The sequence below is a fragment of the Streptosporangium sp. NPDC048886 genome, assembly GCF_055586905.1.
On record NZ_JBVJHH010000017.1, the window covers coordinates 124067 to 181737 of the forward strand.

Below are 57671 nucleotides of genomic sequence, written 5' to 3' on the forward strand. Positions count from 1 at the left end.
CGCGGCGGCCGTCGCGGCCTGCGGGGTCGGGCTCGCCGCGCTGCTGTGCACCGGGCCGGTGCGGCGGGTGACCCGCTGGGCGGTCGAGCCCGGGATGAGCTGGGCCTTCACCCGGCTGCGGAAACCCGCCTGAACCGGGACCCCGTCCGGCCGGACCGGGCTCTCACCCGGCCGAGGGGCCGGACGGGCCGACGGGGGAGGCTCCTGGCGGCCTTCTCCCGGCCCGCTCACGTCTGGAGCTCCCTGACCGCGCGGTAGGCGGCGGTGATCGCCGCGTCGGCGTAGGCGGCCGGCACCGAGTCGGAGTTGGCGATCGCGATCCGGCCGGCCCGCCGGCGGGCCAGCGCCGCGGGGAACGGGCCCCGCGGGTAGAAGTCGAGGTTCCACGGGGTGGCGTACTCGGGCGCGTAGCCGTGGCCCCACCGGTTGACCGTGATCGCCTGGATGTCGCGGGCCGGGTCGAAGCCGCCCGGGCCGAGCAGCCGGGTGAGCTGGTCGCGGATGCTGTACTCCAGGTAGTCGTAGGGCGTCTTGATCAGGTTGTGGCGCCCGGCGATCGAGCCGTCCGCCGGCGACATGCCCGGCACGGCCGGGGTGGAGATCATGTGCACGTTGATCGGCTGGTCCGGGGTGTCCGGGCGCCGGTAGTCCCCGATGCTCACCGGGTAGTCGAGCTCGGCCACGCACCAGTAGGCGCCGGTGAAGCGGGTGTGGTGGACGCCCAGCCGCTTCCAGGACTCCCAGTTGCGGAGCTGGACCGTCGAATACAGCATCGGCACCTTGACCGCCTTGCGCAGCGCGTCCTTCTGCTCGTCCGGCAGCTCGCCGACCAGGTAGGGGATCACCATGTTCCAGCAGGCCATGATCACGCCGGCCGCCCGGACGGTCCTGACCCGGTCCCCGTCGAAGTAGCCGACCGTGGCGGTGGCGGCCGTGGCGGGGTCGCCGTCGTTGGCGGCCGAGACCACCGGGCACGACAGGCGGACGCGGACCTGGTTGCGCGGCAGGTCCAGCCGGTCGTAGTCGAACCTCGCGGTGCTGATGTCCGCCATCCCGGTGGCCGTGGCGAAGCCCGGGACCATCCGGCCGACCATCATCCGGACGAGCGCCTGGTTGCCCTCCGGGAAGTGGTAGATGTACGGGTCGTCGGCCTTCCACTGCTTGATCACGCTCGGCGAGTTGTACTCCGACGGCTCGGACCTGTCGAGCCCCAGCCCCCGGAACCCGGGATAGCCGTGGGCGCCGGCGCTGCCCCAGGCGTCGATCGCGCCGAAGGTGTCGCAGCCGTAGCCCCACTCGTCGTTCGGCATGGTCCGGACGTAGCGCAGCACGTCCGGGTGGACCCTGCAGACGTCCCTGAGGAACTCCGCGTAGGTGAGCCCGGCCAGGCGCTGCTTCTTCTGGCGGTCGGACAGGCCGGGGAACCAGTCCGGCGGGTGCCCGTAGAGCATGATCAGGTCTTTCCTGGCCTGCTCGGCGACCGGCAGCTCGGCGATCCACTCCGGGGCCTTCTTGCCGGGGGTGAAGACGACCAGCTTCTCCCTCGTGAAGGTCTCCCGGTCGCAGAAGACGCTGTCGTACATCTTGAGGTCGGTGTAGAGCTTCTGGTCGAAGTACTTCTCGAACCTGCGGACCTTCACCCCGATCTTGTCGAGCAGGTCCTTGCCCTCGGGGGTCCACGCGGACGGGGCTTCGATCGACTGCGATCCGCCGTACCCGATCAGCGGTCCCCCGCGGTCCTGCGGGTGGAACTCGTTGCGCCGGGCGTGGCCGCCGAGCTCGTCGTGGTTGTCCAGGATCAGGATCCGCGCGTCCGGGGCGTGCTCCAGCCACCGGTGGGCCGCGCTGACGCCGCTGATCCCCGCGCCGACCACGACCAGGTCGTAGTGCTCGCCGGTGGGTTCGGGCGCGCCCGCGTAGTCCCAGAAGCGGCCGTCGCGCAGGGCGTGCGGCACGCTCAGCGCCTGGGGGGTGTTGCCCTGCAGCCCCGTGAGGTCCGGCGGGTAGACGATCTCGGGCGGGACCCCCGGCCTCCCCGTGCCGATGGCGCCGGGCCGCCCCGCGTCGGCGCACCCGGCCAGCGCGCCCAGCGCCGCGACCCCCGCGGTCATGGCCACCCCGTCGAAGAAGTCGCGGCGGGAGATGGGCCGGTCCATGCCCAGCTCGCGGGCCCTGATCGGAGTGATCTCCTGGGGATCGGTCATGGGGCGATCATCACGATCAGGGGGAAATCCCCCGCCCGCCACACGCCGTTTCCGGCAAGTTTTTGCCCGCCGGGCCGGAACGCCATTAATGATATTCGCCGATCGGACGTCCCGATGCCACCGGGGAAAAGGCACCGGCTGGTAAGCGGAAACGGGCGATGCCCGGAATCATTTCAGTGGCATGTGCGGTAATGCCACTTTCCTGATGGATGTGCGGGGCGCGCCGGATCGGCCGGCCGGGCGTGCCGGACCTTCCGGCGGGGCGCGGCGGCCCGGCCGGCGGGGTGGGGTGGCCGGACGGCCGGATTGCCGTCCGGTCCAGGAACGCATTGACGATTGCGTTCGTTGTCGGGGCAGAGATGAAGCGCAGGGATTTGCGCCGATAGTCCGACAACGCCTATCTCGCTCGGGGGCGGGTGGTGAATCAGGGCATATCGGAGTAGCGTCCGCATTCGGGTTTTCGGTTAATGACGGGACGAGGAGCCTCGCGTGGTCGGTAAGCAGGGCAGGGTCACCGGCAAGATCGGTCCCGGCCTGGTCGGGGAGGTGATGGTGGCGGTCCGCGGGGGCGTCGAGGCGTTCTACGCGCACGCCACGGTCCCCGACGAGGAGATCCCCGCGGGCTCGATCGTCATCGTGGTCGACTACTTCCCGCCGCGTACGGTCTACGTCGCCCGCGCGCTCGTCTGACCCCCTCCTTCTCCTTCCCCCCTCTCCCTCCACCGCGGAGACTGTGATGCCCACGGAGTATCTCGTCATCGGGGGCGCCGTCCTTGTCGCCCTTCTCGTCATCATCATGCTGTTCAAGGCCGTCTGGCGGGTGGCCGAGCCCAACGAGGCGCTGATCATCTCCGGTCTCGGCGCCCGGGGTAAGACCGAGCTGACCGACAGCCTCGGATTCAAGATCGTCACTGGTAAGGGCACCTCCGTGCTCCCCGGTTTCCAGACCGCGCGCCGCCTGCGCCTGGACAGCCGCGCCGCCAACCTCCAGGTCTCCTGCGTCACCCAGCAGGGCATCCCGGTGGTCGTGAAGGGCGTGGTGATCTACAAGGTCGGCGACGACCTGCACTCCATCGCCAACGCCGCCCGCCGCTTCCTCGACCAGCAGGACTCCATGAACGGCGCGATCCACGAGCTGTTCACCGGCCACCTGCGCTCGATCATCGGCAACCTGACCGTCGAGGACCTCATCCTCAACCGCGAACGGCTGACCGGCGAGACCCGCGCCTCGGCCGCCGACGAGATGATCAAGCTGGGTCTGATCGTCGACTCCCTGCAGATCCAGGAGATCGACGACGAGACCGGCTACATCACCAACCTCGGCAAGCCGCACGCCGCCAGGATCGCCGCCTCCGCCCGCATCGCCGAGGCGCAGCGCGACCAGGAGGCCACCGAGGCCGAGCAGATCGCCGCCGCCAACAAGGCTTCGGCCTGGCGCGACTCCCAGATCAAGCAGGCCGCCTACCAGGCCGAGATCGACGAGGCGCAGGCCCGGTCCCGCCAGGCCGGCCCGCTGTCGGAGGCCTCGGCCCGCCAGGAGGTCGTGGTCCAGGAGACCCGCGCCGCCGAGCTGGAGGCCGCGCTGGCCGAGCAGCGGCTCCAGGCCCAGGTCCGCAAACCCGCCGACGCCAGGGCGTACGAGACCGTCACGCTCTCGCAGGCCGAGCGCGACGCCCGCATCGCCCAGGCCGAGGCCGAGGCCCGCGAGACCGAGCTCCGGGCCACCGCCCAGGCGTCCCAGGTCAAGCAGGCCGCCGCGGCCGAGGCGGAGTCGGTACGGCTGCGCGGCCTGGCGGCGGCGGAGGCCACCAAGGCCACCGGTCTCGGCGACGCGGAGGCGGCCAAGGCCCGCGGCCTGGCCGCCGCCGAGGCCGCGCAGGCCCAGGGCCTGGCCGAGGCCGAGGCCGCCAGGGCGAAGGGCCTGGCGGAGGCCGAGGCGATCCGGGCCCGCGCGCAGGCCCTGGCGGAGAACCAGGAGGCGGTCATCGCCCAGCAGCTCGCCGAGAACTGGCCGAAGATCGTCGAATCCGGGGCGAAGGCCTTCGGCAACGTCGACCACATGGTCGTCCTGAACGGCGCCCAGGGCATCGAGGAGATGCTCGCCAAGGCCCTCACCCTCGGCGGCACCGGCCTCGGCCTGGCCCGCTCCCTCCTGAACGGCGCCACCCCCAACGGCGCCGCCGCCAACGGCACCGGCCCCGAGACCAACGGCAAGGCCGTCGACCCGGCCCCCTGAGGCGTGCGACCGCCCGCCGGGACCGTCTCCTGCGGGAGGGTCCCGCGCGGGCGCGGGCGCGGGGCGTCCGCGGCCTACCGCGCGCCATCGGCGTCCGCCGGGACCGTCTCCTGCGGGAGGGTCCCGCGCGGGCGCGCGGGGCGTCCGCGGCCTACCGCGCGCTGTAGCGCTCCCGGCGGACCGTCGCCTTCTTCCCCTTGATGGTGCTTCCCCGCAGGACCGCGATCACCTCGTCGGCCGCGGACTCCGGGACCTCCACGAGGGAGAAGCGGTCGGCGATCTCGATCGACCCGATCTCGCGCCCGGTCAGGCGCGACTCGCCGGCTATCGCGCCGACCAGGTCCTGCGGCCGGATCCCGGAGTTGCGTCCGGCGCCGACGAACAGGCGCGTCATCCGGCCCGTCGGCGCCGGGCCGCGCCGTTCCTGGCGTCCGGCGGGCTCACGGCGGCCACGCCCGTCCCGCTCGGTCCGGAGCGTGACGTCCGGGATCTCCTCGTCGTCGTCGGCGCCCCCGCCGGCCTCGTGGGCCAGCTTCACCGCGGCGAGCGCCACCTCCACGATGTCGAACTCGTCGGCGAGCGTCTCGACCACGACGCGGAAGCGCTCCAGGTCGTCCTCCAGGAGGCTTTCGTGCAGCGCGGCGCGTGTCAGCTCCAGCCGCCGGGCGCGCATGTCGGCGATCGTCGGCACCTTCTCGATCGGGATCCGGCGCTTGGTCACCCGCTCGATGGTCTTGAGCATCCGGTGCTCGCGCGGCTCGGCCAGGGTGATGGCCACGCCCTCGCGGCCGGCCCGGCCGACCCGGCCGACCCGGTGCACGTAGGACTCCGGCGCGGAGGGGACGTCGTAGTTGACCACGTGGGTGAGCTGCTCGATGTCGAGCCCGCGCGCGGCCACGTCGGTCGCGACGAGCAGGTCCGCCGTGCCGCTCCGCAGCCGTCCCATCACGCGGTCGCGCTGCTCCTGGCCCATCCCGCCGTGCAGCGCCTCGGCGCGGTAGCCCCGCCCGTTCAGGGTCTCGGTGAGCTGGTCGACCTCGTCGCGGGTGCGGCAGAAGACGATCGCGGCCGTGGGCGCCTCCACGTCCAGCACGCGTCCGAGCGCCGCGGGCTTGTGCGCCCGCGGGACCATGTACGCGGTCTGCCGCACGAGCGGGGCCTCGCCCGGGGCCGTCGTCTCGCGTCCGATCTCGATCCGGACCGGGTCGTTCAGGTGGCGGCGGGCGATCCCGTTGATGCGCGGCGGCATCGTCGCCGAGAAGAGCACCGTCTGGCGGTCTTCGGGGGTCTGCTGCAGGATCGCCTCGATGTCCTCGGCGAATCCCATGTCGAGCATCTCGTCCGCCTCGTCCAGGACGACCATCTTCAGGTCGTCCAGGCGGAGCGTGCCGCGGCCGATGTGGTCCAGCGCGCGGCCGGGCGTCGCGACCACGACGTCGACGCCCTGCTGGAGCGCCCGCAGCTGACGGCCGATCGGCTGCCCGCCGTAGATCGGCAGGATGCGCGCGCCCAGCTCGCGGCCGTAGTGGTGGAACGCCTCGGAGACCTGGACGGCCAGCTCGCGCGTGGGCACGAGCACCAGCGCGATCGGCTCGGGGCCCTCCCCGTCCCGGGCCATCCGCTGCAGGACCGGCAGCGCGAACGCGGCCGTCTTCCCCGTCCCCGTCGCGGCCTGCCCGAGGAGGTCGTGCCCTTCGAGCAGCGGGGGGATCGCCTCGCGCTGGATCGGTGTGGGCTCCTCGTAGCCGAGACCGGACAGCGCGCGCAGCAGCTCGGGCCGCAGTGCCAGGTCGGCGAAGCTGCTCGTGTCGTCGGTCGTGTTCAGGCTCATGGTCGGGCTCCTCGTTCCGGGACGGACGCGCACGGGACTCACGGTGACCGCATGTTCCGTCCCTGCGGCAGGTCCCATCCTTGGTGGCGACCCCAGACCGCCGGTTCCGCCGGTGGGGTGCGGTGGCACCTCCTCGGTGTGGCGGCCGTGGCGGACGGCCCGCCGCACGCGTGCGGTGGGCCGGTCGACCGACTGACCCTACCGGCGCGGGGCCGGACGATGTCGAGCGGGCGGTGCCCGGCAGCGGGGTGCCTACTCCATGACATGCCCCGGAGCGGGGGAGACGAACAGTCCGGCCGTCCGCGTGACACCCCGGCCGCCGCCCCGCGGCGGGCTCAGATCATCACGTGGGCGTCGGGGTGGCCGACGAAGGAGAACTGGGCGTTGCGGGTGAGCTTGATGTCGTCGGCCTGCCAGGTGTGCATCCCGGCGTCGCCGCTGCGCCAGTAGACGAAGTTGAACCGGTCGGCGGAGTAGATCTTGACGCGGTCCTCCTTCAGCCTCCGGACCAGGTGGGTGTCCTCACCCCGGGTGATGTCGGCGAAGCCGTAGTGGCGGAACATGTCGGCCTTGCCGAGGAAGGTGCCGCCCTGGACCAGCCAGCTGTAGCGGTGCTCCAGACCGGGCAGGCGGAGCATCGTGGTGTTGCTGCCCTCGAAGTAGGCGTAGTGGGCGCCCTTGCCGACGAGCTCGGCGTCGGAGTAGTCGAAGGCGCGGACCAGGTCGGACAGGTAGTGCTCGCCGTAGAGGTTGTCGTCGTCCATCTTGGCGATCAGCTCGCCCTCGGCCGCGGCGATGCCCAGGTTCATGCAGGCGCCCAGCGACAGCGACGGGTCGGCGGGCAGCACCACGACGTCGGAGATCCCGGCCATGCGGGCCTTGTCGGCGACCACGACCGGGTCGATGTCCAGGCCGTGCAGGACCATCACGAGCTGGAGCGGCCGGTGGATCTGCTTGGCCACCGAGGAGATGGCGTGCTCGATCTGGGCGGCGCGGTTGGTGGGCAGCACCACCGAGACGGACCTCGACCGCTGCTCGACGGGCCTGCCGAGGAAGGAGAGGATCTGGTCGACGCGGTGGGTGAACAGGTGCTTGTCGAAGACCTCGCGCATGGCCAGGTGGCCCTGGCGGGCGCGGAGCTCGGGGCTGTTGATCAGGTGCAGGACCTGGTTGTAGGACTCCAGCTCGTCGCGGGCAATCGGGATCAGCGAGCCGAAGGTCTCCTGGATGGCCCGTGACCAGCCGGAGACGACCGAGGTGGAGCAGGCCGACAGCTCGAAGACCCGGCGGGCGCACATGGTCGGCGAGTCGAGCACCGAGTTCACGTTCAGGAAGACCTTGTACATCTTGTACGCGGCCAGCATCTGGTCGTAGGGGAGCTCGCCCACGATGTGCGGGACGTATTCGGCGGGCCAGGCGTATTTCTCGTCGACCGTGCCGTTGCGGGCGAAGATGTGCAGGCCCAGCTCGCGGATCGGGGCGAGGACGGTCTCCATCTGCTCGCGGCGCTCGGGGTGCTTGTCGCGGAAGTACATGCCCGCGAAGACCACGTCGTGCAGCCGGCCGCGCCGCTCCTGGATCGGGTTGTGCACCCGGGGCTGGGCGGCGAACTGCAGGACGTCGACCCGGTCGTGCCCCAGCACCTCCCGGTAGCGGGGCACCATGTCGCCGTCGCAGGTGAAGACGTAGTCGAACAGCTTGGCCGTGTCGATGAAGAAGTCGAAGTTGGGCGGGTCCTCCTTGTTCCAGAAGACCGTGGGGATCCCCTCTTCGCGGCACCAGTCGATCAGGGCGCGCAGCTCCGGCTTGGGGGCGTTGGAGCCGGTCATCTGGTAGCGCCAGCGGCCCTGGTTGCCGTGCCAGGCCGACTCCACGAACAGCAGCTCGGGACGGCGCTCGGCGAAGATCTCCGGCCAGTCGCGGAGCCCGAACTCGATCTGGTCCCACTCGTATTTGAACGCCATCCGGGAGAAGTCGTCCAGGATGACCGCGACCTTCATGTCCGGCCGGTTGACCGGCCCGGCCGGCCACTTCACCTTCGGCACGTCCACGACGGGCCCCTGGCGGTCGAGCTCCTCGATCACCTCGGCCACCGGCCGGGGCGCCTCGGGCCCCTTGCGGGGCCGCAGCGCCATGCGGAGCTTGCCCGGCAGCCGCACGACCCCCGACCCCTTGGCCCCCGTGATGGCCTCGGCCACCCGGTAGGGCCGCTGGACCTTGGTGGACTCCAGCTTCCACTGCGCGTAGTCCGCGCGGGCCTCGGCGATGGCCAGCCGCCGCTCCAGGTCCCGGACGCGCTCCTCGAAGCGCTCGACGACCTTGCGCTCCTCGGGCAGCCAGTTGATCGGTCCGAGACGCTGGTACTTCGGCTCTTCGGGGGTCTGCTCACTCATGGGGGAACTCATGGGGATCGCCTTTATCCGGGGTCGTGCCAGCGTACGGCTTCGGCCGCGACGAAATATTCGTTTTACAGGGATTTGGGCGGTACAGCCTGTGCCGCCGGAGAGAGGTTGCCGCCCTTGAGCCAGGCCTCGATCACGCGGGCGATCCGGGGGCCGGCCTTGCCGTCCCAGAGCGGGGGCAGCTCGCCCGAGGGCGTCGCCGCGCCGTCGGCCAGGGCCCGGTCGGCGGCGGCGGGCAGCAGCGCCGGGGTGACCAGGCGGTTGGTGCCGTGGGTGACGGTGATCGGCCGCTCGGTGTTGGGCCGGACGGTCAGGCAGGGGACGCCGAGCATGGTCGTCTCCTCCTGCACGCCGCCGGAGTCGGTGACGACCAGCGCCGCGCCCCGCACCAGGGACAGGAAGTCCACGTAGCCCAGCGGGTCGACGATGAGGAGGTTGTCGCCGTTCACCAGCCCGGCCTCGGCCAGGCGGGCCCGGCCGCGCGGGTGCAGCGGCACCGCGATGGGCAGGCGCTCGCTCACCGCCAGCACGGCGTCGACCAGCTCCTTGGCGGAGGCGGGGTCGTCCACGTTGCCGGGGCGGTGCAGGGTGGCCACGCCGTACCGCTCCGGGAGCCCGAGGCGGGAGCGGACCGGGGCCGGGTCGAGGCGGTCCAGCGCCGAGAACAGGCTGTCGATCATCGGGTTGCCGACGAGGTGGACGCGTGCCGGGTCCACGCCCTCGTTGGCCAGGTGCGAGAGCGCGTCCGGCGAGGTGGCGAACAGGATGTCGGACAGGGCGTCGGTGACGACCCGGTTGACCTCCTCGGGCATCTCCCGGTCGAAGGAGCGCAGGCCCGCCTCGACGTGCGCGGTCGGGACGTGGAGCTTGGCGCAGACGAGGATCGCGGCCAGCGTCGAGTTGACGTCGCCGTAGACGACGACCAGCGCGGGCCGGTGCGCCAGGACGACGTCCTCCAGGCCGGTCAGCAGGGCCGCCGTCTGGCGCGCGTGCGAGCCGGACCCGACGCCCAGATTGGCGATCGGCTCCGGCAGCCCGAGGTCGGCGAAGAACACGTCCGACATCAGCGCGTCGTAGTGCTGACCGGTGTGGACGATGCCCTGCCTCACCCCCAGGGCGTCGAGACCACGCACCACCGGAGCGGCCTTCACGAAGTTGGGCCGCGCGCCGAGCACGTGCAGGACGAGGGGATTGTCGGGGTCCGGGGTCGTCCCCAGTGGGGCGTTGTCCCTCATTGACCTCGCCTTTCATGCGGGAGTGTGGCAAACGTTGCCTATGGTACGGTCACGGCGTGGTATCCGATGCCAGCAGGCCAGACTCCTCCAAGATCTCCGCGAAGTCGGCACGTGCCGGTCTGCGCGGGCTCATCAGGGGGTTCGTCCAGCACCCTGTGATCGTCTCCCGAGTCGTGGCGACCAAGGTCAAGTCCGACCCCGTGCGTGTGGCGCAGGCGGCCGCGGAGACCCTTCCGCCGAGGCTCCGCCCCGTCGTGGGACGGTTCGCCTGGCCCGCCGCGCGCCAGGCCAGGTTCGTGGTCCGCAGACTCGGCATGCGCGTGCTCAAGGGCCCGTGGAACGGAGCCAAGGAGCACTTCGACGCCGGCCGGATGACCGAGGCCGTCGCGGTGCTCCAGCCGTACGTCAAATACCCCTTCATCAAGCGCCGGGCCACCTACTACGCCGGCGAGCTGGCGGCCATCCAGCCCAACCCGATCCCGCCCAAGTCCAAGGTGATCGTGGGCGAGCGGATCGAGGGCCGGGTGCTGCACTGCGTCACCAACGCCCTGCCGTACACCCAGGCCGGATACACCGTGCGCACGCACCGGATCGTCACCGCGCAGCGGGCGGCCGGCCTGGACCCGCACGTCGTGACCAGCTGGGGCTGGCCGATGATGCAGGGCCACGTTGACGTCACGCCCTACGAGGAGATCGACGGGACCCCCTACCACCGGCTGCTGCCCAGCGGCGAGGTGCCGTTCGAGAGCCACGGCCGCATGATCCGGGGCGCCGGCGAGGTGACCGAGCTGGTCAGGACGCTCCGGCCGCAGGTGCTGCACGCCGCGACCGACCACCGCAACGGCTCGGTGGCGCTGGCGGTGCGGGAGCGGACCGGCACGCCGATGGTCTACGAGGTCCGGGGCTTCCTGGAGGAGACCTGGGCCTCCCGCGACCCCAAGCGGGTCGGCAGCCAGCGGCACGTGCTCCAGCGCGACCGCGAGGCGTTCATCATGCGCTCGGCCGACGCCGTGGTCACCCTCGCGGAGACCATGGCCACCGAGATCGTCGAGCGGGGCGTGCCCAGGGAGCGGATCTTCCTGGCGCCCAACGCGGTGGACGACTCGCTGCTGACCGCCGAATACGACGGCGCCGCGTTCCGTTCCGCCTACGGCATCGAGCCCGGCGAGATCGTCATGGGCTCGGTGTCGAGCATCGTGGCCTACGAGGGCTTCGCGACCATGATCAGCGCCGCCGCCCTCCTGCGCGACCGGGGCGCCCCGATCAGGCTGCTGCTGGTCGGGGACGGCGCGGCGCGCCCGGAGCTGCTGGAGCAGGTCGAGGAGCTGGGGCTGGGCGACCTCGCGATCCTGCCCGGCCGGGTCGGTCCGGACGAGGCGCTGCAGGCCCAGTCGGCCATCGACATCTTCGTCTGCCCCCGGGAGGACCTGCGGGTCTGCCGGCTCGTCACGCCGTTGAAGCCCGTCGAGGCGATGGCTCTGGGCAAGCCGGTCGTGCTCAGCGACCTGCCCGCCCTGTCGGAGCTCGTCGGCTCCGACGGCGCCGGGCTCCTGGTCCCCGCCGGGGACCCGGAGGCGCTCGCCGACGCCCTGGCCGGGCTCCGCGACGACCCGGCGCGCCGGGCCGCGATGGGCGAGGCCGGACGGGCCGAGGTGGCCGCGAAGCGCACGTGGAGCCGTGTCGCGGAGACCTACCGTGATATTTACCGGTCGCTTGCGGGTTGATGGTCCTGTGTCGGTGACAGGTAACCCAGCCGTTTGTGATGCGTTCAATCGCATTAGGCGTGGCTTGCGCGGAGTTGAGATAGCCTTTGCCACCATGAAGTGTTGTTTCCGGCTTTCCAGGGTCACCCCGTGAGTGAGCACAGCCAGCCGGCCGGCGGGCGCGGTGCCCTCGCGGGCGCGGCCGAGGAAGGAGGCCGCGTGAGCGCCTATGACCTGGCCGTGATCGGTCTGGGATACGTCGGCATGCCACTGGCCAAGGAGGCCGCGGCTGCGGGCCTGAGGGTCGTCGGCTTCGAGGTCGACCCCCGCAAGGTGGAGGCCCTCAACGCGGGGCGTTCCTACATCGACGACCTGACCGACGCCGACCTCGAACACATGCTGGCGGGGGGGTTCAGCGCCACGCTGGACGAGTCCGTGCTGGCCGACAGCCGCACCATCGTCATCTGCGTGCCGACCCCGCTGGACGAGGACCACCGCCCCGACCTGTCGGCGGTGGAGGGGGCCACCCAGACCGTCGCCCGCAACCTGTCCTCGGGCACGCTCGTCGTGCTGGAGTCGACGACCTGGCCCGGCACCACCGACGAGGTCGCCCGCCCGATCCTGGAGGCCTCCGGCCTCGTCGCGGGCACCGACTTCCACCTCGCCTTCTCGCCCGAGCGCATCGACCCGGGCAACCCCAAGTACGGCCTGCGCAACACCCCCAAGGTCGTCGGCGGCTACACGGCCGCCTGCCGGGACCGGGCGGTCGGCTTCTACTCCCAGTTCGTCGAGCAGGTCGTGCCGGTCAGCGGCACCCGTGAGGCCGAGATGGCCAAGCTCCTGGAGAACACCTACCGCCACGTCAACATCGCCCTCGTCAACGAGATGGCGATCTTCTGCGACGAGCTCGGCATCAACCTCTGGGAGTCCATCGAGGCGGCGGCCACCAAGCCGTTCGGCTTCCAGAAGTTCCTGCCCGGACCGGGCGTCGGCGGGCACTGCATCCCCGTCGACCCGTCCTACCTGTCCTACACGGTGCGCAAGCTGGGCTACCCGTTCCGCTTCGTGGAGCTGGCCCAGGAGATCAACGAGCGGATGCCGTCCTACGTGGTGGCCCGCGTCCAGCGGCTGCTCAACCGACACAAGAAGGCCGTCAACGGCTCCAAGGTGCTGTTGCTCGGCGTCACCTACAAGCCCGACATCGCCGACGAGCGCGAGACACCGGCCCTGCCGGTCGCGCGGGCGCTGCTCGAACTCGGCGCCGAACTGGTCTTCGCCGATCCGTACGTCAAGGAATGGCGTGTGGACGGTAGCCCGGTGCCGCGTGAGGAAGATCTCTCCAGGGCGGTCGCCGAAGCGGACGTGACGCTGCTGATGCAGCAGCACGCCGCCTTCGACCTGTCGATCGTCGAGGACCACGGCAGACTCGTGCTCGACACCCGAGGCGTCCTCGCCGAGGGTGAACGCGTCGAGCGGCTCTAGCGACGGAGGGCTGCGCGCAGTGCACGTGCTCGTCATGACGGTGGTGCATCACCCCGAGGACGCCCGGATCCTGCACCGGCAGATCCGCGCGCTCGTGGATGCCGGTCATGAGGTCACGTATGCCGCGCCGTACACCGCACGGGGCGTAATGGCCCGGTCGTGGGTGAACGGCGTCGATCTCCCCCGGGCGGCTGAGCGCAAACGGCTTTCGGCCGTGCGCGCCGCCCGCAAGGTGTTCAAGCGCATGCGCGACCAGGTTGATCTGGTGGTGATCCACGACCCCGAGCTGCTGCTCGCGGTCGTAGGCGTGCGCAAGCGGCCCCCGGTGGTCTGGGACGTGCACGAGGACACTCCGGCGACCCTGTCGCTGAAGCCCTGGCTGCCCGCGTTCCTGCGCCCGCCGGTGCGCTTCCTGGCCCGCATGCTCGAAGGCACGGCCGAGCGCCGCCTGCACCTGCTCCTCGCCGAGACCGCCTACGCCGGCCGCTTCCACCGGGCCCACCTGGTCGTCCCGAACGAGACCTGGGTGCCCGACGACGTGACCCCGCCGGGAGACGACCGCGTCGTCTACCTCGGCTGGCTGTCGGAGGCGCGCGGGGTGCGCGACGCCATCGAGGTGGCCCGGCTGCTGCGGCCCTACCGGGTGGCGGTCGAGCTGATCGGCTACGCCGACCCGCAGTCGCGTCCCACGCTGAACGAGGCGGTGGCCGAGGGCGTGCTGGAATGGCGCGACTTCATGCCGAACGACGAGGCGCTCAAGCGGCTCGACGGGGCGCTGGCCGGGCTGTCGCTGCTGCACGACGAGCCCAACTACCGCCACTCCATGCCCACGAAGATCGTGGAGTACATGGCCCACGGCATCCCGGTGATCACCACCCCGTCGCCGCGCGCGGTGGAGCTGGTCGAGCGCTACAGCAGCGGCATGGTCGTGCCCTGGGAGGACCCCAAGGCCGTGGCCCAGGCCGTGCTCACCCTGCGGGACGACGTCAGGGAGCGGCATGCTCAGGGCGCCCGAGGGTATGCGGCGGCCCGTGCGAACCATCACTGGCCCAACTCGGCCCGCCGTTTCGTGTCCCAGTTGGAGGCATGGGCAGGGGTTAAAAGCTGATTTCTTGTCTGGCGATGTTGCTTATGTCCGCCTGATCACAAGAACGGTAGTGTCCTGAACGTGCGCTGGTTGACCGCTCTTCTCGGCGTGGCGATCCTCGCGGCGGTGGCGGCGATCGTGCTGGTCCTGCCCCGGGGCGGGGACGTCCCGGCGGGCGACAGATCCTCGGCCGCCCCCTCGCCCTCCACCACCGTCTCCGCGGCGCTGACCCCCGAGGCCAGCGCCTTCACCGACCCGTGTGGAACGTTCGACACCGAGATGGCCTCGCCCTACGCGGTGACCGGCTACTGGCTCATCCCCACCGCCGACCACTGCACCTGGCGGCGGCAGTTCGGCGCCATCCACAAGGTGGGCGGCGACACGGTGATCCGGATCGGCTGGGGACTGCAGGCCCGCCGCCTCGACGACGACGGCCGGATCCTGGAGAACAAGAGCGAGGACGACGCGGAAGAGGACAAGGTCGACCCCCGCTACGAGCCGTGCGAGGAGGACGGGCTGCCGTGCGTGGCGGCCGCGGAGCGGGACCTCAAGGCGGCCAACCCGGGCAACCGGGTGAGCTGGACGTTCGTCTACCGGACCGACGAGGCGTTCGGGCCGGGGCTGTTCCGCTGTCCCGAGTTCGAGCGGAAGATCCAGGTCGGCAAGACCGTCTTCTACCGGCTCATCGCGACCGAGGACGGCAGCGACGACCCGAGCTGCGCCAACGTCAGGAACAAGGGCCGCGGCTACCACGTGATCCTGATCGCCGCCGCGGACAAGGACAGCCTCACCGAGCTGCTCGACCTCGGCGACCAGTTCGGCGTGAAGGTCTTCCCCGCGCTGCCGCTGGCCCCGCGCGACCCGGCGCAGAAGACCCGGGCCGCCAAGCAGGGGACGAACACCCTCATCACGCTCACCCGGCGCATCCTGCAGGACTACGGTGCCCGCTTCCAGGACCGCGTCTCACTCGGGGGCTTCTATCAGCCCTTCGAACTCCAGATGCGGGAGATGCGCTACACGGGGTCGGACGATCCCGAGGTGGCCAAGCTCGACCACCCGACCCTGAGGGTCTACGCCTCCCAGCACGAGATCGTCGAGCAGGAGATGCCGGGCAAGCCGATCCTGGTCAGCCCCTACATGGACGCGCGCAAGCGGCTGCCGATCAGCGCCAGCCCCAAGCAGGTGGCGGCCGGCTTCGAGGCCCTCGCCAGGACCGGGGTCGGCATCATCGCGCCGCAGGACAGCCGGGGCACCGGCAAGGTCGGCCTGTTCTGGCCGGACCAGCGCGACGACCAGGTGGACGAGCGGCTCCGCACGGTCGTGGGGGAGACGACCAACGGCATCGCCTACCACGGCTCCACCCGCGACTACTACCGGGAGATGGCCGCGGCGCGGACCCGGATGGTGGAGCAGGGCTACAACGTGCAGCTCTGGGCCAACGTGGAGGCGTTCGAGCCGTCCGACGAGAAGTTCTGCGCCGACCGGGCGGGCACCCGGGGGCGCACCGACAAGGAGCGGCTCGACACGGCCGTGACCCAGGTCGGCCGCTACGTCTCCAAGGTCGTCTCCTACATGTGGAGCGACTTCTTCACCTGCGGCTCCCCGTCCCTGGCCGAGGACATCGCCCGCGACCACGACCGGCCGATCCCGGTGGACGCCGTCCGCAAGGAGCGCGACATCCAGGACGGCATGGAGATCCGGGGCTACAACCTGCCCATGGGCTCCAAGGTGACGATCACCTGGGACGGCCAGGAGGCTCCCAAGGTCGTCGACGTGGCCGGAGTGGACCTGACGGAGCCGCCGCCCGACCTGCCCGCCCGGATGAAGACGGCCTGGGTCCCGTTCGACTGGACCCAGGTCCCGCCCGGCACCTGGGTGCGGATCGAGGTCGCCGCGCCCGACGGACGGGCCGCCGCCGCGCCGCTGCACGTCCTGATAAACGCCTGACCGGTGTAACGTGCCTGGCATGGTTCCGCGCATTCCCGTCAGCGTGGACCTGGTCGTCCTCACGGTGCGCTGTCAGGCGCTGAGCGCGCTCGTCTGGCGGCGCGACAACTCCCCCTACGAGGGACGCTGGGCCCTCTCAGGCGGCTTCATCCAACTCGACGAGGACCTGCCCGCGGCGGCGGCCAGGGTCCTCGCCGAACGGGCCGGCCTGCCCGGCGCCCCGGTCCACCTGGAGCAGCTCCAGACCTACGGCTACCCCGACCGCGACCCGCGCCAGCGCGTGCTGAGCGTCGCCTACCTCGGCCTCGCCCCCGACCTGCCGGCCTCCACCGAGGCGCACATGAGCTGGCAGCCGGTCTCCTCGCTCCGGGAGATGGCCTTCGACCACCGGCGCATCATGGTCGACGGGATCGAGCGCGCCCGGGGCAAGCTCGAATACACCCCGCTGGGCGCCGCCTTCTGCCCCCCGGAGTTCACCGTCGCCGACCTGCGCCGGGTCTACGAGATCGTCTGGGGCCGCACCCTGGACCCGCGCAACTTCCACCGCAAGGTCACCAAGGCCGAGGGTTTCCTGGTGCCCACCGGCCGCACCACCACCCGCGACGGCGGCCGCCCCGCCAAGCTCTACCGCCGGGGCCCGGCCGTCCTGCTCCACCCCCCGATGCTCCGCTCGCTCAAGGAGTAGGGGCGGGGTCTCAGAGCTCGTCGATCTCCGTCAGGTCGAGGTCGACGTCGAAGGGGACGCCGAGCTTCAGCCGGTCGTGGTGGATACCTGTGGCGACGTAGGACCTGGTGGCCGGGTCGAGCTCGTAGACGTAGACCGCCGGGCGGCCGTCCTTCTCCTCGATCCGCCAGAAGTGGGGGATGCCCGCCGCCGCGTAGAGCTGGGGCTTGCGCTCCCGGTCGCGGACCTCGGACTCGGCGGAGACCACCTCGACGGCCAGGACGACGTCGGCCGGTTGATAGGTGGTCTGCTTCGGCCCCTTGACGGCTTCGGCGCGGACCACCAGGACGTCTGGCTCGGGCCGTTGCCGCTCACCGAGCGTCACGGTCATCTCGCGCCTGACCCGCAGGTCCGGCGGGACCGTCCGCCGCAGCGCACTCTCCAGGAGGAAGAGCGTCGACATGTGGAAGTTGGTCTGGGGGCTCACGAAGACGAGAGTGCCATCGATCAGCTCGGTGTGCGGGGGAATCCCCCGCAGCCGGTCGAGGTCATCGGCGGTGAAACCATCCGATGACGGGATGATCCAGTCGGGGACGGGCTCCCACTCGGACGGCTCCGTCTCGGCCGCCTCCGCGTCGGGCTGCTCGGTCTCGGCCAGCGGTGCGATGCTCATGTCGTCCTCCCGGTCGGGCACGCCTCTCACCTCCAGTCTTCCAGGATGATGCCCCATCCGCCCGCTCCTCATAAAGTAAGGCCATGCCTCGTTTCCGCGCGATCCTGGACACAATGCCCCCATACAAGGCGGGCAAGGCCGTAGTGTCAGCCGACGGCCGGTCCTACAAGCTGTCCTCGAACGAATCCCCCTACGAGCCGCTGCCCTCCGTGGTCGAGGCGGTCGCGAAGGCCGCGACCGAGATCCACCGCTATCCCGATCCCGCGGCGACCGGCCTGACCCACGCCCTCGCCGAGCGGTACGGCGTGCCGCCCGAGCACGTCGCGCTGGGCGCGGGCTCGGTGACGGTGGCCCAGCAGCTCTTCGAGACCGTGAGCGAGCCGGGTGCCGAGGTGATCTACGCCTGGCGGTCGTTCGAGGCATACCCGCTCCTGGCCGACCTGGCGGGGGCGACCTCGGTCCGGATCCCCCTCCAGGGTGAGACGCACCACCTGGAGGCCATGGCCGCGGCGGTCACCCCGCAGACGCGCATGATCTTCGTCTGCAACCCGAACAACCCCACCGGCACGGTCGTCCACGCCGCCGAACTGGAGGCGTTCCTCGACCGGGTGCCGGAGAACGTGCTCGTCGTCCTCGACGAGGCCTACCGGGAGTACGTCAGGGACGCCGACGTCACCGACGGCCTCACCGTCTACCGCGACCGGCCGAACGTGGCCGTGCTGCGGACGTTCTCCAAGGCGTACGGCCTGGCCGGGCTCCGGGTCGGCTACCTGATCGCCGGTGAGGCGGTGGCGACCGCCGTGCGGAAGACGACCGTGCCCTTCGCGGTCAACCACCTGGCCCAGGCCGCCGCCGTCGCCTCCCTGGCGGCCGAGGACGAGCTGCTGGAGCGGGTCGACACCGTGGTCAAGGAGCGCACCCGGGTCCGCGAGGCGCTGATCGCCCAGGGCTGGACGGTGCCGGTCTCCGAGGCCAACTTCGTCTGGCTCCGGCTGGGCGAGCGCACGACGGAGTTCGCCGAGGCCTGCGCGGCCGAGGGCGTCGCCGTGCGTCCCTTCGCCGGTGAGGGGGCCCGCGTCTCCATCGGCTCCGCCGAGGCCAACGACACCTTCCTGGCCGTCGCCGGGGCCTTCGAGAGGTCCTGACGCGATCCGAGAGGCTCTGACGCCCTCACCGGGGCCCTGACCCTGCTCCCGCCCCGGTGCGGCCGTCAGAGCCGTCTCCGGCCGTCCACGGCGGCCTTCCACCGTTCACGGTGGCCCTCCGCGCCCGGCGGCCCCGCCCCGAGGCGGGGGCCGGCGGGCCCGCGCCTCACACGGTCGCGGGCTCCCTCTCCTCGGCCGGGGCCTTCTTGCGGCGCTCGGTGGAGACCACCAGGGCCACACCGAGGACGATCACCAGGCCCGCGGCGAGCATCGAGCCCGTGACCGGCTCGCCCAGGACGAGCGCGCCGAGGGCGACCGCCACCACGGGGTTGACGTAGGCGTAGGTGGAGACCAGGGAGATCGGGGCGCTGCCCAGCAGCCACACGTAGGCGGTGAAGCCGACCAGGGAGCCCATCACGACCAGGTAGGCCAGCCCGGCCCAGGAACGCCCGGAGACGGCGCCGAGGTCGAGGTGCTCGCCCATGACCGTGCTGGTCAGCATCAGCCCGGCCCCGCCCGCGGCCATCTCGACCGCGCTCGCGGTGAAGGGGTTGGCGGGCATCGGGATCCGGGCGGACAGGAACGAGCCCACCGACCACGACACCGACGCCAGCAGGATGACCGCGATCCCGATGCCGTCCGACGCGCTGCTCCCGCCGGTCAGCGACAGCACCGCCACCCCGCCGAAACCGATGAGCACCCCGGCCAGCGTCAGCAGCCCGGGCCGGTCCCGGGCGACGATCCTGAAGATCACCAGCCAGAGCGGCACCGAGGCCACCAGCAGCGCCGCCAGCCCGCTGGAGATGTGCTGCTCGGCCACCGCGACCATGCCGTTGCCGGCGGTCAGCAGCAGCAGCCCGACCAGGGCCGCCCCGCCCAGCTCCTTCCAGGTCATCCGGAAGGCCGGCCGGCCCCGGAGCAGGAAGACCACGGCGCCGAGGACCAGCGCGGCCGTGGTGAAGCGCATGGCCCCGCTGAGCAGCGGCGGGATGGTCTCGATGACGATTTTGATCGCGAGGTAGGTGGACCCCCACACCACATAGACGATCGCCAGCGCTCCCCACATGAGGAGCGATCCGCGGCTGTCAGCAGTGTCATGACCCATAGCTCATGACAATATCGCCCGTGCCCGGAACGCGGCTCGCGGGGTTCACCCTTTGAGACGGGCCCGCGCACAGGCGGTCCGGGCCCGCGCGGACATGGTCCGGCCCGCGCGGACGTGGTCCGGGGCCGCGCCGCACAGGCGGGCGCGGCCCCGGACCACGGGACGGCCGGGCGGGTCAGCGGCTGCCGAGCTTCTCCACGATCAGGCGGTAGAGCTGGCGGGGGCGGCCCGGCTGCGGGGTGCGGTTCGGCGGAAGCGGCCACGCGAGTCCCTCGTCGACCAACGTGCGCAGCAGCCGCCGTGCCGTACGCGGCGTGACGCCGAGCATCTTGCCCGCGCTCTCCGCGTCCACCACCGTGTCCCCGCCCTCCAGCTTGGCCGCCAGCCGGGCCAGCACCTCCACGCCCTTCGGCTTCAGCGGCCCGCCGCCCTGCGGAGGCATCCGGGGCGCGGGGACCAGCGCCCGGCCCTCGCGGTCGACCGCGAAGCCCTGGGCCTGCTTGCCCGCCTGCGTGCGCGCCAGCGCCGCCCGCGCGTGGGACTCGGCGTCATGGGCGGTGCGGCCCATGCCGACCCCCACCTCCACGGCCAGGCCGAGCTCGTCCCGCACCCGTGCCGCGAACGGCAGCACCCGGAACCCCTCGGTGGCCGTGGCCACCGAGCCGCGGGTCGCGGTGACCATGTAGCTGTGGTCGTCGACCGAGGTCACCGACGCGTTGATCCGGTTCGCCTCCTGCACCAGCAGCCGGTGCAGGGACAGCCGTAACTCGTCGCGCCAGTAGCGCGGCGCGGCCCGGCGGACCGGCTCGCGGAGCGTCGGCACCTCCACCAGGATGACGGTGAGCTGCGACTCCTCCAGCCGGTGGTGGGCGCCGAGCAGGGCGGCCGTGTGCAGCGCCGTACGGACCGCCGCCGACGTCGGCCGGACCCTGACCACCGGGACCCCGGCCGTCTGCAGGCGGTCGGCGACGGCGGGCAGGCAGGTCAGCGCCCCGCTGGTGCTGCCCTGGCGGGCCAGGCGCTCGTGGAAGGCGGCGATCGTCCCGGTCGCCCCCGGCTCGTCGCGGCTGTGTACGTCACCGACCGGCAGGCTCAGGTCGGTGTAGGCCTCCTCGACGTCGGCCCGGCTCAGCACGTCGACGCTGACCCTGCGCGGGTCGATCCGTTCGTCCAGCGCGGCCCTGGCCAGGGCCGCGATCAGCGCGGCGCCGCCGAGCTGCACGTACGTCGCCGGCATCGTCAGCACGCCCGAACGCCTGGCCAGGTCATAGGGGACCGGGCTGGCGAACAGGCAGGCGTCCACGCCTGCCCCCAGGCGGGTGACTTTGTCGGCGGCTTCCTGCTCGTCCCGGTAGGCAGCGGCTACCAGGCGGCAGGGCAGGGGCGCCGCCGCGTGTCCCATCAACATCACTCGCTCGACGAGGTCATGGGGGCCCACCACACCGATAGTGAGGTCCGGTGTCATGGCACCCGGGCGTGACACTCGTGGAGTTTCTTCGGCCCGCTCGACCAATGTTCGTCCCATCCTGCTGTCCGTTTGTTTTCGGCTCTCTTTTGGAACGATCGCTTGCGGGGGCCGTAATGTCACGCCCGATTTGCCGTCAATTCCGGGACGTACCTCCCGGCTAAACCCCTAACTGTTACTGTTTACACAGGTCAGAGCGGTTTTTGAGTGACTGAAACCCGCTGATTATGAGGAAGAAATCTCTCGCCTCACATCTGCGCCCAGGGCCTGCATACGCTCGGCCAGATATGAGTGGCCGCGGTCGATGAGATAACCGGATTCGATCAGGGTCTCCCCTTCGGCGGCGAGACCGGCGAGAACCAGGGCGATTCCGGAACGCAGGTCGTGCGCGGTCACCTCGGTGCCGGTCAGCGGGGTCGCGCCGCGGACGACGGCGCTGTTCTCCTTGACCTCGATGTCGGCGCCCATCTTGTTCAGCTCGGTGGCCAGGGCGAACCGGCCGTCGAAGATGCGCTCGTGGATGTAGCTGGCGCCGTCGGCGAGGCAGGCGACCGTCATGATCGGCGACTGCAGGTCGGTGGCGAAGCCGGGATAGGTGTCGGTGATCACGTTGATCGGGCGCAGCGGGCGGTCCCGGCGCACGTGGAGCACCGCGCCGTGGTCGGCGAACTCCACCCCCATCTGCTCCAGCTTGTAGCGGACCACGCCGAGGTGGTCGAGGTCGGCGCCGACCAGGTTGACCTCGCCGCCGGTGATGGCCGCGGCCATGGCGAACACGCCCGCGTCGAGGCGGTCGGGCATCACGGTGTGCTCGACGGCCTGGAGCTCCTCCACGCCCTCCACCGTGATGAACCCGGTGCCGCCGCCGCTGATCCGCGCGCCCATCCGGGTCAGCATCTCGATCACGTCGAGGACCTCGGGCTCCAGCGCCGCGTTCTCGATCACGGTGGTGCCGCGCCCGAGGGCGGCCGCCATGATGAGGTTCTCGGTGCCGGTGTGCGAGGGGGTGTCCAGATACAGGGTGGCACCGGTGAAACCGGCCGCCTTGACGTGGATGACGGAGTCGCCCTCGTCCACGATCGCGCCCAGGCGCTTGTAGCCCAGGTAGTGGAAGTCGAGGTTGCGGCTGCCCAGGTTGCAGCCGCCCACGCCCTCGATGATCGCCTCGCCGAGGCGGTGCAGCAGGGCGGGGACGAACAGCACCGAGCCGCGGAAGCGGCGGGCGATCTCGGCGGGCAGCACCGGGCTGCTCAGCGTGGAGGCGTCGATCACCAGTGTGCGCTCGGCCTCGTGGAGCTCGACCTTGGCGCCGATCGCCTCGGCCAGCTCGACCGCCCGGCGCACGTCCTCGATGATCGGGACGTTGCGCAGCACCGTCCGGCCCTTGGCCGCCAGGAGCGCCGCACCGATCATGGGCAGTACGGCGTTCTTGGCACCCTGGATGAAGGCGGTTCCACGCAGTGGGGTGCCACCGCGCACGCGGTAACGGACCATGCGACATGCTCCTTGGGGAAAGGGGAAGCGGGGATTTGGCTGATGCGGAGGCCAGTGGCGGCAGCCGGGGGTTATCGGCCAACAGTAGCCGCTGGATGCCCCTGAACCGGCCACTTCGGGTGGCGACTACCCGCTGTGCCGCCGATCATTCGACCGCTCGCGAGCCTCCCCGTAATGGTCCCGCATCCGCCGCCCCCGCCTGGCCACGGGGGCGACCGGCCGGGCGTGCCGAGCCCCGCCCGCGCGGCCGGACGGCCGTCGGGCGGGACCGGCTCCCCGCCCGCGCGGCGGACACCGGGCCGCTCACGCGGCCCGGGTCCCCCTGCCGGCCGGGGTGAGCGGCGAGGCGGCCGACAGGAGGTTGTCGGCCCGTTGGTCGACGAACCGGGTGACGACCTGCTGGCCGTAGCCGAAGGCCATGGCCCAGACCAGGATGGCGGGCTGGGAGCCGAGGCCCGCGAAGCCGGGGACGAAACCGGAGTTCAGGATCAGCAGGCCCAGCACGGAGGTGGCCACTCCGGCGGGGGCCTTGAGCAGGTTCTGGACCACCGCCAGCGAGTAGCGCGTGGACAGCTCCGAGCGGGTGGAGAGCGAGGCCGCCGTGGCCAGCGCCGCGCCCAGCATGCCGATCAGGGCCACGAGGGGGACGTCGCCGTGACTGGGCCGCAGGGCGCCGGTCGGGCAGATCTGCGCGGGCATCAGCCCCTGGGCCTGGATCACCGCCTGGTTGCCGCACATCGGGATGACGTCCGGCCAGATCGCGCCGATGGCCACCACGCCCAGCACGATCAGGCTCAGCATGACCACCCCGCCGAGCAGCAGGTTGCGGAAGCTGCGGACCCGGCCGGTCTCCATCGCCTGCGCGGTGTAGGCGGCCCGCAGCACCGACTGCATCAGCGGCCTGTCGTCCTCCGCCAGATCCCCGGCGGCGAGCCTGGCCTGCAGCTGGACCAGCCGGGGGTCGTCGCCGGGCAGGTAGGCCCGGCCGATCGCCACGACCTCGGGCACCCGGCCGCACAGCTCCGCCGTCGGCAGCACGCCGTACAGCATCACGGTCGCGCTGTTGACGTTGGACCAGGCGCCCTCGATGGCCTGGCCGGTCAGCCAGCGCCGCAGGCCGTGCTTGCCGCGGGCGTAGGTCTCCGCGCGGGCCAGGTGAGTGCCGATGCCCTCGCCCACGGACACGAGCTGGCCCGCCTCCTCGCGCATGGTCAGGGCGCGCTCGGCGTCGGCCCGGATCTCCTCGCTGCGGGTGGCGACGTAGACCCGCCAGGTGCCCGGCCAGCGCAGCACGCCGGTGTCGCCGATCCGTTCGGGGACCGCTGACTGGTCGAGCGACATCTTTCCTCCGTGGGGGCGGAGCGGCCGGGGACGGGGCAGAACCTGCCCCCGGCTTATCGCGGCATGCCGATCAAGCGCTACGTCCTGCGATGTCCGTGCGGTGGTGCGAGCCGCGCATCCGGATGCGGCCGACGGCCTCGTAGGCCGCCGCGCGCGCCGCGGCCACGTCGGGGCCGGTGCCGACCACGCTGAGCACCCGCCCGCCGCTGGAGACGATCCGGTCGCCCTCGAACGCGGTGCCGGCGTGCAGCACGTAGGCGTTCTCGACGGTGTCGGACAGCCCCTCGATGACGTCGCCCTTGACGGGGTCGGCCGGGTAGTTCTCCGCCGCGACCACCACGGTCACCGCGGCGCCGTCGCGGTAGGACAGCGGTCCGAACCCGCCGAGCGTCCCGTCCGCGCAGGCCAGCAGCAGGCCCGCGAGCGGCGTCTCCAACCGGTCCAGCACGACCTGGGTCTCCGGGTCGCCGAACCGCGCGTTGAACTCGATCACCTTCGGCCCCTCCGCCGTGAGGGCCAGCCCCACGAAGAGCACCCCGGTGTACGGCGTGCCGCGCCTGGCCAGCTCGGTGACGGTCGGCAGGACGGTCTCGGCCATCACCCGCTCGGTGAGGTCGCCCGGGGCCCACGGCAGCGGCGTGTAGGCGCCCATGCCGCCGGTGTTGGGGCCCTTGTCCCCGTCGTAGGCGCGCTTGTGGTCCTGGGCGGGCTGGAGCGGCACGGCCGTGGTCCCGTCGCAGAGGGCGAACAGCGACACCTCGGGGCCGTCGAGGAACTCCTCGATGACGACCCGCCCGCACGACGCGGCGTGCCCGAGCGCCTCGTCGAGGTCGTCGGTGACCACCACGCCCTTGCCGGCCGCGAGGCCGTCGTCCTTGACCACGTACGGGGCGCCGAACTCGGCCAGGGCCGCGGCGGCCTCCTCGGGCGTGACGCACGTGCGGGACCGCGCGGTGGGCACGCCCGCCGCGACCATGACGTCCTTGGCGAACGCCTTGGAGCCCTCGATCCGGGCGGCCTCCTTGGAGGGACCGAAGCACGGGACGCCCGCCTGCCTGACCGCGTCGGCGACGCCGGCGACCAGCGGTGCCTCAGGGCCGATCACGACCAGGTCGGCCCCCAGCTCCCCGGCCAGCCGGGTGACCGCCGCGGGGTCGGTCGGGGTCACCGGATGCAGGGTCGCGACCTGTGCGATGCCGGCGTTGCCGGGGGCACAGTGAACCTCGGTGACCTGGGGATCTGCCGTCAGCGACCGGCACAGGGCATGCTCACGCCCGCCGGATCCAATCACAAGAACGCGCACTCGCGAGAGCCTATCGGCCCCCGGCCGGCCATCCATCCACAGGCTGTGGACAACGGGTCCCGTGTCGACGGGCCGCGTCGGCGGGGCCGCGCACACTCACGGCGCACGCTCACGGCGCGCTGTCGTGGCGTACGGCCGTGGCACCGTTCCCATAACACCGCGTCCGCCGGATCAGCCGTCGACGACGGCGGATGCGACCGTAAATCACGCGGGAATTTCATCAGGTTATGGATGATCGCTTGTTGCGGCCGGGAGTACGCTTAAGGGACGTGCCCAGATCTGTGCTAAGTTTGGGCGGCTTTGCCTGTCTCTTACTGATTGGAGGTGGTTGGGAATGTCCTCTGGCGATCCCAGCAGTACGTGCCCGCGCACGCGCTGTGTGCGCACTCTCGACCACTCCGGATCAGTGCCCGACCGGCTCCCACGCGCATTCCCGTTCGAACTGAGGTGACATCGCGTCGCGCGTGAACGGTGCCGAGTTGGGCGGGAAAGGTTTGCCATGCGCTCCTCGCTCCTTTTTCCCCGCATCAAGCACGCACGGGCCGTCCGCGCCCCGCACGCCCCCGCCGTCCCGGTCCGTGACCGGATGAACGGCGTCTGCGTCCCGCCGAGCGACTCACTCGTCGAATACGCCGCCTACGTCGACGGCAAGAAGATCGACGCCCTGGGCATCCCCGACGCCCTGGAGCTCGTCCGCGCGCGCAACGCGGCCGACGACAAGAGCAACGCCTTCGTCTGGGTCGGCCTGCATGAACCCGACGCCCCCGAGGTCGAGTGGCTGGCGGAGGTCTTCGCCCTGCACCCGCTCGCCGTCGAGGACGCCGTCAAGGCTCATCAGCGCCCCAAGGTCGAGCGCTACGGCGACTCGCTGTTCGTGGTCCTCAAGACCGTCGCCTACCTCGACCACGACGTGCTGACCGCCACCAGCGAGATCATCGGCACCGGCGAGATCATGGTGTTCGTCGGGCCCGACTTCGTGGTGACCGTACGGCACGGCAAGCACTGCCCGCTGTCGGAGGTGCGCGAGCGCCTGGAGGACAAGCCCAAGCTCCTCAACCGCGGCCCGACCGGCGTGCTGCACGCGATCGCCGACCACGTCGTGGACCGCTACCTCAACGTGGCCGACCTGATGCAGGCCGAGCTCGAAGACGTCGAGGCCATGGTCTTCGCCGACGTCAGCGCCCGTGACATCGGCCGGATCTACAACCTCAAGCGCGAGATGATCGAGATGAAGCGGTCCGTCACCCCGCTCCAGTCGCCGCTGTCGACGCTGGCCCAGCGCCGGATGATCCCCTCGGAGATGCGCGAATACTTCCGCGACGTCGTCGACCACCTGGCCCGGGTCTGCGAGCAGGTCGAGTCGTCCAACGAGCTGTGCAACTCCATCCTGCAGGCGGCGCTCGCCCGCTCCAACGCCCTCGCCAACGAGGACATGCGGAAGATCTCCTCGTGGGTCGCGATAATGGCCGTCCCCACGATGATCGCCGGGATCTACGGGATGAACTTCGAGCACATGCCCGAGCTCGACTCCGTCTTCGGCTACCCGATCGTGATCGGTGTGATGGTGGTCGCCTGCTCGCTGCTCTACCGGGGTTTCCGCCGCAACGGCTGGATGTGACCACGGCGGGCGCGGACGGGCCGGGCCCGCCCGGCCCGTGCCCTCCCCGCGCCCCGGCGCGGCCGTGCGACTGCCGGAGGGGCGGCGGCCCGGGCGGGGCCGCTACGCGCTCGCCCGGCGCATCGGGGTGGCGGGCGGAGGGACGCGCATGCCCCGCTCGGCCCACAGGGCGCGCATCCGGTCCGGATAGTCGGTGACGATCCCGGCCACCCCGAGGTCGAGCATCTCGGCGGCCCGGCCGGGCTCGTTGACGGTCCACACGACCAGGGGCAGCTCGGCCTTCTCGGCCCGGCGCGCGAGCTCCTCCTCCACCAGCACGTGGTCGGGGGACAGGGCGGTCCCCCCGGCCGCCACGGCGGCGGCCGGGATGTCGCCGTCGAAGTCCTCAAGCCGCAGGCCGTCGAGCCAGGCGCTGTCCATGGTGGCGCGCTCGATCAGGGCGTAACGCCGGGTCGCCGGGGCCAGGGAGCGGGCGACCCGGAGGATCCGCCAGTCGAAGCTGAGGATCGCCGCCCCGTCGAGCCGGTGGTGCCGGTCGAGCTCGGCGACCACCAGCTCGGTGAACTCCCGGGGGTCGGCGCTGAGCTCCGGCCTCGTGGGATCGGACTTCAGCTCCACGTGCATCCGGACGCCGTCGGCGCCGTAGGCGTCCACCAGGCCCAGCACGGCCCCGAGCGTCGGCATCCGGGTGTCCGGCACCGGCACCTGGGTGCCGACGAAACGGTCTTCGGGGTGGCGCGGCAGCCGTACGCCGCAGTCGAGGGTGCGCAGCTGGGCCAGGGTGAGCTCGCCGACCGGCCTGCCCACGTAGGGGAAGAGCGGATCGCCGTGGTGGGCCGGCCGGGTGTCGGCGCTGGTCACCGCCGACACCGTGAGGTCGTGGGTGAGCACCAGCCGGCGGTCGGCCGTCAGCGCGACGTCGAGCTCCAGCGCGTCGACGCCCAGCTCCAGGGCGTAGGCGAACCCGGGCAGCGTGTTCTCCGGGCGCAGTCCGCGGGCTCCGCGGTGACCATGAATCTCGACATGCACAGAGGGACCCTACCGACCTCGCGTGCCGATCTCTCGATATGGCTCGCGCCCGGCGGCCGCCGGGCGCGAACCTTACCGGGAGCAGACTAGATCATCGAGTGGAGCTGGAGTGTCTGGGTGCGGCCGGGGCCGACGCCGATGGCGGAGATCCGGGCGCCGCTCATCTCCTCCAGGGCCTTGACGTAGGACTGCGCGTTGGCGGGCAGGTCCTCGAAGGTCTTGGCGCCGGTGATGTCCTCCTGCCAGCCGGGGAACTCCTCGTACACCGGCTTGGCGTGGTGGAAGTCGGTCTGGGTCATCGGGATCTCGTCGTAGCGGACACCGTCGACCTCGTAGGCGACGCAGACTGGGATCCTCTCCAGACCGGACAGCACGTCGAGCTTGGTGAGGAAGAAGTCGGTGACGCCGTTGATCCGGCTGGCGTAGCGGGCGATCACCGCGTCGAACCAGCCGCAGCGGCGGTTGCGGCCGGTGGTCACGCCGTACTCGCCGCCGGTGGTGCGCAGCCACTCGCCCATCTCGTCGTCGAGCTCGGTCGGGAACGGGCCGGAGCCGACACGGGTGGTGTACGCCTTGAGGATGCCGATCACCCGGGTGAGCCGGGTCGGCGGGATGCCGGAGCCGGAGCAGGCGCCGCCGCTCGTCGGGGAGGAGGAGGTGACGAACGGGTAGGTGCCGTGGTCGATGTCGAGCAGGTTGCCCTGGCCGCCCTCCAGCAGCACGACCTTGTCCTCGTCGAGGGCCTTGTTCAGGATCAGCGTGGTGTCGGCGATGTGCGGCTTGAGGCGCTCGGCGTAGCCGAGGTATTCCTCCAGCACCATGCCGGCGTCGATCGCCCGGCGGTTGTAGATCTTGGTGAGGATCTGGTTCTTCTCGCCGAGGGCGACCTCGATCTTCTTCTGCAGGATGCCCGGGTCGAGCAGGTCCTGGACCCGCACGCCCATCCGGTAGATCTTGTCGCCGTAGGCGGGGCCGATGCCCCGGCCGGTGGTGCCGATCCTGGCCTTGCCGAGGTAGCGCTCGGTGACCTTGTCGAGGGCCTTGTGGTGGGGCATGATCAGGTGCGCGTTGGCCGAGATCAGCAGCCGCTCGGAGGAGACCCCGCGGGCCTGGAGCCCGTCGATCTCGCTCAGCAGCACGCCCGGGTCGATGACGACGCCGTTGCCGATCACCGGGATGACGTTCGGGGAGAGCACTCCCGTGGGCAGCAGGTGCAGCGCGTACTTCTGGTCGCCGATGACGACCGTGTGACCCGCGTTGTTTCCGCCCTGGTATCTGACGACGTAGTCGACCTTGTCGCCGAGCAGGTCGGTCGCCTTACCCTTGCCCTCATCGCCCCACTGGGCGCCCACGAGAACGACAGCCGGCATCGCTAATCTCCTACCGCAAAAACGAAAACCCCTGGCGCAATCGCGACAGGGGCTCTTGCGTGGAGAGAATACCCGACCGTGTCACATTTGGGGGATCTCCCACCCCTGGGCGGGAGATCCGGGGCTCAGCGTCCGAGCAGTTCCTCGGCCGCGTCGGCGCTGGAGTCCTTCAGGAACTGCAGGCAGCGTTCGGCCTCGTCCCGCTCGCCGATGGCCTGGGCGGCGCGGGCCAGGGCGTGCAGGCAGCGCAGGAAACCGCGGTTGGGCTCGTGATCCCAGGGGATCGGGCCGTGGCCCTTCCAGCCCGCCCGGCGCAGCTGGTCGAGGCCGCGGTGATAGCCGGTGCGGGCGAACGCGTAGGACGTCACGGCGTGCCCGCCGGCGAAATACTCGTCCGCGAGCGCGGCCCACGCGGCCGGGTAGGAGGGGAAACGCGCGGCGACATCTGATGCTTGGGCGCCGGATTGCAGCGCCTCTCGGGCCTCGGGCAGGTCCGGCAGCCGGGTGGGTGGCGGGCCGGCGATGAGGTTCTCGTGCGATTCCATAACGACAGTCCTACCCGTTACACCGGTGTCAGGCCAAGATCGGCCCCCGAAGACGCGCTCCGGGGACCGATGTGTCACCCCGGCGGACCCGCCGCCGGGGCTCCGAGAGTCGCGGCCCGGACGTCGTGAGCGTTCTCGACGCGTCGCGCGGTCCGGAGCCGGCGGTCCGGGACCCGGCGGTCCGGGGCGTCCGTGCCCAGGAGAGCCCGCCCGGGGCTTCCGTGCCTAGGAGAGCTTGGTGCCGGCGGACTTCAGGTGCCGGCACGCCTCGACGACGCGGGCCGCCATCGAGGTCTCGGCGGCCTTGCCGTACGAGCGCGGGTCGTAGGCCTTCTTGTTGCCGACGTCACCGTCCACCTTGAGCACGCCGTCGTAGTTCTTGAACATGTGGTCGGCGATCGGGCGGGTGAAGGCGTACTGCGTGTCGGTGTCGATGTTCATCTTGACCACGCCGTAGGAGATGGCCTCCTGGATCTCCTCCAGCAGCGAGCCGGAGCCGCCGTGGAAGACCAGGTCGAAGGGCTTGTCCTTGCCGTGCTTGGCGCCGACGGCCTCCTGGATGTCCTTCAGCACGCCCGGGCGGAGCTTGACGTGGCCCGGCTTGTAGACGCCGTGCACGTTGCCGAAGGTCGCGGCGAGCAGGTAGCGGCCCCGCTCCCCGAGGCCCAGCGCCTCGGCGGTCGCGAGGGCGTCTTCGGAGGTGGTGTAGAGCTTCTCGTTCATCTCGCCGACGACGCCGTCCTCCTCGCCGCCGACGACGCCGATCTCCGCCTCCATGATGATCCTGGCGCGGGCGCACTTGTCCAGGAGCTCCTTGGCGAGCTCCAGGTTCTCCTCCAGAGGTACGGCGGAGCCGTCCCACATGTGCGACTGGAACAGCGGGTCCTGGCCGCGCGCCACCCGCTCCAGGGAGATGTCGATCAGCGGGCGGACGAAACTGTCCAGCTTGTCCTTCGGGCAGTGGTCGGTGTGCAGCGCCACCGTCACGGGATATTTCGCCGCGACGACGCGGGCGTACTCCGCCAGAGCCGTCGCGCCGGTCACCATGTCCTTGACGGTGGTGCCGGACAGGAACTCGGCCCCGCCGGTCGACACCTGGATGATGCCGTCGCTCTCCGCCTCGGCGAAACCTCTCAGAGCGGCGTTGAGAGTCTGGGACGAGGTCACATTTATCGCCGGATAGGCGAACTCGTTCGCCTTGGCCCGGTCGAGCATCTCCGCGTAGACCTCTGGGGTTGCGATAGGCATCGGTGTCATCTCCCTCGAGACGGCTGTGAACAGCTGGCGCGGGACTTTGAGAGATAGCCCGTTGGCCAGTATTCCGGGTTCCTTCCCGGCCGGATAGCTCCGTCACCACTTCTGACTGTGCCGTATCTCGATCTGGGCCCTTTCCGCCGGTAGGCTTCACGCCGATGGACCTCCTGCACAACATCCTCGACCCCAAATGGTGGCTCGGCCTGCTCGGCCCGTTCGCCACCATCGGCGTCCTCGGGATCATCTTCGCCGAGACCGGGCTGCTGCTCGGCTTCTTCCTGCCGGGTGACTCCCTGCTCGTCGCGGCGGGCGTCTTCAGCACGCCCGAGGCGGCCGCGGCCATCGAGGGCCTCAAGCCGCTGTCGTTCCCGCTGCTGCTGGTCCTGGCCCCGGTCTGCGCCATCGCCGGAGCCCAGCTGGGCCACCACCTCGGCGCCACCTACGGCCGCAGGATGTTCGACCGGCCCGACTCCAAGCTCTTCAAGCAGGAATACGTCGACAAGGCCGAGCACTACTTCGAGAAGTTCGGCCCGTCCAAGGCCGTGGTCCTCGCCCGGTTCATCCCGATCGTCCGCACGTTCCTCAACCCGGTCGCCGGCATGCTCGGCATGGACCGCAAGCGGTTCTTCCTGTGGAACTGCGTCGGCGGCATCATCTGGACCGACGGCCTGCTGGTCTTCGGCCGCCTGGTCGGCTCGGCGGTGCCCGACATCGACAAATACATCCTGCCGGGCGCTCTGGTGATCATCCTGCTCTCGATCATCCCGATCGTCAGGGAGTTCATGAAGAACCGCAAGGACGGCGCCCCCGCCGTCCCGCTGCCGCAGGGCAAGCACCACCGCAGCACGCCGACCGGCCCGTCGAGGGGCGACGGTCAGCGATAACGGTCCGCGGAGGTCGGTCGTGAGACCTCCGCCTCAGCCGCTACCCTCCACTGTGTGGGACGCCACAGGTCTGATCCGATGGGCATCGCCCGCCTCGTCCTCATGGGCCTGGCGGTGCTGGCGCTGGTCGCCCTGATCGTGGTCGGCGTCCTGTCCCTGGTCGGCACGCTCGGCTCCGGCGCTGAGCCGGCCGCGCGGCCCACTCCGGCGGCCTCGCCCTCCGCCCCGCCCTCCGCCACCGCCGGGCAGACCCCCACGGTCCGCGTCCAGTGCCTGCGGGAGCACTGCCCCAAGGTCTTCCTCAGGGTCGCCGGGGGCGACGTGCTGATCGACCGGGAGATGGCCGCCGACGAGCAGGCCCAGTCCTTCGACGCCAAGGTCGACGTGGTGCTGACCGACTCCGCCTCCGTCCGCGTCGAGGTGAACGGCGCCGTCCGCCCCCCGGGCGAGGCCGGGGAGCGTCAGGAGTTCACCGTCTCCCGCGACTGACCTCTCGCCGGCGCTCAGGCCAGGCCCAGGTCCTGGAGGCTGTAGGCGGTCCGGTACGGCAGGCCGGCCTCGGCGATCGCGGAGGCCGCGCCCCGGTCCACGATCGTGGCCACGGCGACGACCTCGGCGCCGGCCTCGCGCAGCGCCTCCACGGCGGTCAGCGGGGACCCACCGGTGGTGGAGGTGTCCTCCACCGCCAGCACCCGCCGGCCCGTCACGTCCGGGCCCTCGATCCGGCGCTGCATCCCGTGCGCCTTCTGCGCCTTGCGCACCACGAACGCGTCGAGTGTCCGGCCCCGCGCCGCCGCCGCGTGCAGCATGGCGGTCGCCACCGGGTCGGCGCCCAGGGTGAGCCCGCCGACCGCGTCGTAGTCGAGGTCCTCGGTGAGATCCAGCATGACCCGGCCCACCAGGGGTGCGGCCTGCCCGTCGAGGGTCACCCGGCGCAGGTCCACGTAGAAGTCCGCCTCCTTGCCGGAAGACAGCACCACCTTGCCGTGCACGACGCCCTTGTCCTTGATCTGGGTCAGCAGGTTCTCGCGATCGCTCATGGCAACAAGATTAGGGCGGTTGCGGCAGCGCCCGGATCGTGCCCCCGCGGGTGCGGTCACCGTCGTCGCGCCCGGGCCCGGTCCGGCGGAGGCAACGGCGTGATCCCGGTTTGGTCATGCCGTGAAGCGCGGAATCATCCGGCAGGCGACTCCGGGTAATCGTGAGGTAGCAATGAGTGTGAAAACGGCTCAAGGTGATGCCGAACTGCTGGCCGAGGCGCGGCATGGGGACGCGGCGGCCTACGGCCGGCTCCACGGACGGCACGCGCCGGCGGCCCGGATCCTCGCTCTCCGGCTCGTCGGCGGTCCCGCCGAGGCGGAGGAGGCCGTGGCGGAGACGTTCGCCGGGATCCTCGGACTCCTCAGGCAGGGCGGCGGCCCGCGGGAGGCGTTCCGGCCCTACCTGCTCACCGCGCTCCGCCGTACGGTCCATGGCAGGCCGCCGGTGGAGGGCGGGCAGGCGGCCACCGGGGAGATGGAGGCGCCCGACCCGGACGCGCTCATCGGGGGGACGGGGGCGCCCGACCCGGACGCGTCCTTCGCCGACCCCGTGCGGACCGGGCCGGACGCGTCCTGCGCGGACCCCGCGCCGACCGGGCCGGCACGCTCGCCGGTCGCCAGGGCCTACTGGTCCCTGCCGGAGCGCTGGCAGCTCGTCCTGTGGCACACGGGGGTCGAGGGGGCCACGGCCGCCGAGGTGGCGCCCCTGCTGGGCCTGACGGCCGGCGGGGCGGCCGCCCTGGCCCGCACGGCCAGGGAGGGGTGGCGCCAGGCATATCTGCTGGCCCGGCTCGCCGGGACCCCGCGGCCGGGATGCCGCCCCGTGCTGGGCGGGATGGACGCCTACGTGCGGGGCGGCCTGGCCAGGCGCGAGAGCCGGGCCCTGGACGGGCACATGGACGACTGCACCGGATGCCACGAGGCGTTCCTGGAGCTCACCGACGTCGATCGGAGCCTGCGCGCCACCGTCGGCCCGCTCGTCGCCGGCCCCGCGCTCGCCGGATACCTCGCGGCGCTGGGCGGGGTGGGCGCCGCCCGCGCGTCCGGGCCGCCCGGCCGGTGGCGGCCGGCGTCCACGCCACGGCGGCGGGCGGTCGCGGCCGGCGCGGCGGCCGGCACGGTCACCCTGGCGGCGGCCCTCGCACTGGTCTCGGCCCGGGGGCCGCAGGCCCCGCCGGCCGCGCCGGTCCCGGAGCCGCCGCCGATCGCCGCCCCGGCGCCCGCGCCGCAGGCCCCGCCGGCCCCGCCGCCGTCCCCGCCGCCGGGCAGGACGTCCTCGCCGGGGGAGGGAGACCGGTCGCGGGGGCGGGCCGGCCCCCGGCCCGCCGCACCGCCCTCCGGCGGAGGAGCGGCCCTCGTGCCCGCGCCGCCCCCCGACCGGGGAGCCGCCCCCGCGCCCGCGCCGCGCCTGGTCGCCAGGATCGACGCGCTCGGCGCGCTGGTCCGCTCCGAGGCGGGCATCGTGGCGGTACGGCTGCGCAACGTCGGTGCGGGGGAGAGCGGGGAACTCGTCGCCGACGTCGGCCTGCCGTACGGGGTGACGGTCTCCGCCGCGGCGCGCCGGGGGCGGGCGGTCTCCGTCGTCAAGCCGGTCGGCACGGTCGACGGCTGGGCCTGCCGCGCGGACGCGGCGGGCGCGCGGTGCTCCCGGGGGCCGCTGGCGGCGGGCCGGACCACGGCTATCTTCCTCCGGGTCGTGGTCTCACCGGCGGCGGCCGAGGGGGCCGCGCCCTCGGTCCGGGTCTCCACCCCGGGGGCCGGGGTGACGGCCAGGGCGCGGACCGGGGTGCGGGCCGTCGGGGCTCCGGCCCGGTTCGCCACCGACGGCCAGGTGGTCACCTCCGCCATCGGCAACACCTTGCTGGACTGCGCCTCCGCCGACCGCCGGTGCCGGGCCGCCCGGTCCCGCCAAGGCCGCAGCCGCGACAACGACCTGTGGAGGATGAGGCCCTTCGACCAGGACCGGGACGGGTCGACGAGAAGTTCGAGCGCGGCCCGGCTGTCCCTGCCCAGGAGAGCCAGGCTGGTCTGGGCCGGCCTCTACTGGTCGGCCAGCGCGCCCGCGGACGGCCGGATCAAGTTCAAGGCGCCGGGGGACGGGGGCTACACGCGGGTGCGGGCCGACCGGGTGACGGAGCGGCGGCTGCCCGCCGGGATGGGATACCAGGCGTTCGCCGACGTGACCCGGCTGATGGGCGGGCTCCGCGGGACATACTGGGCGGCCGACGCCTCGCTCACGCCCGGCGTCTCCCGGCACGCCGGATGGAGCCTGGTGGTCATCGCGGCCGACTCCCGCCGGCCGTACAGCCAGGCCGTCGTCGTCGACGCCGCCACCGTGGTGGACCGGGAGCACGGGCCCGCGTGGATCCCCCTCGACGGGCTGACGTCCACGGCCTCGCCCGCCCGGGTCGACCTGGTGACCTGGGAGGGCGACGCCGACCTGAGGGGAGAGCGGGTCACGTTGGGCGGGCGCCCGCTCCGGCCGGACGACGGCGACCGGGACGCGGCCAACCCCTTCGACGGGTCCGCCACGGGGGCCGAGGGCACGGACCTGACCTTCGGCACGGACGTCGACGGCTTCCGGGCGCCCCTCGGCCCGAACCCCGTCCTCACGGTGAGCACCGGCCGTGACGTCCTGTTCTTCGGCGCGGCGGTGGTGCGGGTCCAGGTCCGCTCGTGAGGGCCCCGGGGCCCCGCCCGTGAAGGCCCGGTGAGGTTCCGTGAGGTCCCGTGGGATCCGGCCGGAGCACCGCGGGTTCCGGCCGGCCACGGTGGGTTCCGGTGAGGTTTCCGCGCGACGGGGAGTGTGGAACGGACCAATAAAGGCCGGGGACAGGTACGGCCAACGGGGGCGGTCTCAAGAACTGGACGAACTGGTACGGTCTGCGTGAACACTCCGGCGTATGGTCAGGCGCAGGTCGAATCGTCGGGATTCACCCTCGGACGATCAGTTGCTTGATTACCCTGAGGAAGGGCCGTCTGGCTGGTCTCTCAGAGGTCTTTCAGGCTTGTCTGAGCCGAAGGGGCGGGCCACGTAGGAAGGGCGGTGTCGCGTGGATCGCTGCGCGCTGTTCGTGGACGCTGGCTACCTGCTGGCCGACGGCGCGATGGCCGTGCATGGGACCCGCCATCGCGAGGCAGTCTCCTGGGACTACCCGGGGCTGCTCAAACTGCTCGGCAACCTGTCCAAGGAGCGCACCGGGCTGCCGCTGCTGCGCTGCTACTGGTACGAGGCGAGCGTCGAGGGGCGCCGCACCGCCGAGCACGACGCGCTGGCCGACCTCCCCGGCCTCAAGCTCCGGCTGTCACGCATCCGCCCCGGCCGCCGCGAGGGCGTGGACGCCCAGGTCCACCGCGACCTGATGACGCTGGCCCGCAACAGCGCGGTCTGCGACGCGGTGGTGGTCAGCGGCGACGAGGACCTGGCGCAGGTCGTCTGCGACGCCCAGGACCTCGGCATCCGCGTCACCGTCGTGCACATCGCCGCCGACGGCGGCTGGGCGGTCTCCCGCTCGCTCCGCCAGGAGTGCGACGATCTGATCGAGATCGGCGGCAGCCACCTGCGGCCTTACGTCAGCCTGGCCGCCGGCTCCCCGGAGACGCCCGCCCTGAGCAACGGCCACCAGCCGGCCGGCAACGGCCAGGCCACCGTGGCCCTCGGCAACGGCGCCCCGCCCACCGCGCCGGCCCCCCTGGCCCAGGCTCCCCGGGCCACTCCCGCGCCCGCCCCCCATCCCGCGCCGCCGTCCTACCCGGCCTACAACCACGAGCCCCCGCCGGCCCCGGCCCCCCAGCCGCCGCAGGCCCCCGCGCCGCAGCCCCTGGCCGCCCCCAGCAGCCCGACCGGCCCGCTGCCGACCCCTCCGCAGGCCCAGCAGTACGGCACGGGCAACACCGGCGGCATGCCCGGCTACCAGCCCGGCCAGCTCGGCGCCTACACCGGTCCCCAGGCGGCCCCCGTGCCGGCCCAGAACGCCTCCAACAGCAGCACGACCACCCTGTCCGACGCCGTGAAGGCCGCCCACAAGGAGGGCCACGACTTCGGCGAGTCCGTCGCCAAGGACGCCCCCGCCCTGTGGCTGGAGGCCGTGCTCGCCCGCAAGCCCCGCATGCCCTCCGACCTGGAGGCCCGCCTCCTCCAGGGCTCCTCCCTGCCGATCGACTTCCTCCTCCACGACGAGGTCCGCCACGCCCTCCGCCGGGGCTTCTGGGACGCCCTGGAGCGCGCCCGCCGCTAGGCCCCTGGGGCCCCTGGAACACCTCCGCCGCTAGGCCCCGCCGACCTGGGCCCCTGGAACGCCTCCGCCGCCGGACTCTGTGGGCCCGAGCCGTCGCCGTGCTGTCTCCGCCCGCTTCCACCGGCCGCCGCAGCGGGAGCGGGTCCCGGCCCGCCCGTGCGGGCCGTACGGGCCCGGCTCGGTGAAGATCTTGTCTCTGGTGGGTCTGGGCGGGTCAACGTCTTGCCACGGATCGGAACCGCCGCACGTGTCGCGCGCTCTCACCTCTGCCGTCAGGCGAATCTGCCCTTCAGCGCCAGTGCCGTTCCCCGCGGCCTGGTGGCTGGAGACAGTCCGTAGCCAGACGAGAGGAAGTCGATGATGAGACACATCCGACGGATGTGTTACCCGGTCGCCGCGCTGGCGATGCTGACCGCACCCCTGACCCTGCTCGGCGTGCCCCAGGCCGACGCCGCGCGGATCGACCCGGCCCAGACGGCCCTACGCGCCGCGCCGGATCCGGCCTCCTGCCCGGGGCGGGTGGCGCTGGTCAACGGAGGCTTCGAGCGGCCCGTCGTCACCGGCGGCGCGGTCGGCTTCTTCCCCGACGCCTCGCAGAACGGCGTGCCGGGCTGGCTGACGACCGCCACCGACCACCAGATCGAGCTCTGGACCGGCCCGCCCAACCCGACCAACGCCGCGCCCGCCGAGGGCAGGCAGTTCGCCGAGCTCAACGCCAACCAGGTCTCGACCCTTTACCAGGACCACCCGACCACTCCAGGGACGAAGCTGTACTGGCGGCTGTCCCACCGCGGCCGCCTGGGCGTCGACACGATGAGCCTGGACATCGGCGCGCCCGGCTCGCCGGTGTCGCAGAAGGTGGTCTCCGACGGCGCCACGGGCTGGGGCGCCTACACCGGCACCTACACCGTGCCCGCCGGCCAGACGACCACCAGGTTCGCCTTCCGCTCCATCTCGGCGGCCGGTGGGAACCAGAGCATCGGCAACTTCCTGGACGACGTCTTCTTCGGCACCGCGCCGTGCGTCGTCGTCACCAAGGCCGCGATCCCCGTCGGCCCCGTCGACGTGGGAGATGTGATCACCTACCGGCTGACCGCCCGGAACGAGGGCGGAGCGGCGGCGGAGAAGGTGCGGCTCACCGACGCCGTCCCGGCCGGGACCTCCTACGTGCCCGGCTCGCTCCGCGTCGTGGACGGCCCCAACGCCGGGGCCAAGACCGACCAGCCGGGCGACGACCAGGGTGATTTCGACCCCGTGGCGGGGAAGGTCTCCTTCTCGCTGGGCGACGGCGCGACCGGCACGGCACCCGGCCGGCTGCCCACCACCGCCGGTCTGCCCGGCGGCACCACGGTGGAGTTCCAGGTCAAGGTCGACCGGGCCGCCGCGGGCAAGCAGATCACCAATCAGGGCACCGTCGGCTACGAGAACCAGCTCGGCTCCACTCCCGAGCCGCTGACCTCGACCTCCGGTGAGACCCTCACCAGGGTCAACCCCGCCGTCGACCTGAGTCTGGTCAAGTCAGCCGACCTGACCAGGGTCACCGTCGGCCAGACCGTCACCTACCGCCTCGCCGTCCGCAACGCGGGCCCCAGCGACGCCACCGGGGTCACGGTCAAGGACGTGCTGCCGTCCGGCCTCGCCTTCGTCTCGGCGACGCCCTCGGCCGGTGCCTACGACCCGGGGACCGGGACCTGGACGGTGGGCGCGCTCGCCAAGGGCGGCACGGCCACGTTGACGATCCACGCCAAGGCGGTCTCGGTCGGGACGGAGACCAACACCGCCACCGTCGGCGGCGACCAGAAGGACCTCGACCCCGCCAACGACACCGACACCGTCAAGATCTGCGTCGATCCCGCCCCGGCCTGCGCGGACTGCGCCTCGACCCGGTGCCCGTCCTGCACGCCGCGGATCAAGGGGTGATCTCCGCCCGGCCGGTGCCGGGCGGCTGGAGCTGACTCCTGAAGTGGTCCTGTGAACCTGTTCCGACTGCCCCGGCGGCACGGTGCCCGCTGTCGCGGGGCGCGGCCGGCGGCTCACAGGACCGCCTGCGCCTCCGGTGAAGGCGGTCCACAGGTCCCACCTCGAATACCGGGCTTGCGGCAGGACCGGGATCCGGTCGCGGGCCCGTGAGGGTCACCCCATGGCCGGGCGGGAGCCGGGCGCGGCCGTGCTCATGCTCTCCTCGGCGGAGCCTTCCGCGGAGCCGGCGGAGGTGGGCTCGTAGCCGCTGGCCTGCAGGGTGAACAGCCGCGCGTACTCGCCTCCCAGCGCCATGAGCTCGCGGTGGGAGCCGCGTTCGGCGATCTTCCCCTCGCTCAGCACGACGATGAGGTCCGCCTCCCGTAGCGCTCCGAGCCGGTGTGAGATCAGGACGCTGGTACGGCCTGCCCGGTGCCGGCGCAGTCCCAGGTGGACGGCGTGCTCGGCCTCCGCGTCCAGGCCGGAGCTCGGCTCGTCGAGGATGAGCAGGTCCCGGTGGTGACGCATCAGGGCGCGGGCCAGCGCCAGCCGCTGCCACTGCCCGCCCGACAGCACCACCCCGGCCTGCTGGTCCTCGTCGTCACCGAAGAAGATCCGGCTGAGCAGCGTGTCGTAACCCTTCGGCAGGTCGGCGAGCGTGTCGTGGATCCCGGCGCGCCGGGCGGCGGTCCGGACGAGCTCCGGATCGGCGCCCGCGGCCAGGTCGCCCAGCATGATGTTCTCGCCGGCGGTGAGGTCGTAGGACATGTAGTCCTGGAACACCACGCCGATCCGTTCGCGCAGGTCGGCCGGGCGCATGTCACGCAGGTCGACGCCGTCCCAGTGGATGGAGCCGCGGACCGGGTCGTACAGCCGGCACAGCAGCTTGACCAGGGTGCTCTTGCCCGCCCCGTTCAGGCCGACCAGGGCGACGGCCTGGCCGTGCGGGATGAGGAGGTCAACCCCCCGCAGCACCCAGGGGTGCTCGTCGTCATAGCGGAACCACACGTCGCGCAGCTCGATGCCCTCTCGCAGCGGGGGCGGCGCGGTGGGCTCCGCGGGTACCGGGAGACCGGGATCGGCCTGGACGACACCGAGGTAGTGCCCGAACATCAGCAGGGCGTTGTGCGCGCTCGCCCACTGGCCGACGATCGAGGTCAGGGCCGTCTGCACGCCGGCGACGGCGGCGACGAACACCGAGACGTCCCCGACGCTCAGACCTCCCGCCGTGGCGGCCAGCACGGCCCAGAACAGGCCACCGGCCGCGACGGCGGCGCCCAGCAGGGACAGCAGCCCCTGGCTGCGCAGCGTCCGCCGGTCCAGATCCCGTTCGGCCTCGTTGACGGTCCCGAGCTCGGTGAGCATCCGGGTGCGCAGGAAGTCACCCAGCCCGAACAGCCGCACCTCCTTGGCGGCGTCGGGGCTGGTGAGGAGGGCGCTGAAGAAGATCTGGCGACGCGTGTTGGAGCTGATGCCCCACATCGTGCGGGCCCTGCGGCGGCTCAGCGCGAGCTGCACCCTGGCCGACGGCAGCGCGGCGGCGATGACGATGACGACCATGACCGGGCTGAGCACGGTCAGCGTGGCCATGAACCCCAGCAGCGTCAGGAGGCCCTGGCAGATCGCCAGGGACGAGCCGACGATCTGCTGCGGGGCGTTCTGGCCGGCCTCGTGGGCCAGCCGCAGCTCGTCGTGGAAGGAGGGGTTCTCGAAGCGGCTGAGCCCGGGGTCGGCGTTGACGGCCCGGAACAGCCGGTCGTAGATCAGTCGTTGGAGCCCCCGGTGCAGTTGCCCCGTGAGGTACTCGGAAACATGCGGCAGGACGACCAGAGCCAGACCCGCCACCCCGAGGGCGGCTGCGAGCGGGAGCAGGCCGCTCCGGCCCCCGTCGCCGGCCAGCCCGTCGAGAACCAGTTTGGTGAGCCAGGCGGTCGCCACCGGCGCCGCCCCCATGAGCAGCACCACCACCAGCGAACCAGCCACGGCGGCAGGCTGGGCCTGCCAGGCCAGCTCGCCCGCCACCCGCCCGCGGTGGAGAAGGGACCCGGTCCCCGAGTCCTCTTTGCCGGGCTCCCTCACGTGCGCGCCGCCAGTGGCAGCTTGTCCGGGGCGTCCGCCGCGGCGGTGATCACCGCGCGGTCGTCGACGAGATAGAAGGTCGGGAAGAACGACACCTGGAACGCCCGGCCCAGCGGACCGTCCGGCGGTTCGACGACCACGGGAGCCACCGGAGCCAGAGCGGCGATGAACACGCCGGCGTCCTCCGGGTCGCCCGTGACCACTGCCAGCGCGCGTCCGGGCCCCAGCTGTCCCGCCCAGGTGGTGAACTCGGGCAGCCGCTCGTGGCAGGCGGCGCAGGTGGTGGAGAACATCCCCACCAGTGTCGGCCCGGTGAAGAAGTCCTGTGACACGGGGGTGCCGTCGGAGGCGGCGGCGGTGAACCCGGGCAGCGCGGTGCCGGAGGCCACGAGTGGCGGTCTCGTCGACCGGCCGTTGGCGAGCTGGGCCGAATGCTCGCGGAGGCGGCGGATGACGGCCAGGGTCAGCAGGAGGTTGACGGCGCACAGGGCTCCGACGAAGACGACGGCGACGGCAAGGTACGGCATCGAGATCCCCTCACAGGTGCCCGGGAGCGGGCGGCGGCCCGGCGAACAGGTCGGCCAGGTCGTCGAAGAAGACGACGGCCAGGGCGAGCACACCGGCGCCGGCCATCGCGATGGCGACGCCCGCGGGATGCGCGTCACCCGGTGCGGTGAGCAGGTGGGCCACGCCTCCCGTCGCGGTGACGGCGAGCAGGCCCGTGTTGCGGATCAGGTGCCTGCCGCTCAGCGGGGTCGCCGTGGCGCCGAAGCAGCGGCAGGAGGTCCGGGAACCGGAGCGCACGACCCGCGCGATGCCCGCGCAGAACGCCAGCAGTACGGCGCCGGCCAGCACGAAACCGGCCGGCACCGTCCACTGGACCGTCAGCAGTACGACGACGCACGCCTCGGCGAGGATCACCGCGACGCTCAGCGGCGTCACCCCGCCGGTGGGGAGCGGGACCATGTCCGGCACGGAGGCGCGGAAGGCGAGGAAGGACTCCCGGCCGCGTACCTTGCCGAACACCGCCACCAGGAAGACGACGCCCAGGGCGCATCGGCAGGCCAGCGCCACGTACTGCATGACGGTCACTCAGCCGGAGTCTCGGTCAGCGCCAGGGGGTGCAGGCCGTGCGGCCGGCGGCGATGCAGCACGTCCGGCGTACGCTGTACCCGACCCACTTCGTCTCGTCCCAGCACGTTTCAGCGGTCGCGGAGGTCGTGGGGAGCAGCCTGTCGAGTAGGCGGTCGCCCAGTTTGCCGAGGGAACGGATCATGAGATCTCCTCTGTCGAGCCGAAGGTGTGATCGACACCGATTGGTCATCGAGCGTTGCGCGCCATCTCCGTGCCGCCGGAGTCGGTGATCATTGCTCGTTGGCGCCTGCACCGTAATCCGGACCAAGATCGGAGAATAATGGTGAAGATCGCCACACCGGCGGTTGCGCTTCGACAGTTTCTGATCTTGACATCTGCCCGCGGAGCGACCACGGCCTGCTCTGGGCGTCTTTTATAGCTAATTTCGGACAGGTGCCTTGGAGTCGGGCTCACCAAAAAATCCTCCCCGCGGAGGCGGCCTGTCGGGCCTCGTCCCGGTGCGCGCTCACCCAGCCGTGATCTGCTCTCGTGGGCGATCGGCGGAGCCCCGCGGGCGGCGCCATGCCGACGGCGTGTCCGGTTGGAGCCGGCGATGAGCCGGCCATGTCACCGCGGCCTGACATGTCTGGATCGGCCACGGTGAACCGACGGCCCGGGCCCGGCATGGAAACGACTGTGCCCACGCCTCGCGGGGGCCGCGCGCCGTGCCACGCGAGGCCCGTCCGGACGCGGTCGTGCTCAGGTGAGGGCGTCCAGGCCCGCCCTGAGGTGGCTGAGGCGGTGGGCCAGGTCGGACAGCGGGCCCGCGAGGCTCGGGTCGTTGGCCTTGCGGGCCAGCTCGCTGACTCGGGCGAGCTCGTCCTCGACCGCGGTGAGGCGCCTGGACAGCTCGGGGAGCACGGCCGCCTGGTCGGACGCCTCGCCCGGCGGCAGCTCGGCGGCCAGGCGCTCGCGGAGCATGGACGCCTGCTCGGCCAGGCGGCGGTTCATGTTGTAGAGCTCGACGAACACCGCGACCTTGGCCCGGAGCACCCAGGGGTCGAACGGCTTGGTGAGGTAGTCGACGGCCCCGGCGGCGTAGCTGCGGAAGGCGTAGTCGGGGGCGCTGTCGACCACGGTCAGGAAGATGATCGGGATGTTGCGGGTGCGCTCGCGGCGTTTGATGTGGGAGGCGGTCTCGAATCCGTCCATCCCCGGCATGCGCACATCCAGCAGGATCAGCGCGAACTCGGTGTTGAGCAGGGCTTTGAGCGCCTCTTCGCCAGACCTGGCCCGGACGGGTATCAGGTCGAGGGAGCTGAGGATTGCCTCGAGCGCGATCAGGTTCTCCTCCCGGTCGTCCACCAGGAGGATTTTCGCTCGCTCAGGCATTGATCACGCCCCTTCGTCGGAGTCACCGGCCGGCTTGCCCCGGGTGAGCCAGCCGCGCAGACGTTCGAGCAGGCGGTCGACGTCCACGGGCTTGGGCACGTAGTCGGAGGCACCGGAGGCGATGCTCTTCTCCCGGTCGCCCTGCATGACCTTAGCGGTAAGCGCGATGATCGGCAGATCGGCGAACTGCGGCATCCGGCGGATGGCGGAGGTGGTGGCCCAGCCGTCCATCTCGGGCATCATGATGTCCATCAACACCAGCGCGACGTCCTCGTTGCGTTCGAGCTGCTCGATGCCCTCGCGGCCGTTCTCGGCGTAGACCACCGTGGAGCCGTACCGTTCGAGGACGCTGGTCAGGGCGAAGACGTTGCGGATGTCGTCGTCCACGATCAGGATCTTGGCGCCGGTGAGCGGGTCGTCACCGCCCTTCCACGCCTGGGCCTCCTCCTGCGGGAAGTGCGGGACCGGCATGTCCTCCGGCAGCGCCAGCTCCGGCAGGTCGTCGGGCTCCTCCAGCACCCCGATGAGCGTCTGGCTGCGCGGCGGGGAGTTGGGCGCGGCCGCTCCGCCGTCGCGCGAGGACAGCGGTCCGCCGTAGGACGGCGGCAGGTAGAGGGTGAAGGTGCTCCCCTGGCCCACCTCGCTGACCACGTGGATCTCGCCGCCGAGCAGGCGGGCGATCTCGCGGCAGATGGACAGGCCCAGGCCGGTCCCGCCGTATTTGCGGCTGGTGGTGCCGTCGGCCTGGCGGAACGCCTCGAAGATGACCTCCAGCTTGTCGGCGGCTATGCCGATGCCGGTGTCCACCACCTCGAAGGCCAGGATGCCGTCGGCGCCGCGCAGGGTGTCGTCCACGAAGGTCACGGCACGCTGGGCGTGGATCACGCGCAGCCGTACTTCGCCCTTGGGCGTGAACTTGATCGCGTTGGAGAGCAGGTTGCGCAGCACCTGCTGCAGGCGCTGCTCGTCGGTGCGGAGCTCCTGCGGGATCGACGGGTCGACCTCGACCGCGAACGACAGCCCCTTGTCCTGGGCCAGCGGCGCGAAGGTGGCCTCGAAGTAGTCGACGAGCTTGGGCAGGGAGATCTGCTGGGGGTGGATGTCCATCCGCCCGGCCTCGACCTTGGACAGGTCGAGGATGTCGTTGATCAGCTGGAGCAGGGCGGAGCCGGCGCCGTGGATGGTCCGGGCGAACTCCACCTGCTGGACGGTGAGGTTGCCCTCGGCGTTCTCGGTGAGCAGCTTGGCCAGCACGAGCAGGCTGTTGAGCGGGGTGCGCAGCTCGTGGGACATGTTGGCCAGGAACTCGGACTTGTAGCGCGAGGAGACCGCGAGCTGCTCGGCACGCTCCTCCAGCGTCCGGCGGGCCTGCTCGATCTGGAAGTTCTGGATCTCGATGGCCCGGTTCTGCTTGGCCAGCAGCGCGGCCTTGTCCTCCAGCTCGGCGTTGGAGCGGCGCAGCTCCTCCTGCTGGCGCTGGAGCTCGTCGGAGCGTTCCTGGAGCTCGGTGGTGAGGCGCTGCGACTCGGTCAGCAGGTCCTCGGTCCGGGAGTTGGCGATGATCGTGTTCATCGTGACGCCGATGGTCTCGACGAGCTGGGTCATGAAGTCGTGGTGGACCTCGCCGAAGTGGCTGAAGGAGGCCAGCTCCACGACGCCCAGGACCTGGGTCTCGAACAGGATCGGCAGCACGACGATCTGGGCCGGGGCGGAGGAGCTGAGGCCGGTGTCCACGGTGAGGTATCGGGCCGGGACGCTCTCCAGGATGATCCGCTTGCCCTCGAACGCGGCCTGTCCCACGATCCCCTCGCCGACCGAGAAGCGCTGCCGGATCTTCGAGCCGGGGCGCGCGCCGTATCCGGCGATCAGGTAGAGGTCGTGGTCGCCGGTGGGCTCGGCCAGGTAGAAGGCGCCGTAGTGGGCGGAGACCAGCGGGGTCAGCTCACTCATGATCAGCTTGGCGACCTCCATCAGGTCGCGGTGGCCCTGCATGAGACGGGAGATCCGCGCCAGGTTGGACTTCAGCCAGTCCTGTTCCTGGTTGGCCTTGGTGGTGTCGCGCAGCACCGACACCATCGTGTTGATGTTGTCCTTCAGCTCGCCGATCTCGCCGCCGGCGTCGACGGTGATCGAGCGGGTCAGGTCGCCGGTCGCGACCGCGGTGGTGACCTCGGCGATCGCGCGGACCTGGGTGGTCAGGCGGCCCGCCAGCTCGTTGACGTTCTCGGTGAGGCGCTTCCAGATGCCCTCGGCGCCCTCGACGCGGGCCTGGCCGCCGAGCTTGCCCTCGGAGCCGACCTCGCGGGCCACCCGGGTGACCTCGGAGGCGAAGGAGGACAGCTGGTCGACCATGGTGTTGATGGTGGTCTTGAGCGCGAGGATCTCGCCCTGGGCGTTGACGTCGATCTTGCGGGTGAGATTGCCGTTGGCGACGGCGGTGGTGACCTCGGCGATGTTGCGCACCTGGTAGGTCAGGTTGTTGGCCATGGAGTTGACGTTGTCGGTGAGGTCCTTCCACACGCCCGAGACGCCGCGGACGCGGGCCTGGCCGCCGAGCTGTCCTTCGGTGCCGACCTCGCGGGCCACCCGGGTGACCTCGTCGGCGAACATCGACAGCTGGTCGACCATGGTGTTGAGGGTGTCTTTGAGCTGGAGGATCTCGCCCTGGGCGTCGGCGGTGATCTTCTTGGACAGGTTGCCCTGGGCCACCGCCGTGGAGACCGCCGCGATCTGGCGCACCTGGGTGGTCAGGTTGTTGGCCATGACGTTGACGTTGTCGGTGAGGTCCTTCCAGGTGCCGGAGACGCCGCGCACCTGGGCCTGGCCGCCGAGCTGACCTTCGGAGCCGACCTCGCGGGCGACGCGGCTCACCTCGGAGGCGAAGGAGGACAGCTGGTCGACCATGGTGTTGATGGTGGTCTTGAGCGCGAGGATCTCGCCCTGGGCGTCCACGTCGATCTTGCGGGTCAGGTCGCCGTTGGCGACGGCGGTGGTGACCTCGGCGATGTTGCGCACCTGGTAGGTCAGGTTGTTGGCCATGGAGTTGACGTTGTCGGTGAGGTCCTTCCACACGCCCGAGACGCCGCGGACGCGGGCCTGGCCGCCGAGCTGTCCTTCGGTGCCGACCTCGCGGGCCACCCGGGTGACCTCGTCGGCGAACATCGACAGCTGGTCGACCATGGTGTTGAGGGTGTCTTTGAGCTGGAGGATCTCGCCCTGGGCGTCGGCGGTGATCTTCTTGGACAGGTCGCCCTGGGCCACCGCCGTGGACACCGCCGCGATGGCCCGGACCTGGGTGGTCAGGTTGCTCGCCATGACGTTGACGTTGTCGGTGAGGTCCTTCCACACGCCCGAGACGCCGCGCACCTGGGCCTGGCCGCCCAGCTCGCCCTCGGTGCCGACCTCGCGCGCCACCCGGGTGACCTCCTCGGCGAACGCCGAGAGCTGGTCGACCATCGTGTTGACGGTGTTCTTCAGCTCGAACATCTCGCCGACCGCGTCGACGGTGACCTTGCGGCTCAGGTCTCCCCTGGCCACCGCGGTGGTGACCAGCGCGATGTCGCGGACCTGGGCGGAGACGCGGCTGGACATGGTGTTCACGGCCTCGGTGAGGTCACGCCAGCTGCCCGACATGCCCCGCACGTTCGCCCGGCCGCCCAGCCGGCCCTCGGTGCCGACCTCGCGCGCCACGCGCGTCACCTCGGAGGTGAACAGGGAGAGCTGGTCGACCATGCCGTTGATCGCCTTGCCGAGGCGGCGCACCTCGCCCCGTGCCCTCCGGTCGAGGTCGATCCGCCGGGACAGATCTCCCTTGGCGACCGCGTCGATCACGTCCGCCGCGCCGCTGACCGGCCCGACCAGGGCGTCGATCAGCGAGTTCACCGAGTCGACGCTCTCCGCCCAGGAACCCACGCCCGGACCCGCGGTCAGGCGTTCGCTGAAGCGGCCCTCCTTCACCACCTCGCGGCGGACCCGGTGCAGCTCGTTGGCCAGGTGCTCACGGCGGTCGGCGACCTCGTTGAGCAGCAGGCGGATCTCACTCAGGATCCCGGGAGGAGCATGCGGCACCCGGCGGCGGAAGTCACCGTCGCGCCAGGTGATGAGTGTCTGAAGAATCGGCTTGAGATCCGATTCGCTGTAACGTCGCTCCTCGACGTCGGGCACGGTGTTGGCCGTGGTCATAAGACCTCCTTGACTCCCGGGGGCGCAGCCGCGAGTCATCCCAGTCTGTCACGGTGCGCAACCCGCAGTCCCGCCTTCGAATTACCCCATGCGGGCGCGAAGTGTGGTAGGCACGGAACAGTGACCAACGCTCCCCGAGCCGTCCTGGCCGCGACATTCGCCCCAGGAGACACGGCCGTCCCCGCAGCCCGGCGTTTCACCAGAGAGGTGATGACCGCCTGGGCCGCCGCGTCCGTGCTCGACGTGGCGGAGCGGCTGGCGGGGGAGCTCGTCGGGCAGGCGGCCGAGGTGCCGCTCGAGGTCGTCTGGAGCCATCTGGGAGACGGTGTCCAGATCGAGGTCCGGCAGCGGGGCGTCCCCAAGGGGGTCCCCAGCGGCCCGGCCGCGCCGGTCGAAGAGTGGGGCGTCACCTTCTCCGGCGAGTTGCGCACCGACTGGGCACGGCTGCCGCTGCCCGGCTCCGCCGAGCGGGTGGCCGCGGAGTGGTCCATCGAGGAGCCGACCCGGGGACCGATCTGGATGGGCTTCCTCGCCGACGCCAGCGACCTGCTGGCCGGCACCCTCGACCCGGACATGGTGCCCGCGATCATCTCCCAGATCGTCGTGCCCCGGCTGGCCACCTGGTGCGCGGTCTACACCTGGAGCGACGGGAGCGGCCCGCAGCGCCCGGCCTACCTCTGGCACACCGACGAGCGGCGCATCGACGGACTGCGCGAGGAGCTCGCCACGGCCCGGATCCCGCAGGCCGGCGGCTCCATGCAGCTCGGCGACTCGCAGATGCTCGTCATCCCGCTGCTGGCGCGGGGGCGGTCGCTGGGGGCGATGTGCCTGGGGCGGCCGGACCGGTTCGCCGAGGACGTCTTCCAGTACGCCGAGGACATCGGCCGCCGCGCGGCCCTGGCCATGGACAACGCCCGGCTCTACGCCACCCAGGCGGCGGCCAACCGGGCGCTGCAGCGCAGCCTGCTGCCCCCCAACGAGCCGGGCGAGATCCCCGGGCTCGACCCCGCCGTGGTCTACGAGCCCGCGGGGGAGACCAACGAGGTCGGCGGTGACTTCTACGACCTGTTCGCGGCCGGTGACGGCTCCTGGCGGTTCGCGGTCGGCGACGTCTGCGGCACCGGCCCCGAGGCCGCCGCGGTCACCGGCCTGGCCCGCCACACCCTGCGCCTGCTCGCCCGGGAGGGATACGGCGTGGCGGCCGTCCTCGACCGGCTCAACCAGGCGATCCTGGACGAGGGAGAGCGGGCCCGCTTCCTGACCCTGCTGCACGGGGAGATCAAGCCCGTGCCCACCGGGCTGGACGTGTGGCTGGTCTCCGCCGGCCATCCCGAGGCGCTGCGGCTGCGGCCCACCGGCGTCGTGGACACGGTGGTGACCTCCCAGTCGCTGCTGGGGGTCTTCCCCGAGGCGACCTTCAAGGCCGAGCTCGTCCACCTCGACCACGGCGACGTCCTGCTCGCGGTGACCGACGGGGTGACCGAGCGGCGCCAGGACGGCCGGCTGCTCGACGACGAGGGGGGACTGGCCAAGCTGTTCGCCGAGTGCGTGGGCCTGTCGGCGCGGGCGGTCGCGGAGCGGATCCGCCGGGCGGTCCAGGACTTCGCCCCCGAGCCGAGCGCCGACGACATGGCGATCGTGGTCCTGCGCGCCCGATAGACGACTCGGCTCCCGGCGGCGCCGCGGTGTCACATCTCCGTCTTGACGTGCCTGCGCGCGAATTCGAGCTGGGCCGACATCTGCGCGATCCGCTCGGAGACGACCAGCGAGCCGTGGCCGGCGTCGTAGCGGTAGACCGTGTGCTCGTGGCCGCGCGCGGCGAGCCGGGACACGTAGGTCTCGATCTGCCCGATCGGGCAGCGCGGGTCGTTCTCCCCGGCGAGGATCAGCAGCGGCGCCTCGACCTGGTCGACGTAGGTGATCGGCGAGCAGTTGGCGTAGCGCTCGGGCTGCTCGGCCGGGGAGCCGCCGAGCAGCGCGCGGTGGTAGGCCCGCAGCGCCTCGGTCTCCTCCTCGTAGGTGGCCAGATGGTCGGCGATGGGCACGGTGGCGATGCCGGCCGCCCACACCTTGGGCTGGGTGCCCAGGCCCAGCAGCGTGAGATAGCCGCCCCAGGAGGCGCCCGACAGCACGAGCCGGTCCGGGTCGGCGACGCCGCGCTCGACCATGACGTCCCGGACGGCGGCCACGTCGGACAGCTCGATGTGGCCGACCTCGCCGATCAGGGCGTCCCGCCAGGCCGAGCCGTAGCCGGTGGAGCCCCGGTAGTTGACCCGCACGACCGCGAAGCCCAGGTCCACCCACGCGGCCACCTGCGGCACGAAGGAGTCGTCGTCCTGCGAGGTCGGCCCGCCGTGCAGCAGGAAGATCGTCGGGAACGGTCCCGAGCCGCGGTCGGGCCGGGACACCAGGGCGTGGATGCGCCCGCCGGGGCCCTCCACGTCCACGTCCTCGACCGGGACGGACGGCGGCGAGGTCGGGCCGCCGTGGTTCATCACCACGTGGCCGTTGCTCGACCGGATCATCGGCGGGTGGGCGCCGCTGGACCAGGAGTACTCCACCGAGCCGTCGGGGCGGGGCGCGGCGGCGTCGATCACGCCGTGCTGGGTCTCGATCGGGAAGAGCCGGCCGCCGGCGAGGTCGTAGCGGTGCAGATGGGTGCGGCCGCGGTTGGCCCGGACGACGAGCAGCGAGCGGCCGTCGTCGTACCAGTCGGCGGTGATCTCCCCGGGGTCGCGCAGCCAGATCTCCCGCTGCTCGTCACTCTCGGGGTCCCAGACCAGCGGTTCGCGGCGGCCCCTGCGCTCGTGCAGGGTCAGCAGCCGGCGGTCGCCCGGGACGGGCGCGAAGCGCAGGCCGAGGACGCCTCTGCCGGGGCCGTCGCGCAGGTCGCCGACGACGTCGCCGTTCTGCCGGAGCACGCGCAGCGCGGGGTGCCGGGAGTCGCCGTGCTCGCTGTGGCTGATCGCGACCAGCGAGCCGTCCAGGGACATGGCGGCCACGGAGGCGGCCTCGGCGTGCTCGTAGATCAGCCGGACGGACCCGCCGGGCCGTACGACATAGATCTTGAAACCCTCGCCGGGCCTGGCGACGCCGACCGCGGCCTCGCCCGTCGCCGCCAGCGCGATCCCCGACGGGTAGCCGGGGTCGAGGTCGATCGGCTCGTCGGGGCCGCCGGTGAAGGGCTGGCGCATCCAGCCGCCCCACTCGTCGCCGTCGGTGTCGGAGAACCACCAGATCCACCGGCCGGTGGGGTCGATCGTGCCGTGCGAGGTGCCCTTGGGCCGGGTGGTGGCCTGGCGGACGATCCCCGTCGACCGGTCCCAGGCGTAGATCTCCCACGCGCCGGAGGCGTTGCTGCGGTAGACGGCGCGGGCCGGAGCCTGACGCGCCCACACGGGCAGCGTCACGCGCGGCGCCCGGAACCTGGCCTGCCAGCGCTCCTCCGCCTTCATATGGCGCTTCCCTCCGTCAAGACGTTCGCTTCACGCGTCCAGGCGCGGGCTCGCCGGATTGCCGTCCAGTATGTCGCTTCCACCCCCAATTTGCTTAGTTAATGTGTGGGAATTTCGGGCTAAATACCACATTAGTAACATGCGTCCCGAAGGTGGCTGTCAAGCACATCGCTTGATCAGGGGCGGGGCTGAAAGATAGACATGCGGAAAGAAGCAGTCACATCGCTTACTTCGGGAAGCTCCGCCACTTTTCTCCGCATGACTTCCGGATCGGTGTGCCAGGCGCTCGGCCCCATGCCCACGACGGCCTCGACCGCCCCGCGCCCCAGCGTCATCCCGAACTCGTGAACGCTCCGCCCGGTCTCGACGAAGCGGCCGCTCAGACTCTCGGCCACCCGCCGCTCCTTCGACTCGTCCACCGAGAGCAGCCCCAGCCGCTCCACCAGCGGTTGGAGGTGCCGCGACGTCGGCGTGACCACGATCAACCGGCCGTCGGCCCTGAGCATCCGGGCGAACTCCGCCCCGTTGCGGGGGGCGAACACGTTGAGGATCACGTCGACCGTGCCGTCCCCGACGGGCAGCGGCCGCCACACGTCGGCCACCACCGCCCCCAGCCGGGGATGCGCCCGCGCGGCCCGTTTGATCGCGTGTTTGGACACGTCCAGCGCGATCCCGACGGCCCCCGGGAGTCGGTCGAGGGCCCCGGCGAGGTAGTGGCCCGTCCCCGCGCCCGCGTCCGCGACCACCTCCGCGCCGGTACGGCACGCTCCGGCGACCGCCTCCGCAAGGGGACCGAAATACCCCGCCCCGAGGAACGCCTCCCTGGCGGCCACCATGGCCGCGCTGTCGGCCGTGCCGGGGGCCTGGGAGCCGGTCAGCAGGCTGACGTATCCCTGCCGGGCGATGTCGAAGGAGTGCCCCTGGGAGCAGCGGAGAACCCGCTCGTCCAGGTCGAACCCGGCTCCGCAGACCGGGCAGGCGAGGTATTCGACGACGTCGGCCAGCATCCCCTCATCATCCCGCCTCCGGGACGCGCGGCGCTCCACCGGTGCCAGTGGGATGCAAGGACGCTACAAGCCGCCGGTCCTATAACTCGGAGGCATGAGGAAGAGATCTTTCACCGGCGGGCTGCCGGCGTCCGTGCTCGCGGCGGCCCTGTTCGCGGCGCCCCTGCTCGCGACGGCGCCCGCGCACGCCGGCGCCGCGGGCCCGGCGGCGCTCGCGGACACCGCTGCGAGCCCCGCCGCGGCCGCCGCCGCGGGCGTGAAGCACCACTGGGGACCGGTGCGGTCGGCCGCCGGGCACTCCGGCCACGCCGCCGCGGACGTGTGGATCACGGACTTCAGCGCCGAGACGTTCACCGTGTCCGGCACGCTCCGTGACCGTGACCCCCACCGCGACCACTGCGCCTACATCCGCGCCCGGTTCCACTACGTCGGCGGCGGCACGGGCTGGGCGCGGCCGCGCTCGACCTGCCGCGCGGGCGACGCCTTCAGACTCTCCTCGGACGGTGAGGTCACCCGGGTGGACGTCAAGGTCTGCGTCCTGGACCGCGGCAGGCGCGCGACCTCCCACTGCCACGTCGACGCCATCCGGGAGGAGGACATCGCCAACTGGCCCCGCTAGCGCGGCCGCCGGTCATGCGCCCGCGCGGCGCCCGTGGTCGCCAGGCGCCGTGGTCGCCGGACCGGCCGGCCGCCGCGCGGGTCGCCCGTGCGGAACGGGCCGGACCCGCCGGGGTCAGGTGGTCCGCTGGACCTGCTGGAGGAAGGCGGCGTTGGAGGGGGTCTCGCGGAGCCGGTCGGTGAGGAGCTCCAGCGCCTGCTGCCTGTCCAGGCCGCTCAGGGTGCGGCGCAGCCGCCAGGTGAGCTGGTGCTCACGCGGGTCGAGGAGGATCTCCTCGCGCCGGGTGCCGGAGGCGTCGAGGTCGACGGCGGGGTAGAGGCGCTTCTCGGCGAGGGCGCGGCTGAGGCGCAGCTCCATGTTGCCGGTGCCCTTGAACTCCTCGAAGAGGTTGTCGTCCATCCGGGAGCCGGTCTCGACCAGGGCGGTGGCGAGGATCGTCAGCGAGCCGCCGTCGCGGAGGTTGCGCGCGGCGCCGAAGAAGCGGCGCGGGGGGAGCAGGGCCGCGGCGTCGAGGCCGCCGGCGAGGGTGCGCCCGCCGCCGGGGGCGAGGTTGTTGTAGGCGCGGCCGAGACGGGTCAGGGAGTCCAGCAGGACGACGACGTCGCGGCCGCTCTCGGCGAGGCGCTTGGCGCGCTCGACGGCGAGCTCGGCCAGGGCGGTGTGGTCGCGGTCGGGGCGGTCGAACGTGGAGGCGGCCACCTCGCCGTGGACGGACTCGCGCATCTCGGTGACCTCCTCGGGGCGCTCGCCGACGAGCACGACCATGAGATGGCAGTCCGGATGGTTGCGGGTGATCGCGGCGGCCAGGTCCCGCAGGACCATGGTCTTGCCCGCCTTCGGCGGGGCGACGATCAGGCCGCGCTGACCCTTGCCGACCGGCGCGAACAGGTCGACGACCCTGGTGGTCACCGACTCGGTCTCCAGGCGGAGCCGCTCGCGCGGGTGGATGGGCGTCATGTCCGCGAAGTCGGGCCGCCGCCGCCAGTCGGTGGAGCCGTTGACGCTCTCCACCTCGACCAGCCTCTCGTACGGCTTGCGGGCGGTGGCGACGACGTGGTCGCCGGGGCGCAGGCCGTACTGCCTGATCTGGGCGTGGGGCACGCGTACGTCGTCGGGGCCGGCGAGGTAGCCGCGGGTGCGGAGGTAGCCGGTCTTGTCGCGGACGTCGAGCAGGCCGGCCACGGTCTCGGTGTAGGCGTCGCTCTCACGCGGCTGCGGAGGGCGCGGACGCTTTCGGGTGGTGGTTTCGGTGGTCATAAGGGACCTTTCACAGGCGAAAGGTCATGGCCGACCTCTCGCAGGGGGGAACCGCGTGCCGGAGCAGATGCGGTAAAAAGTGGAGTAAAAGGGGCGGATCATCGCACGCGGCTCAGCCTGCAGTGCGTCACGCCCACCATTACGGTAGCACCGTCAATCCGTGCCGAACAGGAGACCGGATGCCACATCAGTCCATAACAGTCGGGGGCGTCGAAGTGTTCCCGCTGTGTGATGCCGTAGGACCGATGGGGGACTCGATCAGGCGTCCGCTGCCGGAGATGTTCCCCGGCGGCTGTCACGGGGAGTCCGACGAATGGATCCTGCACTTCCACTGCTACCTGCTGCGTGACGCGGTGGGCAGGACCGTGCTGGTGGACACCGGGATCGGCCCGGAGGACTCGCCGGCGGCGAGCTGGGCGCCGGTCCCCGGAGTGCTCGGCGCCGAGCTCGCCCGGGTGGGGGTGGCCCCCGAGGAGGTGGACGCGGTGGTCATCACGCACCTGCACAGCGACCACGCGAGCGGGGCCGTGATCGGCGGGGTGCCCGTCTTCCCCAACGCCCGGCACGTCTTCCAGCGGACCGAGATCGACGCGGCCGCCGAGGCGGTCCTCGACCACGTGGTCCGGCCGCTGGGCGAGCGGGTGCAGGTGGTGGACGGCCAGGCGGACGTGCTGCCCGGCATCCGGGTGTTCCACACGCCGGGGCACACCCCGGGCCACCAGGTCGTCCAGGTGGGCGAGCTGGTGCTGACCGGTGACGTGGTGCTGCATCCGGTGCAGCTGGCCGACCCGGCGGTGACCTACCTCTACGACGCCGATCCCGTGCTCGCCGCCGCGACGCGGACGGAGCTGCTGGAGCGGGTGAGGGCCGAGCGGGGGATGATCGCCACCGCCCACTTCGCCGAGCCCTTCACCGTGCTCTCTCCGGTGGCCCCCCGCCAGGCGTAGCCCGGCTCCCGCCGGTGGCCGCCGCCAGGCGTGCGTCCCGGCTCCGACCGGTGGGCGCTCGCCGTACGGGCCCGCCGGGCAGGCGCTCGCCGTCCGGGCGCTCGCCAGTCGCTCGTTAGGCGCTCGGCTGGGCGCTCGGCTGGGCCGAGAGCAGCAGGCGCCGGGCCTTTCCCCGGTAGCGGAGGACCTGGACCGCGCCCAGCGCCCAGATCGGATACTGCACGGCGAAGGCCCAGCGGAACGCCTCCAGGCCGGTCCCCCCGACCAGGTCGAGGGTGGCGCCGACCAGGGCGATCACCGACACGCTCGCGACGAAGCCGCCGCCGTTCACGATGCCGGTGGCCGCGCCGATCCGGGCGGCCGGGTTGAAGGTCCTGGCGTAGTCGAAGCCGATCATCGACCCCGGGCCGTTGGCCGCGAGCACCACCACGAGCACGACGAGCAGCCACAGCGGCGCGCGGCCGGGCCAGGCCAGCACGGCGGTCCACGCCGCGGCGGTGGTGCCGATCACGATGAGCACCATGCGGGAGCGGTGGAAGGGGAAGCGCCCAGCGAGATAGCCGAGCAGCGGTCCACAGGCCATGCCGCACAGGGTCAGCGTGGACAGCAGCACGCCCGCCGTGGCGGGGGCGAGGCCCTGCCCCTGGACCAGGAACGGGTAGCCCCACAGCAGCAGGAACGCGGCCGCCGAGCACTGGGTGGCCGCGTGGGTCCACATGCCCAGGCGGGTGCCGGGCTCGGCCCAGGCGGCCTTCAGGCTGGGGGGCTGTCCCGTCCGCTCCGGGCGGGAGTCGCGCAGTACCGTGAGCAGCAGCAGCACCGACAGCACGCCCAGGCCCGCGGCGCCCAGGAAGGTGGCCGTCCAGCCGTAGGTGTGCAGGGACTGGATCAGCGGCACCGCGGAGGCGATCGCGCCGAACTGCCCGATCAGTCCGGTGAGCTGGACCATCAACGGGTTGCGGCGGGCCGAGAAGTGGAGGTTGACCAGCCGGATCACGCTGATGAACGTCATGGCGTCGCCGCAGCCGATCAGCGCCCGGCCGGCGATCCCGGTGAGCAGCCCCTCCGACAGTGCGAAGACCAGCTCGCCGCAGGCCATCACGGCGGCTCCGGCGACGAGCATGCGCTTGGAACCGAGCCGGTCGACCAGGACTCCGACGGGCACCTGCATGGCCGCGTAGACCAGCAGCTGCAGCATGGCGAGGGTGGACAGCCCGGCCGCGCCGACACCGAGCCGCGCGGCGGCCTCGATGCTGGAGACGCCGAGGGACTGGCGGTGGAAGACCGCGATGACGTAGGCCAGCACACCGGTGGCCCAGAACAGCACTGCCGTGGACCGTGGTGTCATGAGGCCAATATTACTTTTAGGGATTTTTGAGAATTTATTGGGGTTCTCGCGATGGCCGGCGGCGGGGGTAGCGCATGAGCAGGCTGGCGTGGACGTCCTGGCCGCCGACCGCCGAGTAGACGTGCGGGACGTCTGAGCGCCAGGTGAGATGCTCGCCCGGTCCGGCCTGGAGGGGGGCGTCCCGCGGGCCGGCGCTCAGCACTCCGGCGAAGACCGTGATGTGCTCGGTGACGCCCTCGTGGTGGGCGGGGGAGACCTGCGTGGCCCCCGCCGGGATCGTCAGCCGGTAGAGCTCGTAGGTGACGGACTCGTCCTCGAAGACCTGGAGCAGCACGCCCTCCACGGCGGTGCCGTGAGGGACGGGGCCGCTCTCCCCCACGGCCAGCGCCAGCGGCACGCCGAGCTGGGCGGTGACCGCCCAGAGCGTGTCCAGCGTGGGATTGCGGGTGCCGTTCTCCAGGCCGGAGAGCGTGGCCTTGCCGATGCCCGCGCGCCGGGCCAGCTCAGAGAGCGATATGCCGCGCTCCTCACGCAACCTGCGGATCCGCTGGCCTACGCCCGGTGTTCTCGCTTCCTGGGCGGGATGGGGATTTTGTGCGCCGGACTCCATGAGGCTATCGTGCAGCACGGCTTTCGTTCCGTATACGGAACACCCTGAGGAGACACGATGAATCGCCTGCTGCAACCCATGCTGGCCGGTGTGGTGACCGCGCTGGTCGGCTTCGCCAGCTCCTTCGCCGTGGTGCTGGCCGGTCTCCGCGCGGTGGGCGCCGACGAGCGGCAGGCGGCCTCCGGACTGCTCGCGCTCTGCCTGGCCAACGGCGTGGTGTCGATCTGGCTGGGTCTGCGGCAGCGGGTGCCGATCACCATCGCCTGGTCCACTCCGGGGGCGGCGCTGCTGGTCGCGACCGGTGCCGTGGAGGGCGGCTTCCCCGCCGCGGTCGGCGCGTTCGTGGTCTCCGGCCTGCTCATCACCATCGCGGGGCTCTTCCCCCCGCTGGGGCGCTGGATCGCGGCCATCCCCGCCCCGATCGCCGGCGCCATGCTCGCCGGGGTC

General features: G+C 71.9%; 45 protein-coding genes (2 of these 45 running past the window's edge). 19 read left to right on the forward strand and 26 right to left on the reverse strand.

Annotation, left to right across the window (positions count from 1 at the left end):
* Positions 1-133 carry the 3' end of an acyltransferase family protein gene (locus tag ACZ6R6_RS22365; protein ID WP_470096123.1) on the forward strand. It extends 896 nt beyond the left edge of the window, so 133 of the gene's 1029 nt are visible here — the last part of the coding sequence; its start codon lies off the left edge, out of view; the stop codon is at positions 131-133.
* 94 nt (positions 134-227) lie between these two features.
* Here ACZ6R6_RS22365 and ACZ6R6_RS22370 read toward each other — a convergent pair whose 3' ends face one another.
* Entirely contained in the window at positions 228-2204 is a 1977-nt protein-coding gene (locus ACZ6R6_RS22370) for an NAD(P)-binding protein (RefSeq protein ID WP_470096125.1), read from the reverse strand.
* Between the two features lie 489 nt (positions 2205-2693).
* On the opposite strand from ACZ6R6_RS22370, the gene ACZ6R6_RS22375 reads away from it, so the two are divergent.
* Both ACZ6R6_RS22375 and ACZ6R6_RS22380 read left to right on the forward strand, forming a co-directional pair.
* The gene (locus ACZ6R6_RS22375; RefSeq protein WP_470096127.1) at positions 2694-2894 is read left to right on the forward strand and encodes a hypothetical protein; all 201 of its coding nucleotides are present in this window, start codon (positions 2694-2696) and stop codon (positions 2892-2894) included.
* Between the two features lie 46 nt (positions 2895-2940).
* The gene (locus tag ACZ6R6_RS22380) at positions 2941-4440 is read left to right on the forward strand and encodes an SPFH domain-containing protein (protein WP_470096129.1); all 1500 of its coding nucleotides are present in this window, start codon (positions 2941-2943) and stop codon (positions 4438-4440) included.
* 151 nt (positions 4441-4591) lie between these two features.
* Here ACZ6R6_RS22380 and ACZ6R6_RS22385 read toward each other — a convergent pair whose 3' ends face one another.
* From ACZ6R6_RS22385 to wecB, 3 genes are all read right to left on the reverse strand, one after another.
* On the reverse strand, positions 4592-6271 hold the full coding sequence (locus ACZ6R6_RS22385) for a DEAD/DEAH box helicase (protein WP_470096131.1): 1680 nt from the start codon (positions 6269-6271) through the stop codon (positions 4592-4594).
* Between the two features lie 335 nt (positions 6272-6606).
* Complete coding sequence (locus ACZ6R6_RS22390) at positions 6607-8664, reverse strand: glycosyltransferase family protein (RefSeq protein WP_470096133.1); 2058 nt, start codon at positions 8662-8664, stop codon at positions 6607-6609.
* A gap of 74 nt (positions 8665-8738) precedes the next feature.
* Positions 8739-9908: a non-hydrolyzing UDP-N-acetylglucosamine 2-epimerase gene (gene wecB / locus ACZ6R6_RS22395; protein ID WP_306860892.1), complete on the reverse strand. Its 1170-nt coding sequence runs from the start codon at positions 9906-9908 to the stop codon at positions 8739-8741.
* A gap of 56 nt (positions 9909-9964) precedes the next feature.
* Here wecB and ACZ6R6_RS22400 point away from each other — a divergent pair, with 56 nt between their 5' ends.
* The 5 genes from ACZ6R6_RS22400 to ACZ6R6_RS22420 all read left to right on the forward strand — a co-directional run bounded on the left by ACZ6R6_RS22400 (position 9965) and on the right by ACZ6R6_RS22420 (position 16812).
* Positions 9965-11632 (forward strand): glycosyltransferase family 4 protein, encoded by a 1668-nt coding sequence (locus ACZ6R6_RS22400; protein WP_470096135.1) that lies wholly within the window; start codon positions 9965-9967, stop codon positions 11630-11632.
* Between the two features lie 198 nt (positions 11633-11830).
* Positions 11831-13093, forward strand: a complete 1263-nt coding sequence (locus ACZ6R6_RS22405; protein WP_470096137.1) for a nucleotide sugar dehydrogenase — start codon at positions 11831-11833, stop codon at positions 13091-13093.
* A 19-nt stretch (positions 13094-13112) separates the two neighbouring features.
* Complete coding sequence (locus ACZ6R6_RS22410; RefSeq protein WP_470096139.1) at positions 13113-14201, forward strand: glycosyltransferase; 1089 nt, start codon at positions 13113-13115, stop codon at positions 14199-14201.
* Between the two features lie 60 nt (positions 14202-14261).
* The gene (locus ACZ6R6_RS22415) at positions 14262-16127 is read left to right on the forward strand and encodes a DUF4434 domain-containing protein (protein ID WP_470096141.1); all 1866 of its coding nucleotides are present in this window, start codon (positions 14262-14264) and stop codon (positions 16125-16127) included.
* Positions 16128-16146: 19 nt separating this feature from the next.
* Positions 16147-16812, forward strand: coding sequence for an NUDIX hydrolase (locus ACZ6R6_RS22420; protein WP_086574230.1), 666 nt, complete (start codon positions 16147-16149; stop codon positions 16810-16812).
* 10 nt (positions 16813-16822) lie between these two features.
* On the opposite strand, the gene ACZ6R6_RS22425 is transcribed toward ACZ6R6_RS22420, so the two are convergent.
* The gene (locus ACZ6R6_RS22425; protein WP_470096143.1) at positions 16823-17464 is read right to left on the reverse strand and encodes a Uma2 family endonuclease; all 642 of its coding nucleotides are present in this window, start codon (positions 17462-17464) and stop codon (positions 16823-16825) included.
* Positions 17465-17547: 83 nt separating this feature from the next.
* Here ACZ6R6_RS22425 and hisC point away from each other — a divergent pair, with 83 nt between their 5' ends.
* A complete protein-coding gene (gene hisC / locus ACZ6R6_RS22430) occupies positions 17548-18609 on the forward strand; it encodes a histidinol-phosphate transaminase (protein WP_470096145.1) in 1062 nt (353 codons plus the stop codon).
* 166 nt (positions 18610-18775) lie between these two features.
* Here the strand turns inward: hisC and ACZ6R6_RS22435 are convergent, their stop codons facing one another.
* The 5 genes from ACZ6R6_RS22435 to purD form a co-directional block, all read right to left on the reverse strand.
* Entirely contained in the window at positions 18776-19714 is a 939-nt protein-coding gene (locus ACZ6R6_RS22435; protein ID WP_470096147.1) for an EamA family transporter, read from the reverse strand.
* A gap of 175 nt (positions 19715-19889) precedes the next feature.
* Positions 19890-21179: a GTP cyclohydrolase IIa gene (locus tag ACZ6R6_RS22440; RefSeq protein ID WP_470096149.1), complete on the reverse strand. Its 1290-nt coding sequence runs from the start codon at positions 21177-21179 to the stop codon at positions 19890-19892.
* 225 nt (positions 21180-21404) lie between these two features.
* Entirely contained in the window at positions 21405-22673 is a 1269-nt protein-coding gene (gene murA / locus ACZ6R6_RS22445; protein WP_470096151.1) for a UDP-N-acetylglucosamine 1-carboxyvinyltransferase, read from the reverse strand.
* 303 nt (positions 22674-22976) lie between these two features.
* A complete protein-coding gene (locus tag ACZ6R6_RS22450) occupies positions 22977-24014 on the reverse strand; it encodes a hypothetical protein (protein ID WP_470096153.1) in 1038 nt (345 codons plus the stop codon).
* 70 nt (positions 24015-24084) lie between these two features.
* On the reverse strand, positions 24085-25317 hold the full coding sequence (gene purD / locus ACZ6R6_RS22455; RefSeq protein WP_470096155.1) for a phosphoribosylamine--glycine ligase: 1233 nt from the start codon (positions 25315-25317) through the stop codon (positions 24085-24087).
* 499 nt (positions 25318-25816) lie between these two features.
* On the opposite strand from purD, the gene corA reads away from it, so the two are divergent.
* Positions 25817-26935, forward strand: coding sequence for a magnesium/cobalt transporter CorA (corA, locus tag ACZ6R6_RS22460; protein ID WP_470096157.1), 1119 nt, complete (start codon positions 25817-25819; stop codon positions 26933-26935).
* 102 nt (positions 26936-27037) lie between these two features.
* On the opposite strand, the gene ACZ6R6_RS22465 is transcribed toward corA, so the two are convergent.
* From ACZ6R6_RS22465 to fbaA, 4 genes are all read right to left on the reverse strand, one after another.
* A complete protein-coding gene (locus ACZ6R6_RS22465) occupies positions 27038-27964 on the reverse strand; it encodes a glycerophosphodiester phosphodiesterase family protein (protein ID WP_470096159.1) in 927 nt (308 codons plus the stop codon).
* Between the two features lie 86 nt (positions 27965-28050).
* Complete coding sequence (locus tag ACZ6R6_RS22470; protein WP_470096161.1) at positions 28051-29334, reverse strand: adenylosuccinate synthase; 1284 nt, start codon at positions 29332-29334, stop codon at positions 28051-28053.
* 125 nt (positions 29335-29459) lie between these two features.
* Complete coding sequence (locus ACZ6R6_RS22475) at positions 29460-29879, reverse strand: DUF3151 domain-containing protein (RefSeq protein WP_451929229.1); 420 nt, start codon at positions 29877-29879, stop codon at positions 29460-29462.
* Positions 29880-30104: 225 nt separating this feature from the next.
* The gene (fbaA, locus tag ACZ6R6_RS22480; RefSeq protein WP_470096163.1) at positions 30105-31127 is read right to left on the reverse strand and encodes a class II fructose-bisphosphate aldolase; all 1023 of its coding nucleotides are present in this window, start codon (positions 31125-31127) and stop codon (positions 30105-30107) included.
* Between the two features lie 164 nt (positions 31128-31291).
* Between fbaA and ACZ6R6_RS22485 the strand changes: the two genes are divergently transcribed.
* Together ACZ6R6_RS22485 and ACZ6R6_RS22490 are read left to right on the forward strand one after the other, a co-directional pair.
* The gene (locus ACZ6R6_RS22485; protein WP_470096165.1) at positions 31292-32017 is read left to right on the forward strand and encodes a DedA family protein; all 726 of its coding nucleotides are present in this window, start codon (positions 31292-31294) and stop codon (positions 32015-32017) included.
* 54 nt (positions 32018-32071) lie between these two features.
* Entirely contained in the window at positions 32072-32506 is a 435-nt protein-coding gene (locus ACZ6R6_RS22490) for a hypothetical protein (protein WP_470096167.1), read from the forward strand.
* Between the two features lie 14 nt (positions 32507-32520).
* Here ACZ6R6_RS22490 and pyrE read toward each other — a convergent pair whose 3' ends face one another.
* Positions 32521-33057: an orotate phosphoribosyltransferase gene (gene pyrE, locus ACZ6R6_RS22495; RefSeq protein ID WP_470096169.1), complete on the reverse strand. Its 537-nt coding sequence runs from the start codon at positions 33055-33057 to the stop codon at positions 32521-32523.
* Between the two features lie 172 nt (positions 33058-33229).
* Here pyrE and ACZ6R6_RS22500 point away from each other — a divergent pair, with 172 nt between their 5' ends.
* The 3 genes from ACZ6R6_RS22500 to ACZ6R6_RS22510 all read left to right on the forward strand — a co-directional run bounded on the left by ACZ6R6_RS22500 (position 33230) and on the right by ACZ6R6_RS22510 (position 39215).
* The gene (locus tag ACZ6R6_RS22500) at positions 33230-35737 is read left to right on the forward strand and encodes an RNA polymerase sigma factor (RefSeq protein WP_470096171.1); all 2508 of its coding nucleotides are present in this window, start codon (positions 33230-33232) and stop codon (positions 35735-35737) included.
* Positions 35738-36110: 373 nt separating this feature from the next.
* On the forward strand, positions 36111-37295 hold the full coding sequence (locus tag ACZ6R6_RS22505) for an NYN domain-containing protein (RefSeq protein ID WP_470096173.1): 1185 nt from the start codon (positions 36111-36113) through the stop codon (positions 37293-37295).
* Positions 37296-37652: 357 nt separating this feature from the next.
* The gene (locus tag ACZ6R6_RS22510; protein WP_470096175.1) at positions 37653-39215 is read left to right on the forward strand and encodes a DUF7507 domain-containing protein; all 1563 of its coding nucleotides are present in this window, start codon (positions 37653-37655) and stop codon (positions 39213-39215) included.
* Positions 39216-39428: 213 nt separating this feature from the next.
* On the opposite strand, the gene ACZ6R6_RS22515 is transcribed toward ACZ6R6_RS22510, so the two are convergent.
* The 6 genes from ACZ6R6_RS22515 to ACZ6R6_RS22540 all read right to left on the reverse strand — a co-directional run bounded on the left by ACZ6R6_RS22515 (position 39429) and on the right by ACZ6R6_RS22540 (position 47981).
* Entirely contained in the window at positions 39429-41237 is a 1809-nt protein-coding gene (locus tag ACZ6R6_RS22515) for an ABC transporter ATP-binding protein (protein ID WP_470096177.1), read from the reverse strand.
* Between the two features lie 92 nt (positions 41238-41329).
* A complete protein-coding gene (locus ACZ6R6_RS22520; RefSeq protein ID WP_470096179.1) occupies positions 41330-41860 on the reverse strand; it encodes a TlpA family protein disulfide reductase in 531 nt (176 codons plus the stop codon).
* 10 nt (positions 41861-41870) lie between these two features.
* Positions 41871-42416, reverse strand: a complete 546-nt coding sequence (locus ACZ6R6_RS22525) for a MauE/DoxX family redox-associated membrane protein (RefSeq protein WP_470096227.1) — start codon at positions 42414-42416, stop codon at positions 41871-41873.
* Between the two features lie 25 nt (positions 42417-42441).
* Complete coding sequence (locus ACZ6R6_RS22530; RefSeq protein ID WP_470096181.1) at positions 42442-42609, reverse strand: hypothetical protein; 168 nt, start codon at positions 42607-42609, stop codon at positions 42442-42444.
* A 557-nt stretch (positions 42610-43166) separates the two neighbouring features.
* Positions 43167-43799: a response regulator gene (locus ACZ6R6_RS22535; RefSeq protein ID WP_306860835.1), complete on the reverse strand. Its 633-nt coding sequence runs from the start codon at positions 43797-43799 to the stop codon at positions 43167-43169.
* A gap of 3 nt (positions 43800-43802) precedes the next feature.
* Positions 43803-47981 (reverse strand): HAMP domain-containing protein, encoded by a 4179-nt coding sequence (locus tag ACZ6R6_RS22540; RefSeq protein ID WP_306860833.1) that lies wholly within the window; start codon positions 47979-47981, stop codon positions 43803-43805.
* Positions 47982-48101: 120 nt separating this feature from the next.
* Here ACZ6R6_RS22540 and ACZ6R6_RS22545 point away from each other — a divergent pair, with 120 nt between their 5' ends.
* Positions 48102-49640, forward strand: a complete 1539-nt coding sequence (locus tag ACZ6R6_RS22545) for a PP2C family protein-serine/threonine phosphatase (RefSeq protein ID WP_470096183.1) — start codon at positions 48102-48104, stop codon at positions 49638-49640.
* Between the two features lie 29 nt (positions 49641-49669).
* Here ACZ6R6_RS22545 and ACZ6R6_RS22550 read toward each other — a convergent pair whose 3' ends face one another.
* Both ACZ6R6_RS22550 and ACZ6R6_RS22555 read right to left on the reverse strand, forming a co-directional pair.
* Positions 49670-51436, reverse strand: coding sequence for a prolyl oligopeptidase family serine peptidase (locus tag ACZ6R6_RS22550; protein WP_470096185.1), 1767 nt, complete (start codon positions 51434-51436; stop codon positions 49670-49672).
* Positions 51437-51612: 176 nt separating this feature from the next.
* Positions 51613-52443 (reverse strand): putative RNA methyltransferase, encoded by an 831-nt coding sequence (locus tag ACZ6R6_RS22555; RefSeq protein ID WP_470096187.1) that lies wholly within the window; start codon positions 52441-52443, stop codon positions 51613-51615.
* Between the two features lie 94 nt (positions 52444-52537).
* Between ACZ6R6_RS22555 and ACZ6R6_RS22560 the strand changes: the two genes are divergently transcribed.
* Complete coding sequence (locus tag ACZ6R6_RS22560) at positions 52538-53062, forward strand: hypothetical protein (RefSeq protein WP_470096189.1); 525 nt, start codon at positions 52538-52540, stop codon at positions 53060-53062.
* A 114-nt stretch (positions 53063-53176) separates the two neighbouring features.
* Here ACZ6R6_RS22560 and rho read toward each other — a convergent pair whose 3' ends face one another.
* A complete protein-coding gene (gene rho, locus ACZ6R6_RS22565; protein ID WP_470096191.1) occupies positions 53177-54319 on the reverse strand; it encodes a transcription termination factor Rho in 1143 nt (380 codons plus the stop codon).
* Positions 54320-54564: 245 nt separating this feature from the next.
* Between rho and ACZ6R6_RS22570 the strand changes: the two genes are divergently transcribed.
* Positions 54565-55266, forward strand: coding sequence for an MBL fold metallo-hydrolase (locus tag ACZ6R6_RS22570; protein WP_470096193.1), 702 nt, complete (start codon positions 54565-54567; stop codon positions 55264-55266).
* A 115-nt stretch (positions 55267-55381) separates the two neighbouring features.
* Here ACZ6R6_RS22570 and ACZ6R6_RS22575 read toward each other — a convergent pair whose 3' ends face one another.
* The gene (locus tag ACZ6R6_RS22575) at positions 55382-56614 is read right to left on the reverse strand and encodes an MFS transporter (protein ID WP_470096195.1); all 1233 of its coding nucleotides are present in this window, start codon (positions 56612-56614) and stop codon (positions 55382-55384) included.
* Positions 56615-56648: 34 nt separating this feature from the next.
* Positions 56649-57242 carry a helix-turn-helix domain-containing protein gene (locus tag ACZ6R6_RS22580; RefSeq protein WP_470096197.1) on the reverse strand — a complete coding sequence of 198 codons (594 nt, stop codon included), beginning with the start codon at positions 57240-57242 and terminating at the stop codon, positions 56649-56651.
* Between the two features lie 39 nt (positions 57243-57281).
* Between ACZ6R6_RS22580 and ACZ6R6_RS22585 the strand changes: the two genes are divergently transcribed.
* Positions 57282-57671, forward strand: the 5' end (the start) of a protein-coding gene (locus tag ACZ6R6_RS22585) for a benzoate/H(+) symporter BenE family transporter (protein WP_470096199.1). Its footprint extends 870 nt past the window's final position; only the first 390 of its 1260 coding nucleotides appear in the window; it begins with the start codon at positions 57282-57284; its stop codon lies off the right edge, out of view.

Coding starts and splice junctions, on each gene's coding strand:
- ACZ6R6_RS22485 (WP_470096165.1), top strand. CDS start 31,292: ATGGACCTCCTGCACAACATCCTCGACCCCAAATGGTGGCTCGGCCTG.
- ACZ6R6_RS22570 (WP_470096193.1), top strand. CDS start 54,565: ATGGGGGACTCGATCAGGCGTCCGCTGCCGGAGATGTTCCCCGGCGGC.
- ACZ6R6_RS22470 (WP_470096161.1), bottom strand. CDS start 29,334: ATGCCGGCTGTCGTTCTCGTGGGCGCCCAGTGGGGCGATGAGGGCAAG.
- ACZ6R6_RS22510 (WP_470096175.1), top strand. CDS start 37,653: ATGATGAGACACATCCGACGGATGTGTTACCCGGTCGCCGCGCTGGCG.
- ACZ6R6_RS22560 (WP_470096189.1), top strand. CDS start 52,538: ATGAGGAAGAGATCTTTCACCGGCGGGCTGCCGGCGTCCGTGCTCGCG.
- ACZ6R6_RS22435 (WP_470096147.1), bottom strand. CDS start 19,714: ATGGGTCATGACACTGCTGACAGCCGCGGATCGCTCCTCATGTGGGGA.
- ACZ6R6_RS22390 (WP_470096133.1), bottom strand. CDS start 8,664: ATGAGTGAGCAGACCCCCGAAGAGCCGAAGTACCAGCGTCTCGGACCG.
- ACZ6R6_RS22420 (WP_086574230.1), top strand. CDS start 16,147: ATGGTTCCGCGCATTCCCGTCAGCGTGGACCTGGTCGTCCTCACGGTG.
- ACZ6R6_RS22385 (WP_470096131.1), bottom strand. CDS start 6,271: ATGAGCCTGAACACGACCGACGACACGAGCAGCTTCGCCGACCTGGCA.
- hisC (WP_470096145.1), top strand. CDS start 17,548: ATGCCTCGTTTCCGCGCGATCCTGGACACAATGCCCCCATACAAGGCG.
- ACZ6R6_RS22540 (WP_306860833.1), bottom strand. CDS start 47,981: ATGACCACGGCCAACACCGTGCCCGACGTCGAGGAGCGACGTTACAGC.
- ACZ6R6_RS22525 (WP_470096227.1), bottom strand. CDS start 42,416: ATGCAGTACGTGGCGCTGGCCTGCCGATGCGCCCTGGGCGTCGTCTTC.
- ACZ6R6_RS22370 (WP_470096125.1), bottom strand. CDS start 2,204: ATGACCGATCCCCAGGAGATCACTCCGATCAGGGCCCGCGAGCTGGGC.
- ACZ6R6_RS22440 (WP_470096149.1), bottom strand. CDS start 21,179: ATGACACCGGACCTCACTATCGGTGTGGTGGGCCCCCATGACCTCGTC.
- fbaA (WP_470096163.1), bottom strand. CDS start 31,127: ATGCCTATCGCAACCCCAGAGGTCTACGCGGAGATGCTCGACCGGGCC.
- ACZ6R6_RS22530 (WP_470096181.1), bottom strand. CDS start 42,609: ATGATCCGTTCCCTCGGCAAACTGGGCGACCGCCTACTCGACAGGCTG.
- ACZ6R6_RS22450 (WP_470096153.1), bottom strand. CDS start 24,014: ATGTCGCTCGACCAGTCAGCGGTCCCCGAACGGATCGGCGACACCGGC.
- ACZ6R6_RS22425 (WP_470096143.1), bottom strand. CDS start 17,464: ATGAGCATCGCACCGCTGGCCGAGACCGAGCAGCCCGACGCGGAGGCG.
- ACZ6R6_RS22500 (WP_470096171.1), top strand. CDS start 33,230: ATGAGTGTGAAAACGGCTCAAGGTGATGCCGAACTGCTGGCCGAGGCG.
- ACZ6R6_RS22555 (WP_470096187.1), bottom strand. CDS start 52,443: ATGCTGGCCGACGTCGTCGAATACCTCGCCTGCCCGGTCTGCGGAGCC.
- ACZ6R6_RS22550 (WP_470096185.1), bottom strand. CDS start 51,436: ATGAAGGCGGAGGAGCGCTGGCAGGCCAGGTTCCGGGCGCCGCGCGTG.
- ACZ6R6_RS22475 (WP_451929229.1), bottom strand. CDS start 29,879: ATGGAATCGCACGAGAACCTCATCGCCGGCCCGCCACCCACCCGGCTG.
- ACZ6R6_RS22535 (WP_306860835.1), bottom strand. CDS start 43,799: ATGCCTGAGCGAGCGAAAATCCTCCTGGTGGACGACCGGGAGGAGAAC.
- rho (WP_470096191.1), bottom strand. CDS start 54,319: ATGACCACCGAAACCACCACCCGAAAGCGTCCGCGCCCTCCGCAGCCG.
- wecB (WP_306860892.1), bottom strand. CDS start 9,908: ATGAGGGACAACGCCCCACTGGGGACGACCCCGGACCCCGACAATCCC.
- ACZ6R6_RS22380 (WP_470096129.1), top strand. CDS start 2,941: ATGCCCACGGAGTATCTCGTCATCGGGGGCGCCGTCCTTGTCGCCCTT.
- pyrE (WP_470096169.1), bottom strand. CDS start 33,057: ATGAGCGATCGCGAGAACCTGCTGACCCAGATCAAGGACAAGGGCGTC.
- murA (WP_470096151.1), bottom strand. CDS start 22,673: ATGGTCCGTTACCGCGTGCGCGGTGGCACCCCACTGCGTGGAACCGCC.
- ACZ6R6_RS22575 (WP_470096195.1), bottom strand. CDS start 56,614: ATGACACCACGGTCCACGGCAGTGCTGTTCTGGGCCACCGGTGTGCTG.
- corA (WP_470096157.1), top strand. CDS start 25,817: ATGCGCTCCTCGCTCCTTTTTCCCCGCATCAAGCACGCACGGGCCGTC.
- ACZ6R6_RS22520 (WP_470096179.1), bottom strand. CDS start 41,860: ATGCCGTACCTTGCCGTCGCCGTCGTCTTCGTCGGAGCCCTGTGCGCC.